The sequence below is a fragment of the Spirabiliibacterium falconis genome, from assembly GCF_014885015.1.
Lineage (GTDB): Bacteria > Pseudomonadota > Gammaproteobacteria > Enterobacterales > Pasteurellaceae > Spirabiliibacterium > Spirabiliibacterium falconis.
Map to the genome: position 1 here is coordinate 1 of NZ_JABMIJ010000005.1, position 47,361 is coordinate 47,361.

At 43.4% G+C, this 47,361-nt stretch carries 50 protein-coding genes and 2 tRNA genes; 34 read left to right on the plus strand and 18 right to left on the minus strand.

The features are described from left to right. Positions 1–141: 141 nt before the first annotated feature. The 6 genes from HPC40_RS02405 (at position 142) to HPC40_RS02430 (ending at position 5,436) form a co-directional block, all read left to right on the plus strand. Positions 142–393: a YhdT family protein gene (locus tag HPC40_RS02405; RefSeq protein WP_208117895.1), complete on the plus strand. Its 252-nt coding sequence runs from the start codon at positions 142–144 to the stop codon at positions 391–393. Further along, the gene (panF, locus tag HPC40_RS02410) at positions 386–1,831 is read left to right on the plus strand and encodes a sodium/pantothenate symporter (RefSeq protein WP_208117941.1); all 1,446 of its coding nucleotides are present in this window, start codon (positions 386–388) and stop codon (positions 1,829–1,831) included. Before HPC40_RS02405 ends, panF begins: the two co-directional genes overlap by 8 nt. Positions 1,832–1,833: 2 nt before the next feature. Continuing rightward, positions 1,834–2,718, plus strand: coding sequence for a 50S ribosomal protein L11 methyltransferase (prmA, locus tag HPC40_RS02415; protein ID WP_208117896.1), 885 nt, complete (start codon positions 1,834–1,836; stop codon positions 2,716–2,718). Positions 2,719–3,039: 321 nt separating this feature from the next. Beyond that, complete coding sequence (gene dusB / locus HPC40_RS02420) at positions 3,040–4,011, plus strand: tRNA dihydrouridine synthase DusB (RefSeq protein ID WP_208117942.1); 972 nt, start codon at positions 3,040–3,042, stop codon at positions 4,009–4,011. A 33-nt stretch (positions 4,012–4,044) separates the two neighbouring features. Beyond that, complete coding sequence (gene fis / locus HPC40_RS02425; RefSeq protein ID WP_208117897.1) at positions 4,045–4,341, plus strand: DNA-binding transcriptional regulator Fis; 297 nt, start codon at positions 4,045–4,047, stop codon at positions 4,339–4,341. A 135-nt stretch (positions 4,342–4,476) separates the two neighbouring features. Next, complete coding sequence (locus HPC40_RS02430) at positions 4,477–5,436, plus strand: ion transporter (RefSeq protein WP_208117898.1); 960 nt, start codon at positions 4,477–4,479, stop codon at positions 5,434–5,436. Positions 5,437–5,448: 12 nt separating this feature from the next. Here HPC40_RS02430 and glnB read toward each other — a convergent pair whose 3' ends face one another. The 14 genes from glnB to HPC40_RS02500 all read right to left on the minus strand — a co-directional run bounded on the left by glnB (position 5,449) and on the right by HPC40_RS02500 (position 15,023). After that, complete coding sequence (gene glnB / locus HPC40_RS02435) at positions 5,449–5,787, minus strand: nitrogen regulatory protein P-II (RefSeq protein WP_208117899.1); 339 nt, start codon at positions 5,785–5,787, stop codon at positions 5,449–5,451. Positions 5,788–5,796: 9 nt separating this feature from the next. Beyond that, complete coding sequence (mog, locus tag HPC40_RS02440; protein ID WP_208117900.1) at positions 5,797–6,378, minus strand: molybdopterin adenylyltransferase; 582 nt, start codon at positions 6,376–6,378, stop codon at positions 5,797–5,799. Next, positions 6,375–7,280, minus strand: coding sequence for a c-type cytochrome biogenesis protein CcmI (ccmI, locus tag HPC40_RS02445; protein WP_208117901.1), 906 nt, complete (start codon positions 7,278–7,280; stop codon positions 6,375–6,377). Before ccmI ends, mog begins: the two co-directional genes overlap by 4 nt. Continuing rightward, positions 7,280–7,726 carry a cytochrome c-type biogenesis protein gene (locus tag HPC40_RS02450; RefSeq protein WP_208117902.1) on the minus strand — a complete coding sequence of 149 codons (447 nt, stop codon included), beginning with the start codon at positions 7,724–7,726 and terminating at the stop codon, positions 7,280–7,282. The genes ccmI and HPC40_RS02450 overlap by 1 nt, the downstream gene beginning before the upstream one ends. Beyond that, a complete protein-coding gene (locus HPC40_RS02455; RefSeq protein ID WP_208117903.1) occupies positions 7,714–8,271 on the minus strand; it encodes a DsbE family thiol:disulfide interchange protein in 558 nt (185 codons plus the stop codon). The genes HPC40_RS02450 and HPC40_RS02455 overlap by 13 nt, the downstream gene beginning before the upstream one ends. Further along, entirely contained in the window at positions 8,268–10,232 is a 1,965-nt protein-coding gene (locus HPC40_RS02460) for a heme lyase CcmF/NrfE family subunit (protein WP_208117904.1), read from the minus strand. The genes HPC40_RS02455 and HPC40_RS02460 overlap by 4 nt, the downstream gene beginning before the upstream one ends. Then, positions 10,229–10,792, minus strand: coding sequence for a cytochrome c maturation protein CcmE (gene ccmE, locus HPC40_RS02465; protein ID WP_208117905.1), 564 nt, complete (start codon positions 10,790–10,792; stop codon positions 10,229–10,231). The genes HPC40_RS02460 and ccmE overlap by 4 nt, the downstream gene beginning before the upstream one ends. After that, positions 10,789–10,986 carry a heme exporter protein CcmD gene (ccmD, locus tag HPC40_RS02470; protein WP_235972286.1) on the minus strand — a complete coding sequence of 66 codons (198 nt, stop codon included), beginning with the start codon at positions 10,984–10,986 and terminating at the stop codon, positions 10,789–10,791. Before ccmD ends, ccmE begins: the two co-directional genes overlap by 4 nt. Further along, on the minus strand, positions 10,983–11,723 hold the full coding sequence (locus tag HPC40_RS02475) for a heme ABC transporter permease (RefSeq protein WP_208117906.1): 741 nt from the start codon (positions 11,721–11,723) through the stop codon (positions 10,983–10,985). Before HPC40_RS02475 ends, ccmD begins: the two co-directional genes overlap by 4 nt. Positions 11,724–11,733: 10 nt before the next feature. After that, positions 11,734–12,396 (minus strand): heme exporter protein CcmB, encoded by a 663-nt coding sequence (ccmB, locus tag HPC40_RS02480; protein WP_208117907.1) that lies wholly within the window; start codon positions 12,394–12,396, stop codon positions 11,734–11,736. Then, the gene (ccmA, locus tag HPC40_RS02485; protein ID WP_208117908.1) at positions 12,393–13,040 is read right to left on the minus strand and encodes a cytochrome c biogenesis heme-transporting ATPase CcmA; all 648 of its coding nucleotides are present in this window, start codon (positions 13,038–13,040) and stop codon (positions 12,393–12,395) included. Before ccmA ends, ccmB begins: the two co-directional genes overlap by 4 nt. A 223-nt stretch (positions 13,041–13,263) precedes the next feature. Further along, a complete protein-coding gene (gene folA, locus HPC40_RS02490) occupies positions 13,264–13,761 on the minus strand; it encodes a type 3 dihydrofolate reductase (RefSeq protein ID WP_208117909.1) in 498 nt (165 codons plus the stop codon). A gap of 9 nt (positions 13,762–13,770) precedes the next feature. After that, positions 13,771–14,238, minus strand: coding sequence for a threonine/serine exporter family protein (locus tag HPC40_RS02495; protein WP_208117910.1), 468 nt, complete (start codon positions 14,236–14,238; stop codon positions 13,771–13,773). Next, entirely contained in the window at positions 14,238–15,023 is a 786-nt protein-coding gene (locus HPC40_RS02500) for a threonine/serine exporter family protein (protein ID WP_208117911.1), read from the minus strand. Before HPC40_RS02500 ends, HPC40_RS02495 begins: the two co-directional genes overlap by 1 nt. Positions 15,024–15,118: 95 nt before the next feature. Between HPC40_RS02500 and proB the strand changes: the two genes are divergently transcribed. The 7 genes from proB to cyoE all read left to right on the plus strand — a co-directional run bounded on the left by proB (position 15,119) and on the right by cyoE (position 22,606). After that, positions 15,119–16,246, plus strand: coding sequence for a glutamate 5-kinase (proB, locus tag HPC40_RS02505; protein WP_408021817.1), 1,128 nt, complete (start codon positions 15,119–15,121; stop codon positions 16,244–16,246). Between the two features lie 10 nt (positions 16,247–16,256). After that, positions 16,257–17,513, plus strand: coding sequence for a glutamate-5-semialdehyde dehydrogenase (gene proA / locus HPC40_RS02510; protein WP_208117912.1), 1,257 nt, complete (start codon positions 16,257–16,259; stop codon positions 17,511–17,513). Between the two features lie 270 nt (positions 17,514–17,783). Next, positions 17,784–18,743, plus strand: a complete 960-nt coding sequence (cyoA, locus tag HPC40_RS02515) for a ubiquinol oxidase subunit II (RefSeq protein WP_208117913.1) — start codon at positions 17,784–17,786, stop codon at positions 18,741–18,743. An 11-nt stretch (positions 18,744–18,754) separates the two neighbouring features. Next, positions 18,755–20,746, plus strand: a complete 1,992-nt coding sequence (cyoB, locus tag HPC40_RS02520; RefSeq protein ID WP_208117914.1) for a cytochrome o ubiquinol oxidase subunit I — start codon at positions 18,755–18,757, stop codon at positions 20,744–20,746. Beyond that, positions 20,746–21,378, plus strand: coding sequence for a cytochrome o ubiquinol oxidase subunit III (gene cyoC / locus HPC40_RS02525; protein WP_208117915.1), 633 nt, complete (start codon positions 20,746–20,748; stop codon positions 21,376–21,378). Before cyoB ends, cyoC begins: the two co-directional genes overlap by 1 nt. After that, positions 21,378–21,707 carry a cytochrome o ubiquinol oxidase subunit IV gene (gene cyoD / locus HPC40_RS02530; RefSeq protein ID WP_208117916.1) on the plus strand — a complete coding sequence of 110 codons (330 nt, stop codon included), beginning with the start codon at positions 21,378–21,380 and terminating at the stop codon, positions 21,705–21,707. The genes cyoC and cyoD overlap by 1 nt, the downstream gene beginning before the upstream one ends. A 14-nt stretch (positions 21,708–21,721) precedes the next feature. Continuing rightward, complete coding sequence (cyoE, locus tag HPC40_RS02535) at positions 21,722–22,606, plus strand: heme o synthase (protein WP_208117917.1); 885 nt, start codon at positions 21,722–21,724, stop codon at positions 22,604–22,606. Positions 22,607–22,651: 45 nt separating this feature from the next. Here cyoE and HPC40_RS02540 read toward each other — a convergent pair whose 3' ends face one another. The 3 genes from HPC40_RS02540 to HPC40_RS02550 all read right to left on the minus strand — a co-directional run bounded on the left by HPC40_RS02540 (position 22,652) and on the right by HPC40_RS02550 (position 26,844). Next, positions 22,652–23,077, minus strand: coding sequence for a TOBE domain-containing protein (locus HPC40_RS02540; RefSeq protein WP_208117918.1), 426 nt, complete (start codon positions 23,075–23,077; stop codon positions 22,652–22,654). Between the two features lie 174 nt (positions 23,078–23,251). Beyond that, positions 23,252–25,729 (minus strand): trimethylamine-N-oxide reductase TorA, encoded by a 2,478-nt coding sequence (gene torA / locus HPC40_RS02545; protein ID WP_208117919.1) that lies wholly within the window; start codon positions 25,727–25,729, stop codon positions 23,252–23,254. A gap of 8 nt (positions 25,730–25,737) precedes the next feature. Beyond that, a complete protein-coding gene (locus HPC40_RS02550; RefSeq protein ID WP_235972287.1) occupies positions 25,738–26,844 on the minus strand; it encodes a NapC/NirT family cytochrome c in 1,107 nt (368 codons plus the stop codon). 323 nt (positions 26,845–27,167) lie between these two features. Between HPC40_RS02550 and mutY the strand changes: the two genes are divergently transcribed. From mutY to HPC40_RS02575, 5 genes are all read left to right on the plus strand, one after another. Beyond that, a complete protein-coding gene (gene mutY, locus HPC40_RS02555; RefSeq protein WP_208117921.1) occupies positions 27,168–28,268 on the plus strand; it encodes an A/G-specific adenine glycosylase in 1,101 nt (366 codons plus the stop codon). 30 nt (positions 28,269–28,298) lie between these two features. Continuing rightward, entirely contained in the window at positions 28,299–28,571 is a 273-nt protein-coding gene (locus HPC40_RS02560) for an oxidative damage protection protein (RefSeq protein WP_208117922.1), read from the plus strand. 10 nt (positions 28,572–28,581) lie between these two features. After that, the gene (mltC, locus tag HPC40_RS02565) at positions 28,582–29,670 is read left to right on the plus strand and encodes a membrane-bound lytic murein transglycosylase MltC (RefSeq protein WP_208117923.1); all 1,089 of its coding nucleotides are present in this window, start codon (positions 28,582–28,584) and stop codon (positions 29,668–29,670) included. Positions 29,671–29,848: 178 nt separating this feature from the next. After that, positions 29,849–29,924, plus strand: a tRNA-Phe gene (locus HPC40_RS02570). A 4-nt stretch (positions 29,925–29,928) separates the two neighbouring features. Next, positions 29,929–30,004 (plus strand) — tRNA-Asn (locus HPC40_RS02575). 102 nt (positions 30,005–30,106) lie between these two features. Here HPC40_RS02575 and HPC40_RS02580 read toward each other — a convergent pair. After that, positions 30,107–30,736: a YajG family lipoprotein gene (locus HPC40_RS02580; RefSeq protein ID WP_208117924.1), complete on the minus strand. Its 630-nt coding sequence runs from the start codon at positions 30,734–30,736 to the stop codon at positions 30,107–30,109. An 88-nt stretch (positions 30,737–30,824) separates the two neighbouring features. Here HPC40_RS02580 and HPC40_RS02585 point away from each other — a divergent pair, with 88 nt between their 5' ends. The 16 genes from HPC40_RS02585 (at position 30,825) to HPC40_RS02660 (ending at position 47,347) form a co-directional block, all read left to right on the plus strand. After that, positions 30,825–31,127, plus strand: coding sequence for a BolA family protein (locus HPC40_RS02585; RefSeq protein ID WP_208117925.1), 303 nt, complete (start codon positions 30,825–30,827; stop codon positions 31,125–31,127). A gap of 376 nt (positions 31,128–31,503) precedes the next feature. After that, a complete protein-coding gene (locus HPC40_RS02590; RefSeq protein WP_208117926.1) occupies positions 31,504–32,847 on the plus strand; it encodes a Na(+)-translocating NADH-quinone reductase subunit A in 1,344 nt (447 codons plus the stop codon). 2 nt (positions 32,848–32,849) lie between these two features. Further along, on the plus strand, positions 32,850–34,091 hold the full coding sequence (locus tag HPC40_RS02595) for an NADH:ubiquinone reductase (Na(+)-transporting) subunit B (protein WP_208117927.1): 1,242 nt from the start codon (positions 32,850–32,852) through the stop codon (positions 34,089–34,091). Beyond that, positions 34,084–34,860, plus strand: coding sequence for a Na(+)-translocating NADH-quinone reductase subunit C (locus tag HPC40_RS02600; RefSeq protein WP_208117928.1), 777 nt, complete (start codon positions 34,084–34,086; stop codon positions 34,858–34,860). Before HPC40_RS02595 ends, HPC40_RS02600 begins: the two co-directional genes overlap by 8 nt. Further along, entirely contained in the window at positions 34,853–35,479 is a 627-nt protein-coding gene (locus HPC40_RS02605; protein ID WP_208117929.1) for an NADH:ubiquinone reductase (Na(+)-transporting) subunit D, read from the plus strand. The genes HPC40_RS02600 and HPC40_RS02605 overlap by 8 nt, the downstream gene beginning before the upstream one ends. A 4-nt stretch (positions 35,480–35,483) precedes the next feature. Next, entirely contained in the window at positions 35,484–36,080 is a 597-nt protein-coding gene (nqrE, locus tag HPC40_RS02610; protein ID WP_208117930.1) for an NADH:ubiquinone reductase (Na(+)-transporting) subunit E, read from the plus strand. Positions 36,081–36,092: 12 nt separating this feature from the next. After that, positions 36,093–37,316: an NADH:ubiquinone reductase (Na(+)-transporting) subunit F gene (nqrF, locus tag HPC40_RS02615; RefSeq protein WP_208117931.1), complete on the plus strand. Its 1,224-nt coding sequence runs from the start codon at positions 36,093–36,095 to the stop codon at positions 37,314–37,316. 22 nt (positions 37,317–37,338) lie between these two features. Next, the gene (locus tag HPC40_RS02620; RefSeq protein WP_208117932.1) at positions 37,339–38,382 is read left to right on the plus strand and encodes an FAD:protein FMN transferase; all 1,044 of its coding nucleotides are present in this window, start codon (positions 37,339–37,341) and stop codon (positions 38,380–38,382) included. Positions 38,383–38,390: 8 nt separating this feature from the next. Further along, positions 38,391–38,618, plus strand: coding sequence for a (Na+)-NQR maturation NqrM (nqrM, locus tag HPC40_RS02625; RefSeq protein ID WP_208117933.1), 228 nt, complete (start codon positions 38,391–38,393; stop codon positions 38,616–38,618). A gap of 9 nt (positions 38,619–38,627) precedes the next feature. Further along, positions 38,628–39,779: a tRNA 2-thiouridine(34) synthase MnmA gene (gene mnmA / locus HPC40_RS02630; RefSeq protein ID WP_208117934.1), complete on the plus strand. Its 1,152-nt coding sequence runs from the start codon at positions 38,628–38,630 to the stop codon at positions 39,777–39,779. Next, positions 39,779–40,207, plus strand: coding sequence for a GNAT family N-acetyltransferase (locus tag HPC40_RS02635; RefSeq protein WP_208117935.1), 429 nt, complete (start codon positions 39,779–39,781; stop codon positions 40,205–40,207). Before mnmA ends, HPC40_RS02635 begins: the two co-directional genes overlap by 1 nt. Positions 40,208–40,278: 71 nt before the next feature. Then, positions 40,279–40,908, plus strand: a complete 630-nt coding sequence (gene hflD / locus HPC40_RS02640) for a high frequency lysogenization protein HflD (RefSeq protein WP_208117936.1) — start codon at positions 40,279–40,281, stop codon at positions 40,906–40,908. A 9-nt stretch (positions 40,909–40,917) separates the two neighbouring features. Further along, positions 40,918–42,294: an adenylosuccinate lyase gene (gene purB, locus HPC40_RS02645; protein WP_208117937.1), complete on the plus strand. Its 1,377-nt coding sequence runs from the start codon at positions 40,918–40,920 to the stop codon at positions 42,292–42,294. 75 nt (positions 42,295–42,369) lie between these two features. Further along, entirely contained in the window at positions 42,370–42,900 is a 531-nt protein-coding gene (gene ppa / locus HPC40_RS02650; RefSeq protein ID WP_208117938.1) for an inorganic diphosphatase, read from the plus strand. A 78-nt stretch (positions 42,901–42,978) separates the two neighbouring features. Continuing rightward, the gene (locus HPC40_RS02655) at positions 42,979–43,749 is read left to right on the plus strand and encodes a M48 family metallopeptidase (RefSeq protein ID WP_208117939.1); all 771 of its coding nucleotides are present in this window, start codon (positions 42,979–42,981) and stop codon (positions 43,747–43,749) included. Positions 43,750–43,960: 211 nt separating this feature from the next. Beyond that, positions 43,961–47,347 (plus strand): ESPR-type extended signal peptide-containing protein, encoded by a 3,387-nt coding sequence (locus tag HPC40_RS02660; protein ID WP_208117940.1) that lies wholly within the window; start codon positions 43,961–43,963, stop codon positions 47,345–47,347. Positions 47,348–47,361: the final 14 nt, after the last annotated feature.

Here is a 47,361-nt window from a genome sequence, read left to right on the forward strand (position 1 = left end):
CGGTTAGACCGCACTTTGATGTGGGATTTTATGGGGAGTTATTTTTGTTGATTTATTATTCACTTAACACTTTGGATCTTGAAAAACTTCTGTATAATCAATGTGATTTTTGGGATTGCCGTAATCATTAAGGAGTATTAAATGCCTGTTTCTCATAGATTAAGTCAAGCAACACGGGAGGCGCGTTGGGCGTTGATCGTGACGATACTGTACCTTATAGGGTGGATATGTTGCGCCTATTTGCCACCAGACACCAAAGGACCATTGAATTTTCCACTATGGTTTGAACTCTCTTGTTTGTATCTGCCAATTGTCTTTGTTGTTGTGGCGTATTGGTTGATTAAAATTGTTTACCAAGATGTTTCTCTGGAAAAGGACGTTCATGATGACTAATTTAGGTATGATTATCCCATTAGTGATTTATCTATTATTTGTATTTGGTGCGGCAATCTATGCTTATACTCGCCGTAGCCGTGGAGATTATCTTACCGAATATTATGTTGGTAATCGTTCGATGACAGGGTTTGTTCTGGCGATGACCACGGCTGCAACCTATGCGAGTGCCAGTAGCTTTGTCGGTGGGCCTGGCGCAGCGTACAAATTTGGACTCGGTTGGATTTTACTTGCGATGATCCAGTTACCCGCCGTATGGCTAGCCCTTGGGGTGTTGGGTAAGAAAATGGCGATCTTGTCGCGTAAAGTGGATGCGTTAACGATCAATGATTTGTTATTTTACCGTTATAAAAACCGCACTTTAGTTTGGATCTCATGTGTTGCATTGTTGTTGGCGTTTTTTGTCGCGATGATTGCACAGTTTGTGGGCGGTGCACGTTTGTTAGAAACCACACTTGGGATCAATTATCGCTTATCGTTGCTGATTTTCGCCGTAACAGTAGCACTTTATACGTTTATTGGCGGATTCCGTGCAGTGGTATTAACGGATACGCTACAAGGTGCGGTTATGATTTTGGGGACATTGATTTTGCTTTCAGGTGTGATTTATGCCACGGGAGGAATTGAAAATGCTATGGCGACATTGGAGAGCATCGATCCCAGCTTAGTTACGCCTTATGGTCCAAATGGTATGTTAGGTTTTGAGTTTATGGCATCGTTTTGGGTTTTAGTCTGTTTTGGGGTGGTTGGTTTACCGCATACAGTGATTCGAACAATGGCATATAAGGATAGTAAAGCACTACATAGTGGCATGCTGATTGGGACAATTGTGCTAGGTATTATTATGCTGGGTATGCACCTTTCTGGCGCATTGGGGCGGGCGTTAATCCCAGATTTAACTATTCCCGACCAAGTCATTCCAACGTTAATGGTACAAGTATTACCGCCAATTGTGGCTGGTATTTTTATCGCAACCCCAATGGCGTCAATTATGTCAACGATTGATTCGCAGCTTATTCAATCGTCATCGGTATTTGTGAAAGATATTTATCTTTCATTCAAACCAGAAGCGGCGAATAATCAACGTCGATTATCCATCATTTCGAGCGTTATTACGTTGCTCATCAGCGTATTATTGATTTTTGCAGCTCTCAATCCGCCTGATATGTTAATTTGGCTGAATATTTTTGCCTTTGGTGGCTTAGAAGCTGCGTTTTTATGGGTCATAGTGCTAGGACTTTATTGGGACAAAGCGAATGCTTACGGTGCAATTGCCTCTATGTTGGTGGGAATGACATCGTATATTGGTCTGACCGCAGCAGGTATAAAGTTATTTAATTTCCATGCGATTGTGCCATCACTTATTTTTGGATTGATTGCATTTTTGATTGCCAATAAAGTGGGAGAAAGCAAATTAACCCACCAACTACCGGAGTAACGATGCCTTGGATACAACTTCGTATTGAAAGTACGAAAAATGAAGCCGAACAACTCGAAGAGGCTCTACTTGCACAAGGTGCTGTTTCAGTCACCTTTATGGACAGTGAAGACTGTCCGATTTTTGAACCGCTGCCAGGGGAGACGCGACTGTGGGGGAATACAGTCGTCATAGGGCTTTTTGATGCACAAATCAATGTGCAATCAATTGTCCAAACACTCACTGAACATGGGGTATTAGCCACCAACGTTCAGTATAAAATTGAGCAGATTGAAGATAAAGATTGGGTGCGAGAATGGATGAAAGATTTTAAACCTATCCAGTTTGGCTCTCGTCTTTGGATTTGCCCAACGTGGTTACCTATTCCCGATGAAAGTGCGGTCAATGTGATGCTTGATCCAGGGCTTGCGTTTGGAACAGGGACTCATCCAACAACCGCTCTTTGCCTTGAGTGGCTAGATAGTCTTGATCTGACTGAAAAGACGGTGATTGATTTTGGTTGTGGCTCTGGCATTCTTGCAATTGCTGCACTTAAACTCGGAGCAAAAGCAGCAATTGGCATTGATATTGATCCACAAGCCCTACAAGCAAGTGAACAAAATGCACAAAATAACGGTGTGGGCGGAAAACTTACACTGTACCATGCCAACGATGTGCCAACAACGCTGAAAGGGGATATCGTGGTTGCAAATATTTTGGCAGAACCTTTACGCCTGCTTGCCCCACAAATTGCACAAACGTTACTAAAACCGCAGGGGCAGGTTTGCCTTTCGGGGATTTTAGATACGCAAGCTGATGAAATCGCACAGATTTATCGTCAATATGTGGGAATTGATCACATTCAAGAACGCAGCGAATGGTGTCGCATTGTTGGCACTCGCATATAGGTGATATTGCTTGCAATTTAACCGCACTTTGTTGATTTTATAAACTAAAGTGCGGTTTCTTTTGCGGTATAAGACTGTTTTGAACACAGAACTATGCCGATTTTTTAGACAAATACAACTTAAGCTGAACCGATTAATCTGAAAATAACCCTCAAAATAGGTCATATTCTGGCATTAAATGATTAAAAAAACGCCAAAAATTGGACATGGATCAAAAAAAAAGCATTTGCTTAAAAAATAGGCTTCCCTATTGCGGAAAAAGTGCGTATCATAGCGCCCTTGTTCGGTTTCACGCTACGAGCGTTGTTTAAGTGGGGCGAAATGCGCATTGGAAAATTTCAATTACTAAATCGCGTATTTCTTGCGCCAATGGCGGGGATCACTGATCTTCCTTTCAGGCGGCTATGTGCACGTTTTGGGGCAACATTAACCTACTCTGAAATGATGTCATCAAATCGACAAGTTTGGCATACAGATAAATCACGTCTGCGTGTGGCACACCATCCAGAGATTGGCATTAATGCCGTGCAAATTGCAGGCAGTGATCCGCTTGAGATGGCACAAGCAGCACGTGAGAATGTCGAACTGGGAGCTCAGATTATTGATATTAATATGGGATGTCCTGCAAAAAAGGTTAACCGTAAGCAAGCAGGATCGGCATTGATGCAATCCCCAGCACTCGTGGAGGCGATCTTGCAGGCCGTGGTAAGTGCGGTGGATGTGCCTGTCACCTTAAAGATGCGGACGGGTTGGGATAAACAACACCGTAACTGTGTAGAAATTGCACATATTGCCGAACAATCGGGCATAAGCGCGTTGGCTGTTCATGGGCGTACTCGCAGCTGTATGTACGAAGGGGAGGCAGAATATGAGCATATTCGAGCAGTGAAAAGTGCGGTCAGTATTCCTGTGATTGCAAACGGTGATATTACCACACCTGAGAAGGCGAAATTTGTGTTGGATTACACTGGCGCAGATGCAGTGATGATTGGTCGAGCCGCACTTGGGCAACCATGGTTGTTTGAACAAGTTGATAGCTTTTTGCAAACGGGCGTAGCTGTAGCTCCGCCAAGCCTAGCAGAAAAATGTCAAATTGCTCTTGAGCATATTCGCGCATTGCATCAATTTTATGGTGCGCAAAAAGGCTTTCGAGTGGCACGTAAACATTTAGGCTGGTATTTGGATAACATTAAGCCAGACATAACGTTTAAGCGCAAGTTTAATGCGATTAATGATCCTGATGAACAGTTAGTTGCATTAAATGCGTTTTTTGACTCAATTCAGGTGAATTGAGATGTTTTTTTAGTTAAATGGAATAAATTGAATATGTTAGAACAACGTAGTAATTCAGACGCATTGACCGTATCGACGTTAAATGCACAATCTCAACTTACAAATAAACCTCTAAGAGATTCTGTTAAACAAGCATTGAAAAACTATTTAGCACAGTTAAATGGTCAAGACGTGAATGATCTTTATGAATTGGTGCTGTCTGAAGTTGAGCATCCAATGTTAGATATGGTTATGCAATATACTCGTGGTAATCAAACACGTGCTGCCAACATGCTTGGTATTAACCGTGGCACATTGCGTAAAAAATTAAAAAAATACGGAATGGGTTGATAATCAAATTTAAAAAGACCCGCCTTGAGCGGGTTTTTCTTACCTAAAAACGTTAACTTATCACATTTTTTCTTTTCCTTGCTCGCGCTTTTACCACATTCTTTTATAATGTAAGGAAATAGGCAGAGGCAAGCTATGTTAAGTTCATTTCGACGTACCGTATATTATGTGTTAGAAAGTTCACATAAGGGGGGATTTCTACGCTATTTGATCAATTCTCTGATCGTTTTGTTGATAATATTAAATGTCTTGGCGGTTATTTTTGAATCAGATCGGGATATTTATCTGCGTTTTTATTCGTTTTTTTATCAATTTGAAGTGATTTCTGTTGCACTTTTTTCATTGGAATATCTCGCCCGTATTTGGGTCATACCAGAGAAATATAAAACGTTACCAGCATGGAAAGTGCGGTTGAAATGGCTGATTTCACCGAGTGCCATCATTGATCTGTTAGCCATTTTACCGTCAATCTTCTATCATTTTCTGCCATTTGATCTGCGGTTATTACGCATTTTCCGTTTAGTCCGAATTTTGAAATTATCTCGCTATTTCACAGCGATGCAGCTATTGTTGAAAGTCATTGCGCGTGAAAAACGCTCTTTCCAAGCTGTACTCATGATCTTACTGGTTTTAATCGTTATTTCTGCCAGTGCGATTTATGTGGTTGAGCATAGTGTACAACCGCAGGCGTTCGGTTCTATTCCTAAATCCATGTGGTGGGCGGTGGTAACATTGACGACAGTAGGTTATGGCGATGTTACGCCCATTACGCCATTAGGCAAGTTTTTGGGCGCGATGATTACTATACTTGGCATTGGCGTTGCTGCATTGCCTGCGGGGATTTTGGCGTCTGGTTTTGCCAGTGAATTAAATCAACGTCGTCAGCGCATGGAACAAAAATTTAGGCAGTCATTAATGGATGAAAGTAGCCTTGTGCTTGATGAGCAAAAAATTAAGCGATTGCGACGCACTCTTGGGCTTTCCCATGAAATTGCGCATGAAATCTTACAACAGGTTATCACGGAAAAGCGGCTGCAGAAAAGCGAGCATGAAACCAAAGGATATTGCCCACATTGCGGCAAAAAATTACCCTAAAGTGCGGTCAGCTTAAAGTGCCTCTTCATTTTCTTCGCTAGTTCGAATGCGAATCACGCGCTCGACATCGTAAATGAAAATTTTGCCATCTCCGATTTTGCCTGTTTGTGCGGTCGAGATAATGGCGTCTACCGCACGGTCAACATCCTCGTCTAGCACGACAATATCCAATTTCACTTTCGGCAAAAAGTCCACCATGTATTCTGCACCACGATACATCTCTGTGTGCCCTTTTTGTCGCCCAAAGCCTTTCACTTCAGAAACGGTCATTCCAGTGATGCCGACATCAGATAATGCTTCACGAACATCATCAAGTTTAAAGGGTTTAATAATTGCTTCAATTTTTTTCATTATTTCTCCTTAGCTACGACGGGCAGATTTAGGGCGAAAGGCACTAACAACCGCCTCATTTGTTTCTACATAAATCCCGCTAAGCAGTTGCAGACAATAGGGCACCGCACTGAAAATGCCTTGTACGATCGTGTGCCCATCAGCGTTTTTTACTCCCTCAAGGGTTTCTTTAATCGCTTTGGGTTGCCCTGGCAGATTTAAAATGAGGCTTTGCTTACGAATGACACCAACTTGGCGTGATAAAAGTGCGGTCGGCACAAAATGCAGGCTCACTTGACGCATCTGCTCTCCAAAACCAGGCATTTCACGATCAGCCACTGCAAGCGTAGCATCTGGCGTAACATCGCGCAGGGCAGGGCCTGTTCCACCTGTTGTTAAGACTAAATCACAGTGGTGAGTATCGACTAACTCGATCAATGTTTGCTCAATGAAGGCTTGTTCATCGGGAATTAAACGGCATTCAAGGCTAAATTCACCGACCAATGCTTGTTTAAGCCAATTTTCGAGTTCTGGCAAACCTTGATCGGCATAAACGCCTTGACTTGCCCGATCGGAAACTGAAACAAGTCCGATTTTGAGATGCTCGCTCATTGTGTTTTCTCCTGTGATTGGTTATTTTGTTGCGCCAGTGCACGTTGTGCTTGCTCAATACTTCGCTCAATGAGGGGAATGCGCGGATCATCGGCTGGCAGTAATTTTAACATCATTTTCCATGCGGTTAATGCCATGGTGTAATTTTCTTTTTCGTAGGCATTAAACGCCAGCAAACTTAATGCTTGCGTATTGGTGTGGTCTTGCTTAATCACTTGACGTAGTAGCATTTCGCCTTGCACCTGATCACGCTCATCTTGAGAAAATAACAAGATGCGTGCGTAGCTGACTTTATAATTCATCTCGTTGGGTTGCAACGTAAAAGCCCGTTTATAACTGTCCAATGTGAGTTGTGCATTGTTCGTATTCATACCGATTTGCCCTAAAAGCCACCAACTTTGGGCATCATTGGGATCTTGTTGTAAATGGGTGCGTAGCGCAATGGTGAAGTGTTGTAATTCATCTTGCGTTAAGGGTTTAGTTTGTTCTTCATTTAGCCGTTGATAAAGTGCGGGTAGCTGCGTTTGAGCATGTTCAAGCTGTTGTTGGGCATGCCAAGCACCAACGCTAAAATAGGTGGCAAGTGCGATGATCGTTACGCTTAGCGTGGCAGAGATAAACCAAATGCCGCCACGTTCAATGCGTGTTGTTGTAACCGCACTTTGTGTTGCTGGAATATCTGTCAGCAGGCGTTGTTGTAGCTCTTGCTGCGTTTGTGCGCTATCGTCTAGTACCCCTTCGGCTTGCTGGCGTTGTGTTTCGTGCAAACTGTGATAATAAAATGCACGATTGAGTTCTTGTTGGCGTATATAAGTGCGGTTGTCTTGGCGACGCAATAGCGGGTAAAACGCAAGCAACGCGATAATGAGTGTGAAGCCTAAAATAGATAACCACAATGCCATTATTTCTGCTCCTTATCTGAATGTAAGACTTGCGCTAGGCGTGAATGGTCAAGCGGTTCGGTCCGCCGTTTTGGCGGCGTGCGTTTAAAAAAGAGCCCAAGACCGATCAGCAAGAGTATAATCGGTAATAGCCATAAAATGACAGTAGATGGCGTAAGCGGCGGATCGTAGGTGACGAAATTGCCGTAGCGTAATACCATATAATCAATGATGTCTTGTTTGCTTTTGCCTTGTTGCAACAATTCAAAGACTTTTGCCCGCATATCGGTGGCAATAGTGGCGTTGGAATCTGCGATGTTATTATTTTGGCACTGCGGGCAACGCAACTGTTCGATTAATTGATGATATGTCTTTTCTTGCTCGCGCGACTGAAACTGCAAGACCTCAATGGCAGCATTTGCGTGAATCGCAAAGCACATCATTATGCAGAGGATTATTTTTTGCATTGTGCCTCCTGCGCGTATCGGGTATAAATTGGCTTGAGCGTATTTTCCCATACTGTGGCGTCCACTGCCCCTGCAAAGCGATAACGAATGATGCCTTGGCAGTCAATGACAAAGGTTTCTGGTGCGCCATAAACACCTAAGTCAAAGCCTAGCGCCCCTTTTTCATCGAAAATAACGTGTTGATACGGATTACCCAATTGTTCCAGCCATGCCAGTGCAGCAGAACGTTGGTCTTTATAATTCGCACCGACGATTTGAACCGCACTTTTCAACGTATTTAGGTAACTGTGTTCTGCATAGCAAGTCGGACACCATGTTGCCCACACATTCAGTAAAATGGGACGGGTTGTGATAATGCGTTGCTCACTTATACGCCCTTGGCGTTGATCAAGCGCAGGAAGATCAAAGTGCGGTAAAGGTTTACCAACCAAAGCAGATTCCAATGCTTTAGGATCATCTCCATGGGCATTGCGTAGCAGTTGCCAGCCAAAGAGAGCGACCAAAATAACAAATGCAATTAAGGGTAAAAATAATGTTTTTTTCATAGAACCTCTTTTTTACCTTGTTTGACCACACGCGCAAGGCGATAGCGTCGGTCGCTGATACATAAGAGTCCACCGAGTGCCATAAATAATCCGCCAAGCCAAATCCAGCGTACGAAAGGTTTAAAATAGAGCCGTAATGCCCACGCATTATTATCTAATCGCTCTCCTAAAGCTACATAGAGATCGCGGCTAAATCCCCAATCAATCGCTGCTTCGGTCATGCTCATGCGACTGACGGTATAAAAGCGTTTTTCTGCGTGTAGCGTTGCTTGAGGATGACCGTTTTTGTGCACCTCAATTTGGGCACTTGCGCCTTGATAGTTTGCGCCATCTTGTGGCTTTACACCTTGAAAGGTGAATTGGTAACCTGCGATGTCAACGCTATCGCCAGCTTGTATCCGCACATCTCGCTCAATGCTAAAATTTTGGCTAAAGGCAATGCCAAAGACCGTCATTGCCACACCTAAGTGGGCACTAACCATGCCAAAATGCGAGCGTGAGAGTTTGCGAATGCCGACCCAAAATGAGTAGCGGTGTGTGGCACGCTGATGTAGTTCATATAGACTGAGTAATACAATAATGACCGCCATCATCGTACCTAATACGACAGTGGTTGTGAGGCGGTCAAAAAGTGTGTATGGCAAAATAATGCCCAATAAAAGCATCATGATTATGCTGATGATCACAGGCTTGCGAATAGCACTGATGTGATCACGTCGCCATTTGACTAATGGACCAATGCCGAGAATAAACGAGAATGGCACCATCAAGATGATAAACATTTGATTAAAAAAAGGCGCACCCACGGAAATCGAGCCTAGTCCGAGTTGTTTATGTAAGAGCGGTAGTAGCGTGCCGATCAAGACCACCGAAAGTGCGGTCATCAAAATCACATTATTGAGTAGGAGCAGATTTTCGCGTGAGTAGCGTTCATAATGGTTAATGGAACGAATTTGGCTGCCTTTAAACGCATAAAGGGTCAGCGATCCGCCAATCACAAGCACGAGATAGGCTAAAATAAACATGCCGCGTGTTGGGTCAGAGGCGAACGCGTGTACCGAAACCAAAATGCCTGAGCGTACTAAAAACGTGCCAAGTAGACAGAGTGAAAACGCAAGAATGGCAAGGAGCACCGTCCACGCTTTGAAACTGCCTCGTTTTTCAGTGACTGACAGTGAATGGATGAGTGCAGTGCCAGCTAGCCATGGCATTAAGGAGGCGTTTTCCACGGGATCCCAAAACCACCATCCACCCCAACCGAGTTCATAATATGCCCACCATGATCCGAGCACAATACCAAGTGTTAAAAATACCCAGGCTGCCAGCGTCCAAGGGCGAGACCAGCGGGCCCACGCTGTGTCAAGTTGCCCACCGATAAGGGCGGCAATCGCAAATGCAAACGCGATGGAAAAACCGACATAGCCCATATACAGTAGCGGTGGATGGAAAATGAGCCCGATGTCTTGTAATAACGGATTGAGCTCGCGCCCGTCCACTGGGAAATCGGGAAAAGTGCGGTCAAATGGGTTTGAGGTAAAAAGAATAAAAATCAAAAAGCCGATGCTAATGAGCCCCAGCACGGCAATAACGCGCGAAATGGCTTCCAGTGGTAGGCTTTTGCTGAGCAAAGCAACAGCTGCCCCCCATAGGGAGAGCAACCAAATCCAGAGTAATAATGATCCTTCGTGCGAGCCCCACACCGCAGATAGGCGATAGTAGAGGGGTAATTGGGTATTCGAATTATTGACAACATATTGCACGCTGAAATCGTTGACGGCAAAAAGATAACTCAAGCTAATAAATGCGACCGTTAAGCTGATAAATAAACTCACACTTAACGGACGGGCGAGCAACATTAAAGTGCGGTTGTGCTGTATACTGCCAAGGCTTGGCAAAGCGGCTTGTAGGATGGCAAGCGCAAGCGAAAGGGCAAGAGCGTAATTTCCAAATTCTGCGATCATTTATCCGCTCCATTGGCATCAATCGTTTGTTTTAAGTGTTGATTGAATTTTTCGATGGCATGCGTATCACGCTCTGATTGCCCTTTTAAGTCGTGTTCGCTTACCCCCATTGGCTGATGCACTTTTTGCATTTGGCTTTCCAATTCAGGTGGCACATAGTTTTCATCGTGTTTAGCAAGCACTTCAGTGGCTTTCAGGGTTTTTTCATCAAGCAAAACGCCTTGTGCCACGATGCCTTGCCCTTCACGGAATAAATCGGGCAAGATTCCGTCGTATTCAACGGTGATAGCAGGGCCAATATCATTGAGATCAAACCGCACTTTTAGGCTGTTGGGATCACGTTTAACTGATCCTTCTACCACCATACCCCCCACACGCAAACGTTGTCCAATATGTGGCTTGCTATTGGCGTGATTATCCTTGCCATAAATTACTTCGGAAGGGGTGTAGAATAAATCAATATTTTGCCGCAGGGCGAACAGCATTAAGCCGACGGCAATGCTTAAGCCAATCAGCACGAATATCACCACTTTTAGGCGAGATTTTCGTCTTGGATTCATACGCGCTCCTTTTCTAATTGTGCTTGGCGTTGATGATATTTGGCAATGTGGCGCAAAAGTCGTTTGTGTTCGCTTACGCTGGCAATAATTAAAATAGCAAGGCAAAGTGCGGTTAACCCATAACAGAGCCAAACATAAAAGCCATAGCCTCCCATATGAATAAAATCAGCAAACGTCGTAAAAAATGGTGTCATGTTGTCACTCCCAGTAATGCTTTCACCCATGGGCGTTTATAATCTTCCTTGATTAACGCATTGCGATAGCGGATTAAACTTAGCCACACGGTTAAAAATAAAAAGCCCACAATAGCGAGAAGCAATGGATAGAGCATCTCAACAGCCATCGAGGGCTTGGCAAATTTGGTGATGGTTGCCCCTTGGTGCAGGGTGTTCCACCACTGTACAGAAAAATGAATAATCGGTAAATTGACAACGCCGACTAATGCGAGCACTCCAGCGACTTTTGCCCCTTGGCGTGAATCATCAAAGGCATTGTAAAGGGCGATAATTCCAAGATATAAGAAAAAGAGAATTAACTCAGACGTTAGGCGTGCATCCCATACCCACCATGTTCCCCACATGGGCTTGCCCCAAATTGCCCCTGTGAGAAGGGCAAGAAAGGTAATCGTTGCCCCAATAGGTGCGATAGCAATCATTGCTAAATAGGCTTGGCGAATTTGCCAAATTAATCCCACTGCAGCAGCGACAGCCATGCTGGCATAAATGCCCATTGACCAAATCGCACTTGGCACGTGGACGTAAATCATACGAAAGCCATTGCCTTGCTGATAATCCGCAGGTGCAAATGCCAGCCCCCAGACAAGTGCGATGGTGAGTGTAAAAAGTGCGGTCAGCCCAAAAAATGGAATAAATTTGCCACACAATACATATTGTGTTTCAGGTTTTGCATAAGGGTGAAGCCATTTCCACATCGTATTGTCCTTAATCTAAATTAATTTTGATTGCACCCGCTATGGCGAATGGCGCAAGCGTTATTGTCAGCATCATAATTGCCCCTAAAATTGCCAGTTGTGCAGTATAGTTTAATTGAAGCTGTGCCGCATCCAAGGCGGCGGCAGAAAAAATCAGTACTGGGATAATTAAGGGGATCACCAGTAAACTTAATAAGACCCCACCACGACGCAAGCCTACGGTTAATGCCACACCAATAGCACCAATGGCACTTAGGGTTGGTGTGCCTAAAAGTAAGGTTAATACTAACGCCCACCAGACTTGACTATCAAGGTTTAGGAATAGGGCTGCAATTGGTGAGAGCAAAATCAGTGGCAGTGCGGTGATTAACCAGTGTGCGAGTATTTTCGCCAACATAATGACTGATAATGGCGCACAAAGCAGGGTTAATTGTTCCAATGCCCCGTCGCGAAAATCATCAGCAAAAAGGCGTTCAAATGCTAATAGTGCAGAAAAGAGTGTTGCCACCCACACCACACCTGGTGCAATGCGAGCAAGTAATGCAGGTTCAGGCCCGATCACCAACGGAAATAAACTGATGACCATTAAAAAAAACCATAATGGATTGAGCAACGCTGATTTATTGAGCCAAGCGAGGTGTAATTCACGTAGTAAAATGGCAGTAAACATCATGTGTTCTCCTGACATTTAAATGTGCTGAGATCAAGGCGTTGCAGCATACTGCTGGCGACAGTCTGGTGGCTGGTTAAAATCACGATTCCCCCTTTATGGCAGTGTTGCTCAAAAAGTGCGGTCAGTGCATGCTGCCCTTGTGTATCAATTGCGGTAAACGGTTCATCTAGGAGCCAAATGGGGGCAAGGCTGAGGTAAAGCCGCGCCAGTGCCACACGTCTTTGCTGCCCTGCTGAGAGTTGAAAAAGTGCGGTGTCTTCTAAGCCCGCTAAACCTACGCGATAAAGTGCCTCCACAACCGCACTTTCACTTTGCAGGCTTGGGGTAACACGTTGATAAAAAAGCAGATTATCCAATGGGCTGAGTTGTGGTTTCATCCCGCTTTGGTGCCCAAGATAAAGCAGCTTAGCGAGATAGGCCTCACGTTGGCGTGCGAGAGGTTTACCGTCTAACCGCACTTCACCGTGTAGTGGTGTTGACAGCCCTGCAATGATACGCAGTAGGCTTGTTTTGCCAATACCATTGTGCCCAACGAGTTGCCACATTTCGCCAGATTTCATGGTGCACGAAAGTGCAGCGAACAGTGTGTTGTCACCACGCTGACAGGCTAGTTGGCAAAGTTCAAGTTGGTGTTGGGTAAACATAGGCAACCTTTTATTGTCGTGAGTGAGGATTTTAGCATAGCCTTTTCATGCAGTGCTAATCTCACACCTGTATTGCATTACCACTTAAGATGTAGAAAAATGCATGTTTTGTCTCGTATTTTACATTTTTAACACTTAATTAATTGAATTATAAAGAAAACTTTATAAAAAAATAGTTGCAACAATCTTGATCTATCGCAAATTGACCAAAGGGCGGTTAGTATTAATTATGCGTATCGGGAATGCGTTGATAAATGCTAAAGCGACAGGCATAGGCATTTTTATCATCGGCTGGCTCCATTTTCTCAAACACGCATTGCCAGTGTGAAAGTGTTATGTCTGGGAAAAAAGTGTCACCATCAAGTGCGGTTTGAATTTCGGTAAGATACAGTGTGGTTGCCAGGGGCAAGGCTTGACTGAAAAGCTGCCCGCCGCCAATAATCATCACTTCGGGAGCTTGAGTACAAAGTGCAAGTGCCGTATCTAAATTGTCCGCCCATGTGATGTTATCTGCCTCAAATGGGGTGCGAGAGAGGACAATATTATGGCGATTTGGCAGGGCTTTACCAATGGATTCAAAGGTTTTTCTCCCCATAATGACCGGTTTATTGAGTGTATTTTGTTTAAACCACGCTAAATCGCGTGGCAAATGCCATGGCATGGTATTGTTTTTACCGATAACACGGTTTTGCGTCATGGCAACGATTAAACTAATTTGCATGTGCTCTCCTTACACCACAGGGCGTTGGCGGAAAAACAATAGCCCCGGCAGTGCCAGACCAAATGCTAATGCGCCAAGAATAAAACCTGATTTCACGAAGTTATCCACCGCTTGTTGGAAAAGGGTGTCAGCATAGCCGAAATGATGAATCTGCACAACTGCAATCATTGCTTTATAGGCATAAACGCCAGGGATCATGGGAATGATGGCAGCAACGGTAAAAACTTTCGGATGTGCGAGAAAACGTTGGGAGAGATAAACGCCAATAAAGCCAATGAGACTTGCAGCAAAAAAGGTGGCAAACACCATTGGCATATCAAGAGTAAGCAGTAAGAGCTTACGAAACGCATGCCCTAACGCTCCGAGCATGGCACAATATTTTAACACATTGGGTGGAACGTTAAATAATAAGGCAAAGCCTACCGCAGGAATGGCAGCAAAAAACATATCATCGAGCAAGGTTAGTAGTAATGTCATTAGCCACCCCACTGATGAATATTGAGTAAACTTAATGCAAACACAATGCCCATACAGGCCCCGAACGTAAGCACGGTGGCAAATGCCCAGCGCCCGATGCCCATATTCGTAAAGCCTTTTAAAATATCAGACAATGCATTAATGTAAGGAAAGCCAGGCACGAGCAGCAATACGCTAGAAGCGATGGCGATTTGTGGATCATTTCCAAGACCAAAGCGTAATGATAGGCTTGAAATACAGGTGGCAACGAAAGCGGTTGTAGCAAATACGATGGTGGGATTATAGTGTTGCATTGCCAATAGTTGGCGCACAAACATCGCAACGCTGGCGGCAAAAAACGTGATGGCGCAAATGGTCGCATCGCCACCTGATAACCGTGCAAAACTGGCGCAGGATAAGCCAACCAATAATACGACTAAATAACGATTGTATTTATACGGGCGAATAGCATAGAGTTTTTTATGCACGGTGTCAGTGTCGTAAATGTGATGTTCTGCGGCAATGACAATGTGCTGCACATCGGTTACCACGTGCATATTAATGCCACGGTCTTGGTTGCGTCGGGTGGTTGTGATGCAGTTACCTTCATGGCGTGTAGTTAATACGACCGCATTTGCGGTAAGTGCAATTTCAACACTTTCCACCCCAAGTGCTTTGCCTAATCGCTCGGCCACTTGGCTTACCAGCGTGCTTTCTGCACCGTGTTGCAAAAGTAAAAGTGCGGTATGCACACATAAGCGTGTAATTTCCTGCTGCTCATGATGTGAGATTTTTTTAAGCTGCATGGATAAACGTCCTAGCCACTAATTTATGAATGATTTTTGCTGGGAATAATGGTAACGTAACAAAAAAATTTTTTCATTATATAAGATTAAAAATTATGCAAAAAATGCTCACGCCTGAACAACATCAAGTCAAAACGGTGGTGCTGAAATTTGGTACAAGTGTGCTGACACAGGGATCGCCAAAACTTAACCGTCCACATATGCTTAATATCGTGCGCCAGTGTGCCACCCTGAAGCAAATGGGCTTGCGGGTCGTGATTGTCACTTCGGGGGCGGTTGCGGCTGGGCGCGATTATTTGCGTCAACCACAATTACCACCGACTATTGCATCAAAACAAATGCTTGCGGCGGTTGGGCAGAGTCAATTGATTCAGACCTGGGAGCAATTATTTGATATTTATGATATTTTTATCGGGCAAATGTTGCTAACACGTGCTGATTTGGACGATCGTGAACGTTTTTTAAATGCTCGTGACACACTCAATGCGTTGCTTGATAACGACATTATTCCAATCATTAATGAAAATGATGCGGTAGCAACGGCAGAAATTAAGGTGGGTGATAATGATAATTTATCGGCATTGGTAGCGATTTTGGCAAATGCTGACCAGCTTTATTTACTCACTGATCAACAGGGATTATTCGACAGCGATCCTCGTAGCAACCCAAATGCGTGCTTAATTCCCGTGGTGGAAAAAATTACAGATGAGATCCGCGCAATTGCGGGGGGGAGTGTATCGGGGCTGGGTACTGGTGGAATGAGTACCAAAATTACCGCAGCAGATATAGCGACCCGTTTTGGTATCGAAACTATTATCGCGCCTGGTGGGCAAGATGGGGTGATTGTTGCCTTAGCCCAAGGGCAGGCGATTGGCACTAAATTTATTGCAAGCCATACGTTGCAACGGCGAAAACAATGGCTTTTTGCTGCGCCCAAAGTCGGGCAAGTTATGGTGGATGCGGGGGCAGCACAGGCAATTTTGCATGATCATAGCTCGCTGCTTCCTGCCGGCATTGTGCAGGTGAAAGGGCGTTTTTCACGGGGCGAGGCGGTGATCATTTGTAACCAAGAAGGTAAGCATATTGCGCTTGGTATGGCGTGTTATAACAGTGATGCGTTGGCGATCATCAAAGGGCATAAGTCTAATGAAATAACCGCACTTTTAGGTTATGAATATGGACATGTGGCGATTCATCGTGATGATATGGTAGTTTTAGATTAAGGAAGAGGCTATGCAACTAGAAGAAATGGGAAAACGCGCCAAAGCTGCAGCATTTGAATTGGCACAATTGAGCACACAGGCAAAAAATCACGCATTAGCGGTTATAGCAAGTGAATTGGAAGCGAATAGTGATGCGATTTTGGCAGCAAATGCGCAAGATATTGCAAATGCACGCGAGCAGGGTTTAAGTGACGCTATTGTCGATCGGCTGTTACTCACGTCTGAACGTCTAAGTGGCATCGCTCATGATGTTCGCCATGTGATCACCCTTGCCGATCCTGTTGGGAAAGTGATTGATGGTGGACGATTAGACAGTGGATTATCCCTTTCTCGAGTACGAGTGCCTTTAGGCGTTGTTGCAACAATTTATGAAGCACGTCCAAATGTCACTATTGATGTTGCATCGCTTTGTCTTAAAACAGGCAATGCGGTGATTTTGCGTGGCGGCAAAGAAACACGCCACACAAATGCGGTCTTGTTGCAAGTGGTGCAAACCGCACTTTCGCAAGCGGGTTTACCGCAAGATGCTGTACAGGCTATTTTAGATCCTGACCGCACTTTGGTGTTGGAATTGCTAAAACTTGACCGCTATGTAGACATGATTATTCCACGAGGTGGTGCAGGTTTGCATCAACTTTGCAAAGAGCAAGGCACGATCCCCGTGATTGTGGGCGGCATCGGTATTTGTCATACGTTTGTCGAGCAAAGTGCGGATCAAGCACGTGCACTGGCGTTGATCAATAATGCGAAAACGCAGCGACCTAGTGCGTGTAATGCGTTAGAAACACTATTAGTACAACGCAGCATTGCCGACGAATTTCTTCCGCAGGTGGTGGTTGAGCTGGCGGGTAAAGGTGTTCATTTTTACGCGGATAGCACGGCTTTCCCGATTTTACAAAAGTGCGGTGCTGATGTTAGTCCTGTCAGTGATGAGCAGTTGCGACGCGAGGCATTATGTAATGATATGAATGTGGTGCTAGTAGATGACATTGTGCAAGCCATTGCTCATATTCGTGAATATGGTAGTGCACATTCAGATGCGATTTTAACCCAGTCGCCACAGCTGGCACAGCAATTTATCAATCAAGTGGATTCCGCCACCGTGTATGTGAATGCCAGCACCCGTTTTACTGACGGCGGTCAGTTTGGTCTAGGTGCTGAGGTTGCTGTGAGTACACAAAAATTGCATGCTCGCGGACCGATGGGGCTGGAGGCTCTCACAACGTATAAATGGGTCTGCGTTGGCGATTATCTTAGCCGAGCATAGCCTTTTAACTCAGACCGCACGCAGTGATTTATCGTGCGGTTTTTTGTGATCATATTAAAATAAATTAGAAAATATTGTGTTAAAAATGTTAATTTCTTGCAAGTAAGTATTAACAAACCTTATAATAGGCGATGAAATAAGCGTTGCCTGCGGGTTAAAACCGCACTTTTTATGTGCAAGGCTTATTGAACTTGAGTCTGCACTTAACGATTTACTCCTTCTAAACACTATTTTGCAGCACAAATGTTAAATTCACAGAGGTTAAATGTGATGAGAAAATCAAAATCCGTCGCTTGGATATTGGGTTCTTTCTTGTTGCTATTACTCGCAGGTTGTTCAGGTGGGATTTTAGACCCGAAAGGACAAGTGGGTATGGCAGAGCGGAATCTCATTTTAACAGCAACTGGCTTGATGCTAATTGTGGTTATTCCTGTTATTTTTATGACGTTCTATTTCGCTTGGAAATATCGTCATAATCGCCCTGATGCTGATAAAGATTATGAACCAAATTGGGCGCACAGTAACAAAATTGAATTCGTGATGTGGACTATTCCAATCATCATCATCGCTATTCTTGCTACAATTACATGGAAAACAACCCATGAACTCGATCCTTATCGTCCGTTAGCACCAGAGGAAGATACGATGACCATTGAAGTGGTGTCAATGGATTGGAAATGGCTATTTATTTATCCTGAGCAGAATATTGCGGTGGTGAATGAAATGGCATTGCCTGTGGGGAAAGCTGTTAAATTCAAAATTACGTCTAATTCGGTAATGAATTCCTTCTTTATTCCACAATTAGGGAGTCAAATTTATACCATGGCGGCAATGCAAACACAGCTGCATTTGATTGCAGATCATCCTGGTGTTTATCAAGGTTTGTCAGCAAATTATAGTGGCTCTGGTTTCTCTGATATGACTTTTAAAGTTCATGCCGATGACCAAGCAACATTTGATGCGTGGGTAGAAAAAGTGCGGTCAAGTAATACTTCACTGACGTTGGCTGAGTATAAAGCATTGTCAAAACCGAGTAAGAAAAATCCAGTAACGTATTACTCAAGCGTTGAAAATGGCTTGTTTAGCTATATTCTCAATGAATTTGGTGGGCATTTTAGCCATGGCGGACATGCCGTAGAAGCGAGTGGTGAGCGGCACCATCATAACCATGATGATCACCAAGAACATTCACATGGGGCTGAACATTCGCATTCAGCGACACAACAGTAAAGGAATTTGAGATGGAAATGTTATTAGGTAAACTTTCTTTGGATTCCCTAGCCTTTTTACACGATCCGATTATTTTAGGCGCATTTATCTTTATGATTTTAGGCGGCATAGCGGTTCTTGGCGGGATTACCTATTTTAGAGCTTGGGGGCCTTTGTGGCGTGATTGGTTGACCAGTGTTGACCATAAAAAAATTGGGATTATGTACATTGTTGTATCTATCGTAATGCTGGTTCGTGGCTTTGCCGATGCTATTATGATGCGTACTCACCAAATGTTAGCTAATGCGCCTGATATGGGGTATTTACCACCACACCATTATGATCAAGTGTTCACCGCACATGGTGTGATTATGATCTTCTTTGTGGCGATGCCGTTGGTAGTGGGATTGATGAATGTTGTATTACCACTCCAAATTGGTGCGCGCGATGTGGCCTTTCCATTCTTGAACTCATTGAGCTTTTGGCTTTATGTTGTTGGTGTGGTATTGGTCAACTTGTCACTCATCATTGGGGATTTTGCAGCCACTGGGTGGTTGGCGTATCCACCGCTCTCAGGGCTAGAATATAGCCCAACAGTGGGAATGGATTACTATATTTGGGCATTACAGATCTCGGGGCTTGGAACATTACTTAGTGGTGTAAACTTTATTGTGACCATCATTAAAATGCGTGCACCGGGTATGACCTATATGCGCATGCCGATTTTCACTTGGACATCGCTGTGTGCAAGTTTATTGATTGTTGCATCGTTCCCTATTCTAACAGGCACACTATTTATGTTGTCGCTGGATCGCTATCTTGATATGCACTTCTTCACTAACGATGCGGGCGGCAATATGATGATGTATATCAACTTGATCTGGATGTGGGGACATCCAGAAGTGTACATCCTTGTTTTGCCAGCATTTGGTATTTTCTCTGAAGTGATTTCAACTTTTGCGAAAAAGCGTCTGTTTGGTTATTCCAGTATGGTTTATGCCACGATGGTCATTGCGATTTTGAGCTTTATCGTATGGCTACACCACTTTTTCACGATGGGATCGGGGGCCAACGTCAATGCGTTCTTTGGTATTACCACCATGATCATCTCTATCCCAACAGGTGTGAAAGTATTTAACTGGCTCTTTACTATGTATAAAGGTAAAGTGCGGTTCACCGTACCTGTACTTTGGACACTTGGCTTTTTGGTAACCTTTGCAATCGGTGGGATGACAGGCGTTATGTTATCTGTACCTGGTGCGAACTTTGTGCTACACAATAGCTTGTTCTTAATTGCACACTTCCACAATACGATTATCGGTGGTGCCGTATTCGGTTATTTTGCAGGTATGAGTTTCTGGTGGCCGAAAATGTTTGGCTTCAAGCTTGATGAAACTTGGGGTAAACGTGCGTTTTGGTTCTGGATTACAGGTTTCTATGTGGCGTTTATGCCGCTTTATGTGCTTGGTTTCCTAGGCATGACACGTCGAACTAACCACTACGATAATCCAATTTGGCAAATGTGGTTGATTGTTGCCGCGATCGGTGCATTCTTGATCCTAATCGGTATTGCTTGCCAGTTTATGATGTTCTATGTGAGCTTCAAAAACCGTAAACAATTGGCTGACGTAACAGGTGACCCATGGGATGGTCGCACTTTAGAATGGGCAACTGCGTCTCCACCGCCAAGTTATAACTTTGCACAGATTCCAGTGATTCGTGATGTGGATGCGTTGGCGGACTTGAAAGATAATGGTTGGACACCAAGCACTAAACCTGCTCATTACAGCCCAATTCATATGCCAAATAACACCTCCGTAGGTGTCTTGCTGGCACTGTTAAGTCTCGGATTTGGTTTTGGTTTTGTATGGCATATTTGGTGGATGGTAATTGCAACAACGATTGCTATGTTTGCCCTTACCATTGGTTATGCGTTCTGGCGTGATAATGATCATATTATTCCAGTGGAAGAGGTCGAACGCATTGAAGAAGCACATTATGATCGAATTGCAGGAGTGAAATAATGGCACATGTTCAATTGCCACCGATAGAAGGTGGCTTGCATCAACTCGGTGATAAAACACACGCTGAGCATCATGATATGAATGAAACAAAAGTGTTCGGTTTCTGGCTCTATTTAATGACTGACTGTATTTTGTTTGCGTCATTATTTGCAACCTATGCCATTTTGCAGGTAGGGGTTGCAGAAGGCCCAACACCAAAAGAGATCTTTGAATTGCCATTTGTGTTGGTCGAAACATTTTTGTTATTAATTAGTAGTATTACATTTGGTTTTGCGATGATTGCTGCATTTAGTCAGGATCTCAAGCGCGTGTATCAATGGCTGGTTGTAACCGCACTTTTTGGTCTGGGCTTTTTAGCAATGGAGCTTTATGAGTTCCATCATCTTATTGCTCAAGGCATTGACCCAACTGTGAGTGCATTCTTATCATCGTTCTTCACCCTAGTTGGAACGCACGGTTTGCATGTGACCTTCGGGGTGATTTGGTTAGTGAGTATGCTTTTTTTACTCCGTCGTGACGGCTTAAGTGGTCAAAATATTATGCGCTTAAAATGCTTAAGCCTATTTTGGCACTTCCTCGATATTATCTGGATTTGCGTGTTCTCTTTGGTTTATCTTGCGGGGGTAATTTGATGAGTAATCATGATCATTCTCAGCCATTTAATGCCTGTGCTGCTCGGAAGCAATACATCATCGGCTTTATTATCTCTGTCTTTTTAACAGTAGTTCCTTTTGCAGCTGTTATGGGCGGAACACTCGCACAAGAAAGTGCCTTAATGCTCATTGCAGGTATGGCTGTATTGCAAGTTATTGTGCAAGTGTATTATTTCTTACATATTGACACTAGCCAAAAACAGCGTTGGAATGCCTTTTCATTGGGATTCACACTTGTCATCGTTGCCATCGTGATTGTTGGCTCGTTGTGGGTTATGTATAACCTCAATGCGAATATGATGCACTAATAATGAGTAATACAATGAGTGGACTGATCAGTTTAAAATCGCGTTTAATGACAACCTCTTGGGTTCAGGTTACTAAGCCTGGGATTGTGAGTGGTAATGCAATTGCCGTGTTAGGTGGGTATTTTCTTGCCGCGCGTGATCAGTTCCATTTATTGACGTTACTGGCGGCATTACTCGGCACAATGCTGGTGATTGCATCGGGCTGTGTGGCAAATAATATTATTGATCGTGATATTGATGGCACAATGAGCCGTACGCGTAATCGCGTATTAGTCACAGGTCATATGACAGTCAAAACCGCACTTATCTATTCTATTGTATTGCTTAGTGCAGGTGTTTTGGTGTTGGCTTACTGTGGCGTGTTAGCGGTGAAGTCGGCTTTGTTTGGTTATGGGGTTTATGTTGGGCTTTATAGTCTTTATTTTAAACGCCATTCAATTTGGGGGACATTAATTGGGAGTTTCTCAGGTGCAATTCCACCAGTCATTGGTTATGCTGCGGTTACGAATCAAGCCGATGCAGCCTATTGGGTTTTATTTGCGATGTTTTCCATTTGGCAGTTACCACACGCCTACGCCATTGCCATTTTCAGAGATAAAGATTATTTAAAAGCGAAAATTCCAGTATTGCCATTAATGGTGAGTTTTTCTACGACTCGCATTCATATGATTGCTACCATTGTGGCATTTGCTGTGATTGCTTCATTATTAACAGTGCTGGGCTACACGGGGTGGGTTTATTTGACCGCACTTTTAGTGTTAAGTGGGATGTGGTTACATGTTGCATTGCAGCATGTGCCAAACCGAGCAGCAGAACGTGGAAAATGGGCACGCAAAATTTTCGCTTATTCGGTGATCATTATTACCGTACTCAGTTTCTGTATGGCTATTCATATTTAAATAAAAAAGCCACTCATTTGAGTGGCTTTTTATGACTCTTCGTGATTATTTCTTTACGGCTAATAAAATGTGAGATGCTTTCACTAATACTTGAAGTTTACTGCCTTGTACAAGATTCATGTTTTTCGCACTGGTTTCAGTAATGATAGCCACAAGTTGAGTACCACCGTCAGTTTTTACTAACACTTCGCAATTTACTGTGCCGTGATTTATGCTTTCTACTACGCCGCTTAATTGATTACGTGCTGAGAATAGCAAGGTGTTGTCCGTTGATAAAATAACAGAAGGCGCTTTAAATACAGCAACGACATCAGAACCGACGTTCAGATTTAAATTTTTAGTGCTTTCACTGGTGATCACTGCAACAAGCGTTTCGTTATCATTTAAGCTAAGCTCAATTTGATCGTTAACAGCACCTGCCTTAATATTTTTTACCTTTGCTGAAAGTTGGTTTCTTGCACTGATCGTCATAGTTATTGTCCTTTGGTTATAGAATTAAATAAGCGTTATGGTTAATGCATAAATAGTCTAACAAGTCAGTATAAAGTGGCAAGTCATGTTCGTGTTAATCTATTTTAGCACTATAAAGTGCACCAAAAGCCCAATAATGATACCGCACTTTATTGGGCTATATAGCGTGCGTCGTTACGCTGTTTTATATTGAGGTTCATCAAATACGGTGACAGGCGGTAGAGGTCCATCAAATTTTTCTACCTGCACAATAGCCGTATTAGGCGCAGTGGCTTGTGCAAGTTTAGATGATCCAATATCCATTGTTAGCATATTCGGGTTACCAAATTTGCAAAGCGGCTCTCCATTCAATTCGCCTAAATCAAACCACGCACCTTCACGCAAGCATACGGTGCCTTTGATGATGCCATCATTTACCACCGCACCTGCCAACACTTGCCCTCGTTTGTTGAAAAGACGGACGACATCACCATCCTTAATACCGCGTGAGGCTGCATCGTCAGGATGAATGATCATCGGTTCGCGTTCGTTTACGGTATAATATTTTCGTAATGTTTCTGAAAAACACAACTGGCTATGTAGGCGATAATACGGGTGCGGCGTAATGAGTGCTAGCGGTGCTTCTTCGGTTACATTGCCTGCGTATTCATCTGGCTCAAACCACATAGGATGCCCTTTACAGTCATCGTAATTCATTTTTGCGACCACATCAGAGAAAATTTCAATTTTTCCAGATGGTGTACCAAGAGGGTTGAGCAGCGGATCTTTTCTAAAGTCGCCATAACGTACCCATTGTTTCGCTTTGTCATTTGCACTAAAGGTCAATGGCTTATTCTCTTGCCAAAAATCATCAAAACGTGGCATAACGACGCGATTTTTTCGTGCGCTATCAAAGGCAGTTTGATAGAACTCGCGTAGCCAATCCATTTCTGATTTACCCTCAGTAAATTGTTCCTCTACTCCTGCCATTTTGGCAAGTTGAGCGAAAACATCATAATCATTGCGAGCCTCAAATTGTGGTTCGATGACCTGTTTCATTGGGAAAATATTCAAATTAGAATAATCTCCGCTCATGGTTAAATCATTGCGTTCAAATGAGGTTGTTACTGGCAACACAATGTCTGCCATACGAGCAGTCGGTGTCCAGTAAATTTCATTTACCACAATCGTTTCAGGTTGTTGCCACGCTTTAATTAATTTATTGGTATCTTGATGATGGACAAATGGGTTACCCCCAACCCAATAAATGAACTTAATATCTGGGTAGGTCACCGTTGTACCATTAAAGTCGATTTTTTGACCGGGATTGAGCAACACATCTGCAATACGTGCAAGGGGAAAACTCAAGCCAGATACTTTGGCTTTCCATGACATATCGCTGGTATTACGTGCACTGCCAGTATTCGCAGAGATAGCACTAATTTTACCGCCGGTTGTGGTAGGAACACCGCCATTGGAGTAATGGTAACTTAAACCAAAGCCACCGCCAGGTAGCCCAATTTGACCTAGCATTGACGCAAGTGTCACCAACATCCAGTGGGATTGTTCACCATGTTGTTGGCGTTGCATTCCCCAACCAGCCATTAGCATAGTGCGGTTTTTGGCAAAATCTAACGCTAATTGGCGAATGGTTTTGGCATCTACGCCACAAATTTTACTTGCCCATTCAGCATCTTTTACCACGCCATCTTCTTTACCAAGCACATAAGGCTCGAATTTATCATAGCCTTTAGTGTAGTGTTTTAAGAAGTCTTTATCGTGTTTATTTTCTGTAATCAACGTATGCGCCATACCGAGCATTAATGGCACATCTGTTGCTGTATTGAGAGGAATCCATTCTGCTCCTAAATAGTCGCAGGTTTCGCTACGCACGGGATCGATACAAATAATCCGTTTGCCACTTTCTTTTAGTTTTTTATAGTAGGCAATTCCTTGTTGGTCAGTTGATGTCCATGCAATACGCAATGTTGTCATAGGATTGGCAGACCATAGCACCACAATATCACTGTCGGAAAGAATCGTATCCCAGCTAGTTTGCTGTTCATAGACCTCGATCGTCCCAAGCACATGCGGCATAATAATTTGAGCAGCACCTGTGGAATAATCGCCTTTGTGCCCGACAAATCCACCTGTGACATTCATAAAACGGTGTAACAAGGTACGGCAACTGTGTAACGCACCTGAGCTTTTCCACCCATAAGATCCTGCAAAAATTCCACTAGCACCTTCACGTTGACGTACATCTTGTAATTGCGTGTGAATGAGTTCAAGAGCTTTATCCCATGATACACGCACCCATTCATCACGCCCACGCAAGCTCGTATCACTCTTACCAGGGTTTTCTAGGTAACTTTTGCGTACCATTGGATACTTCACCCGCGTTTTGGTATGTACTTGCTCTGGCACAACATCTTGTAACTCATTAGCAACAGCAGGTTCGATCGCAGGGCCTGATTTAACTACCTTATTATTTTCGACCACAATACCTAATGGTCCCCAGTGTGCTGCGGAGACCACAGTGCGAGAATCAACCGCACTTTTACTGGCTTGAGCCCATGCTTGGCTTGCAATGCTTCCCGCAGAGGCAATGCCAACACCTGCAAGGGAGCTATTTTTTAAAAAGGTTCTGCGTGATTTATTCATTTTCTTCATATATCCCCCTATTTTTCACTCGCTTGTTGACTGTCTTTAGCGTGATGCTGCAAATAAATAGTCAAGGCACGCACTTGATCATCATTCATTGATGTGCGGTCTTTCATGGAATTAATGACACCAATCCATTGGTTGGCAGTATAATGATCTGCACCAATCACAGCATGACATGTACCACAATGGGTTTGATTTAAATTTTCACCATAATCATTGAGATTCTTAATATTGGCTGTGAGCATCGCTTTCGGTGCTTGCATGTGCAAGCTGACTTCACGCCAATCGGAATTGGTTACATCATCATGCACTGTTTTTTCAATGTTAACCGCACTTTTAGCGTCATCATCAAGCACAGCGACTAAAATGCGTTTACCCAACTCTTGATAAATTAAGTTTTCAGCCCCCGCTTGCTGCCAGCCGTGCACCACACCTTGCACATTGTCACCCTCAGCTTTCCAGTCGATTACTTGGGCATACGGCATTAACCGCACTTGCCCCTCACCGACAGTTGCTGTGCCAATTTGGGTTGAGTAGAGCGTAGTATTCTGTGTTGAGAAATCGCCTCCACTGATCGCCGCTTGAGCGTCGGCACTGCTTTCCATTTCAGGCATAAAATGGACAATGCCTTTGTGACAGTCAATACATGTTTGCCCACTAGATTGCATTTCTTTATGCATTTTTTGCGCTGTTTTTGATTGTTCGTGCAACAGCCACGCCTCAGTATTATGGCAAGAGCGACAGGTTGCGGAATCTTGTTCTTTCATCGTTTTCCATACGGATTGTGCCATGGTCAAACGGTGTTTTTCGTAAGCCTCTTGATCGGGGATCTTGCCCGTTATCTCGCCCCACACATCTTTTAAGGCTAAAAATTTAGTTTTTAAATAATCAAAGCCTTGATGTGGCACATGGCAATCATGGCATTCTGCACGAATACCACGCTTATTCATAAAGTGATTGCTGCCTTGCCATTCTTGTTCTGGAATGTGCATTGAGTGACAACTTACGCAAAATTCAGTTGTATTTGTATGATGAAACACTTTCTGTGTTCCCCATAATGCTAATGCTCCGAGGGCAAAAATAGCTGCCCCACCAACGAGCCATTTTTTTCGTCCTGCCATAATCATCTCCTTTTACTAAACCTTATGTTATTCACATAGGGATAATCACACACATTATGTATGTATTCATCTTGCTAGATATACTTCTACTTAGAATTGATTAATATCAAAGATCGCATTATTAACGTATTTATTAGTATAATTTTTTATAAAAAATGAGAGTTTTAAGACATTTTTGATATAAAAAATAACGTGAATAGCTATCATTATATTTTTATTTACATAACGATTTGGTCGATAAAATAAGAAAATTCATACATATATTCTCGATTTTCAGTCAGGTATCAGGTAAAGTGCGGTTTTATTTCAACAACTGAGGCTCAATGCACGCACAATCTTCTGCTAGTGCACCATTTGCCAGTGCTGTACTCGCATGGTACGACCGTTATGGGCGTAAGCATTTACCATGGCAACAAAATAAAACCGCTTATAAAGTTTGGTTGTCTGAAGTGATGTTGCAACAAACGCAAGTAGCAACGGTCATTCCTTATTTTGAACGGTTTATTGCAACATTCCCCACGATAACCGCACTTGCTGATGCACCGCTTGATGAAGTGCTGTATTTATGGACAGGGCTTGGGTACTATGCACGTGCACGCAATTTGCATAAAGCCGCACAACGGATACGTGATGAGCATGGAGGGGAATTTCCAACTACGTTTGAGCAGGTTTTAGCGTTGCCAGGAATCGGGCGAAGCACTGCTGGAGCGATTTTATCGTCATGTTGGCAAGCACCCTATCCTATTTTAGATGGCAATGTGAAACGTGTATTGGCACGTGTGTTTGCCATTTCAGGTTGGGCAGGCGAAAAGGCGGTTGGCGATAAGCTTTGGGCGTTGAGTGCACAGGTTACTCCAAATACTCATGTGGCAGACTTTAATCAAGCGATGATGGATATTGGCGCAATGGTCTGCACTCGTTCAAAACCAAAGTGCGGTTTGTGCCCGGTCAATAGACTCTGTAAGGCGTATGATGAGGATAACTGGCAGGCATATCCTGGCAAAAAGCCGAAAAAAGTCTTGCCCGAAAAGCAGTGTTATTTCGTTTTGTTGTTAAAGCAAGATACGGTTTTGCTACAACAACGTCCAGCACAGGGGTTATGGGGTGGGTTATATTGTTTTCCGCAATTTGACGAGCGGGTAACCGCACTTTCATTTTTGCAGCACTATGCTGCTTCCCAAATTCAAGAATTGCCCTGCTTTCGCCACACGTTTAGCCATTTTCATCTTGATATACAGCCTTTAATCGGGCGTATGAGGGATGGTGCGCAAGAAAAATGCGCTGATGATGTTCTTAGCGTATCGAGTGAGCAGAATTATTGGTATAATTTACAATTACCTGCCAAAATTGGATTAGCTGCGCCAATGAAAAATCTATTAGAGATGATAACGCGCATGCAACAAAATGGTGAATTGGCTGTCTGATAATAAAATAAGATGTAAAAGGATAACACTATGGCACGAACAGTTTTTTGTGAATATTTGCAAGCAGAAGCAGAAGGGCTTGATTTTCAACTTTATCCAGGCGAGCTTGGCAAGCGGATTTTTAATTCTATCAGTAAACAGGCTTGGGGTGAATGGATGAAAAAACAAACAATGCTAGTAAATGAAAAAAAATTGAATATGATGAATCCTGAACATCGCGCATTGTTGGAAAAAGAGATGGAAGGCTTTTTATTTGAAGGAAAAGATGTGCACATTGAAGGCTATGTAGCCCCAGAAAAATAGGCGGACTGCAATGAAAAAATATTTGCCGTTATTGATAATTCCATTTTTGGTCGCGTGTGGTTCGTCAAGCTCGAAAAAAAATCGTCCGTTTGATTATGACGATGCCTTTGCTAAAGATATGCGGGGATTAGATATTCTGACGGGGCAATTTTCTCACAATATTGATAGCAAGTGGGGCGTGAATGAATTGCTGGTCGCCAGTCGCAAAGACTACGTTAAATATACTGACCAATATAATACCCGCAGCCACATTAGTTTTGATGAGGGCAAAATCACCATTGAAACACTTGGAATGGATGCTTATCGGCTGAAAAAAACCATTGTGCATACATTGTTAATGGGGTCGGATGCCAATGGCATTGATCTATTTGCTGATGGTGATGCACCGATCAGTTCGCGTCCATTTTTATCAGGTCAGGTGGTGGATCATACGGGACGCAGCATTAATACGGTGGCGAGTGCGAACGATTTTGCGAATTATTTACTCGCCAATAAACTGCAAACGCGTCGCTTAAGTAACGGGCAACTGGTTGAGTTTGTCACCATTCCAATGATTGCTAATCATATCAATGTTCGTGCGCAAAAATATGTGCCGTTTGTCCGCAAAGCGGCTCGTCATTACAACATCGATGAAAGCCTGATTTTAGGCATTATGCAAACTGAATCAAGTTTCAACCCCTATGCGATCAGCTACGCGAATGCGATGGGGCTGATGCAAGTAGTGCCTCACACGGCGGGGGTTGATGTTTTTAGAATGAAAGGAATGCGTGGGCAGCCTTCAAGACAATATTTATTTGATCCCCATAAAAATATTGACGCTGGAACGTCCTATTTATGGTTGTTACAAAATAAATATCTTGCAGATATTGCTGACCCAACTTCACGTCGATTTGCCGTTATCTCTGCGTATAACAGTGGTGCAGGTGCTGTTTTGCGAGTGTTCTCGCAAGATAAAGACGAGGCCTTTCGGATAATTAATAGTCTACTGCCAGAGCAGGTGTATCGGATTTTAACCACCCGCCACCCATCAGCGCAGGCGAGAAATTATCTGTATAAAGTCGATAAAGCACAAAAAAGTTATCGTGTACGTGCGAACTAGGGTATAAAGTGCGGTTGTAATCTAACCGCACTTTTGTTTAGGAGCGGCATTAAATCGTGAATGGATTTCCGCCAATTTGCACAATTTGCACGCACTTAGGCATAAAAGCACAATTTTTTTTAGAATAGGTGTTGACTTGAAGGCGAAAAAAACGTTTAATACGCACCACTAAGACGTTGCCCGGATAGCTCAGTCGGTAGAGCAGGGGATTGAAAATCCCCGTGTCGGTGGTTCGATTCCGCCTCCGGGCACCACTTTTCCTCCTTAGTTCAGTCGGTAGAACGGCGGACTGTTAATCCGTATGTCGCTGGTTCAAGTCCAGCAGGAGGAGCCAAATTCTAACCCAGTGGTAAAAAGCCGCTGGGTTTTTTTGTGTTTATAAGCAAGTTAAATAAAAAAACCGCACTTTAAAAGTGCGGTTTCAATGTGTGTTGCATTATTGTGCTGGCGTATATTGTACCGCTGGTTGGCGGCTTAAGCGCACTAGGGATTGGGCGATTTCGTTGTCGTTGTAGATTTTGGTCACGACATCTTGAAATGCGCTATTAAGTACGGTTTGAATTTTTTCGTTGTTCACGCCAAACGCACCTTCTTTCGTATTGGTGGCGGTGAAACTTTTACTGAAATTGCCTGCTGCACCTTGCACATTAACCGCAACGGAGACTTTGCTGTCAATTTTATGTGAAAGATTGCCTTCAGAAACTTTGGCAGAGAAGTCGTTGATCACGACGACAACATTGGCATTTGTCGTCATGCCAGTCGCAACACGGAAACCTTTGCTATTCAGGTCTTGTTGCACAACTTGTTGAAATAATTGTGCAACTTCGGGACTAGCTTGTAAATGACGCATTTTGCCATTGTCTGCAAAGCTGGCAACTTCGCTGCTTGTGCGTTGATCCTGTGCCAGAACACTAACACTAACTTGCTGATGTTGTGTGTTAAAATGCGCACTTGGTGCGGGCGGTACAAAATTAAGGGTGTTACTGACAGGGGCTTGGCATGCCGTGAGGGCAACGCAAGCACCTAAAAGTGCGGTATAGGTAAGATTTTTTGTCCAGTTTTGCATATAAACTCCTTTGGGTAATATATTCTATGCCATTATTGTGGCAAACTCTTTAGCTAATGTATAGTTTTTCTCCTAGTACGGATGGGATATGAATCAGCAACAAATTGAATCTCTTTTAACACAGGCGTTTGAACCGCACTTTTTAGTGGTGGAAAACGAAAGCCATATGCACAGTTCTGGTAAAGGGGCTGACTCACATTTTAAGGTTGTGATTGTAAGTGATGCGTTTGCAGGGAAGCGTGCCGTAGCGCGTCATCAATTGGTTTATCAAGCTCTAAAGCAAGGGGAAAATGGTATTCACGCACTGGCGTTGCACACGTTTACGCCAGAAGAATGGCAACAGCGTGAGGGCGTTATCGCTTCACCGCGTTGTGCAGGGCATGGCAAATAGTACAAGCATACCCCATTAGGAGTAGGCTTTGAGATGTTATTTATTGCTAAAAAATTAAACCTTTGTTTTGTTCTTGAAAAATACAAAAAATAGTGCGATTAGATCAAAAAAAGTGCGGTTAAAGTGGAATTTTAGCCCGTTAATTGGTTACAATAGTGCACTTTTATTAGCAAAAATTTAACGAATGAGCGGACGTTATGTTTAAAGACAGTATGCCGCTTATTTTCTTGAAAAGAATTTGAGTTTTTAACGTTGCTTTGCATTGCAATACTTAACTTACTGGTATTGCAATTGCGTCTATAGCTCAAAAATGAGGCTACACCGCACTTTGTGGTGTGGGGTGATGTAAACCTAACTTAATAAGTAGTGCTAACATATGATTACGATTAAAAAAGGCTTGGACCTTCCTCTCAGTGGGAAACCAGCGCAGGTAATCCAGAATGGCCCAGCCATTACTGAAGTTGCGGTGCTTGGCGAAGATTTTGTGGGAATGCGTCCGTCAATGAGTGTACGAGAAGGCGATGTGGTGAAAAAAGGGCAAGTCTTATTTTCGGATAAGAAAAATCCTGGTGTGATTTTCACTGCGCCTGCCAGTGGTACTGTGACGGCGATTAACCGCGGTGCTAAGCGCGTGTTGCAATCTGTGGTGATTAAAGTTGAAGGTTCAGAGCAGATTACATTTGAAAAATATGATCGCCAGCAATTGTCATCATTAACCGATGAGCAGGTGAGAAAAAATTTAATGGATTCTGGGCTATGGCGTGTATTGCGTACGCGTCCGTTTAGCAAAGTGCCAGCAGTAGATAGTACACCTGCGGCGATTTTTGTGAATGCGATGGACACCAATCCATTGGCTGCCGATCCGTCGGTTGTGATTAATGCCGATCTTGATGCGTTTCACGATGGATTGGTTATTTTAAGCCGCTTAAATAGTGAAAAACTTTATTTATGTAAGGCTGACAGCGCACCAATTACCGCTCCTAATATTGCTAAATTACAGGTTGAAACATTTTCAGGTCCGCACCCAGCTGGGTTGGTCGGTACTCATATCCATTTCTTAGACCCTGTAAGTAGTACCAAAACGGTTTGGAGTCTTAACTATCAAGATGTGATGGCGATTGGAAAATTATTTACCACAGGTGAATTAAATACAGATCGCGTAGTGTCGTTAGCTGGCCCTCAAGTGAAAGAACCGCGTTTATTGCGTACTTGTATGGGAGCGTCTCTGAACGAATTGACCGCAGGGCAGCTCAAAGACGGGGAAAACCGTATTATTTCAGGCTCTGTGCTGAACGGTACAATTGCCGATGAACCTCACGCGTATCTTGGAGCGTATCACTTGCAAGTGTCGGTACTGTTAGAAGGTCGTGAGAAAGAATTATTTGGTTGGATTGCACCTGCATCGGATAAGTTCTCTATTACGCGCACGACACTAGGGCATTTTTTGCGTAGTAAATTATTCCCAATGACCACAGCGGTAAATGGGAGCGAGCGAGCAATGGTGCCAATTGGTAGCTATGAGCGTGTTATGCCGCTTGATATTTTGCCAACGATGTTGTTACGTGACCTGATCGCAGGTGATACGGATGAAGCGCAAGCACTGGGTTGCTTGGAGCTGGATGAAGAAGATTTGGCACTGTGCACTTATGTGTGCCCAGGCAAATATGAATACGGTCCTATCTTACGTAATATCTTAACTAAGATTGAGAAGGATGGTTAACAATGGGTTTGAAACATCTCTTAGAAAAAATGGAGCCTGCGTTCTTACCTGGTGGAAAGTATGAAAAATTCTTCGCACTATATGAAGCTGCGGCGACTATTTTTTATACACCAGGAACAGTAACACGCACGAGTGCACATGTGCGTGATGCCGTTGATCTAAAACGTATGATGATTTTAGTATGGCTGGCGATTTTTCCTGCGCTATTTTATGGCATTTATAATGTCGGTGGACAGGCTATTGTTGCACTGAATCATCTATATCAAGGTGAGGCATTACATGCAGTTATTCATAATGACTGGCATTATTGGTTAACAGAAAGCCTTGGTGGAACATTGACATCCAATGCGGGCTGGGGCAGCAAAATGTTACTCGGCGCAACATATTTTCTTCCAATTTATATCACGGTCTTTATTGTGGGTGGTTTTTGGGAAGTTTTATTTGCCATGGTGCGTGGACATGAAGTAAATGAAGGCTTCTTTGTTACGTCTATTCTTTTTGCTTTAATTGTGCCGCCAACATTGCCGCTATGGCAGGCTGTATTAGGAATCACATTTGGGGTTGTGGTCGCCAAAGAGGTATTTGGTGGTACAGGGAAAAACTTCCTTAATCCAGCACTGGCGGGGCGTGCATTCTTGTTCTTTGCTTATCCTGGTAATATTTCAGGCGATGCTGTGTGGACTGCTGCTGATGGCTTTACTGGCGCAACCGCACTTTCACAATGGAGCAGTGGTGGCGAAGCAGGTTTAATGCATACCGTAACTCAGCAGCCAATTACATGGCAAGATGCTTTTATTGGAAATATTCCTGGCTCAATTGGTGAAGTATCAACATTAATGCTAATCATTGGTGGGGCGATTATTCTTTTCGGTCGTGTTGCATCATGGCGCATTGTAGCTGGAGTGATGATCGGTATGATTTTAACATCAACACTGTTTAATGTTATTGGTTCAGATACTAACCCTATGTTCTCTATGCCATGGTATTGGCATTTGGTATTGGGTGGTTTTGCTTTTGGTATGTTCTTTATGGCAACCGATCCTGTTTCTGCCTCTTTTACCAATAAAGGCAAGTGGTGGTATGGTGCGTTAATCGGCGTGATGTGCGTATTAATTCGTGTGGTAAACCCTGCTTACCCTGAGGGAATGATGTTGGCAATTTTATTTGCTAACTTGTTCGCACCATTGTTTGACTACCTTGTTGTTCAAGCAAACATCAAACGTAGGAGAGCACGTAATGTTTAAGAAAGATAGTGTTGTTGGCACGCTGATTGTTGTTATTCTTGTCAGTCTTGCCTGTTCTGTTATCGTAGCGGGTTCTGCTGTGAGTTTGAAACCATTGCAAGAAGAGCAAAAGCTACTGGATAAACAAAAAAATATTTTGAGTGTTGCGGGTCTTTTAGAAAAAGGTAGCAATGTTAAAGAAATTTATACCCAACGTATTGAACCACGCTTGGTTGATCTTAATACTGGCGACTTCTTACCGAAATCGGCTTTAGCAGGTTTTGATGAAAGTAAAGCTGTAAAAGATCCTGCAACCAGCATTGCGTTATCACAAGATGAAGACATTGCTAAAATTCGTCGTCGTGCCAATGAAGTTGAAGTGTACTTGGTGAAAAATGCACAAGGTAAAATTGAGCAAGTTGTTTTACCTATTTATGGTACTGGGCTTTGGTCGGTGATGTATGGTTTTGTATCCGTAAAACCTGACGGTAATACTCTTGATGGTATTACATACTACAAGCAAGGTGAAACAGCAGGTCTTGGCGGCGAAATTGCTAATCCATTATGGCAAGCAAACTTTGTGGGTAAAAAACTGTATGATGCAAATGATCATGTTGCAATCCATATTTCTAAGGGCGGTTCTGCTGATAAAGAGCATGGTATTGATGCATTATCAGGTGCTACATTAACAAGTATTGGTGTTCAAAACAGTTTTAAATTCTGGTTTGGACCGAAAGGATTTGGTCCTTTCTTGCAGAAATTGAGAGAAGGAGCATTAGATAATGAGTAAGAGTAATACAAAGCACCTGCTGTTCTCACCAATTTTAGATAATAACCCAATTGCTTTACAGATTCTTGGTATTTGTTCAGCATTAGCGGTAACAACAAAATTGGAAACTGCGGTCGTTATGGGGATCTCAGTATGTTTCGTTACAGCATTTTCTAGCTTTTTCATCTCGTGTATTCGTAACTATATTCCAAATAGTATTCGTATTATTGTACAAATGGCGATCATCGCATCATTGGTTATTTTAGTGGATCAAATCTTGCGTGCATTTGCGTATGATATTTCAAAACAACTCTCGGTATTCGTTGGTTTGATTATCACAAACTGTATCGTAATGGGGCGAGCAGAAGCATTTGCTATGAAAGAAAAACCATTAGACAGCTTTTTAGATGGGATCGGAAATGGTTTAGGCTATGGCGCAATTTTAATTACAGTTGCGTTTCTACGCGAGTTGCTCGGTTCAGGTAAATTATTTGGCATTACCGTGTTACAAACCGTCAAAGATGGTGGGTGGTATGAGCCGAATGGTTTATTCTTGCTTGCACCAAGTGCATTTTTCATCATCGGGTTTATTATTTGGGGTGTACGAACCCTAAAACCTGAGCAAATTGAGAAGGATTAATACAATGGAACACTACATAAGTTTATTTGTAAAATCCGTATTTATTGAAAATATGGCACTTTCTTTCTTTTTGGGAATGTGTACTTTTCTTGCGGTATCGAAAAAAGTGTCCACTGCGTTTGGGCTTGGAATCGCTGTTATCGTCGTATTAGGCATAGCAGTGCCCGTAAATAATGTTGTCTATAACCTTATTTTACGTGATGGTGCACTCGCTGAAGGGGTTGATTTAAGTTTCTTAAACTTTATCACATTCATTGGCGTTATCGCAGCATTGGTACAAATCTTAGAAATGGTGCTGGATAAATTCTTCCCCGCACTTTATAACGCATTAGGGATCTTCCTGCCATTAATTACCGTAAACTGTGCCATTTTTGGTGGCGTACAATTTATGGTTCAACGGGATTATAATTTTAGTGAATCTATCGTATATGGAATTGGTGCTGGTACTGGCTGGATGTTAGCGATTGTTGCGTTAGCAGGGATTACAGAAAAAATGAAATATTCTGATGTACCAAAAGGGCTAAAAGGCTTAGGCATTACATTTATTAGCGTGGGTTTAATGGCACTTGGCTTTATGTCGTTTTCTGGTATCCAGCTATAAAAGGGGAGTGAAATGGAGATTATCTTAGGTATCGCAATGTTCACCCTAATTGTACTGGTTTTAGCGGTGTTAATTTTATTCGCTAAATCAAAATTGGTGAACTCAGGCGATGTAACAATTGAAATTAATGAAGATCCTGAAAAAGCAATTCATATTCCAGCAGGCGGAAAGCTACTTGGTGCACTAGCCAGTAAAGGGATTTTCGTTTCATCTGCATGTGGGGGCGGTGGCTCTTGCGGACAGTGTAAAGTTAAAGTTCTCAAAGGTGGCGGTGATATTTTACCAACAGAAATGTCACACATTAGCAAGAAAGAGGCCAAAGAAGGTTGGCGTTTATCTTGTCAGGTTAATGTGAAAAATGATATGGAAGTGGAAGTAGAGCCTGAAATCTTCGGTGTAAAAAAATGGGAGTGTACAGTTATTTCTAATGATAACGTCGCGACATTTATTAAAGAATTGAAATTAGCAATTCCTGAAGGTGAAGAAGTGCCTTTCCGAGCTGGGGGGTATATTCAAATTGAGGCAGAACCGCATACGGTAAAATATGCAGACTTTGATGTACCTGAAGAGTATCGTGAAGACTGGAATAAATATGACTTATTCCGTTATGTTTCTAAAGTTGATGAACATATTGTTCGGGCATACTCAATGGCATCATATCCAGAAGAGAAAGGGATTATCATGCTTAATGTGCGGATTGCAACGCCACCAGCCAATAATCCAGATGCGCCACCGGGACAAATGTCGTCGTATATTTGGTCACTCAAACCAGGTGATAAAGTTATCATTTCTGGACCATTTGGTGAGTTCTTTGCCAAAGAGACTGATGCTGAAATGGTCTTTGTGGGTGGTGGTGCAGGTATGGCACCAATGCGCTCACATATTTTCGATCAACTTAAGCGTTTGCATTCAAAACGTAAAATGTCATTCTGGTATGGTGCACGTTCCAAACGTGAAATGTTCTATGTAGAAGATTTTGACACCCTACAAGCTGAAAATGATAATTTTGTATGGCATGTTGCGCTTTCCGATCCATTACCAGAGGATAATTGGGATGGTTACACAGGCTTTATCCATAATGTGCTTTATGAAAATTACCTGAAAAACCATGAAGCACCAGAGGATTGTGAATACTATATGTGTGGACCACCCGTGATGAACGCTGCGGTGATTGGCATGCTGAAAAACCTCGGCGTTGAAGACGAAAATATCCTACTGGATGATTTCGGTGGTTAATATAGTCTATTTAGGAATACAAATGCTTAAAAAACATATTATTAACTGGCTGGCCTTAGTAGGGCTAGCCTTTTTTGTTAGTGCCTGCTCTGAACAATCAAAAGAAATTGTACTGGCGGGTAAAACCATGGGAACGACATACCATATTAAATACCTTATCAAACAAGATGATAAAATTGCCGATGAAAAGCATATTCATCAGGGCATTGATGAGGTATTAGCTGAAGTCAATCGTCAAATGTCAACCTATATGAAAGACTCGGAAATTTCTCAGTTCAATCAATTGCGTGATACCCAAACCGCACTTTCGATTTCCCCCGAGTTTGGGCATGTAGTGAAAGAGGCAATCCGTTTGAATAAAATAACTGACGGTGCATTAGATGTCACAGTAGGACCATTAGTTAACTTATGGGGATTTGGACCAGAACATCGTCCTGATAAAGCACCTACTCAGGCAGAAATTGATGCTCGTCGCACATGGACTGGCATTGAAAAATTGCATCTAGCGGAGAAAAATGGTGTATTTAATTTAAGCAAAACTGTACCTGAGCTTTATCTCGATCTGTCTTCGATTGCAAAAGGATTTGGCGTTGATCAGGTTGCTGATTATCTCGATTCACAAGGAGTAAAAAACTACCTTGTAGAAGTCGGGGGCGAAATTCGAGCAAAAGGTCAAAACAGCTCTGGGCAGCCTTGGCAAATTGCGATTGAAAAGCCCGAATTTGATGGCTCACGCGCTGTACAACAAATTGTTGGATTGAAAGACATGAGCATGGCAACGTCTGGGGATTATCGTAATTATTTTGAAGAAAACGGTGTTCGTTTTTCCCATGAAATTGATCCCACATCAGGGCAACCTATTCAACATCAATTAGCGTCAGTTACGGTCATTACGCCACACTGTATGACAGCCGATGGACTTTCCACGGGGCTTTTTGTGTTAGGGGAAGAAAAAGCGATGGCACTGGCGCAAAAAGAGCGGTTAGCGATTTATATGATTGTTAAGACAACGCAAGGATTTGAGATTAGAATGTCTGATGCGTTCAAACAATTAATTAAAGAATAAGGATCATCATGAATATTTTTCTGATTACATTTGGCGTGTTTTTGTTCGTGATTCTAGCCATGTCGATTGGTTATATCATCAAGCAACGCAGTATTTCAGGCAGTTGTGGCGGCATTTCCAGCCTTGGGCTTGAAAAAGTGTGCGATTGCCCAGAGCCTTGTGATAAACGCAAAGCAAAAATGGCGAAAGAGCAAGCACGGTTAGAGAAAATCGCACAACAAAAGCGTATTTTATAAGGAACGATCATGATACGGTCAGCAACATTTGAAAAAATAAACACCTTAACATCAGATGAACGCATGGCAAATGGGCGAAAAAAAGTCGTTGTCGGTATGTCTGGGGGCGTGGACTCATCAGTTTCTGCTTACATTTTGCAAGCCCAAGGCTATCAGGTTGAAGGGTTGTTTATGAAAAACTGGGAAGAGGATGATGACAGTGAATATTGTTCAGCTGCAACCGATCTCGCCGATGCACAGGCTGTGTGTGATAGGCTTGGTATAACATTACATAAAATTAATTTTGCCGCCGAGTACTGGGATAATGTGTTCGAGCATTTTTTAGCAGAATACCAAGCTGGTCGCACACCTAACCCTGATATTTTGTGTAATAAAGAAATCAAATTTAAAGCCTTTTTGGATTATGCGGCTGAAGATTTGGGAGCGGATTTTATCGCCACGGGGCATTATGTGCGCAGAGGTGAATATCATGGTCAAACCGCACTTTTGCGTGGGATAGATACCAATAAAGATCAAAGCTATTTTCTTTACACGCTAAGCCATCAGCAAATTGCGCAAAGCCTTTTCCCCGTTGGTGAGTTAGAAAAGCCTGTAGTGCGTCAAATTGCCGATGAATTAGGGCTTGCTACTGCCAAGAAAAAAGATTCTACGGGTATTTGCTTTATTGGCGAACGCAAATTTAAAGATTTTCTTGCTCGTTTCTTACCAGCACAGCCAGGCAAAATCCGCACGGTGGATGGCGAGATTATTGGGCAACATGATGGCTTGATGTACCACACACTTGGGCAGCGTAAAGGATTAGGCATTGGCGGATTGAAAAATGCCAGTGAGGAAGCGTGGTATGTGGTGGACAAAGATATGGCGAATAACGAACTGATTGTGGCACAAGGGCATGATCACCCGCGTTTGTTTTCACAAGGCTTGATCGCTCAACAACTGCACTGGGTTTCACGTCAGGCGTTGCAAAACGAAATTGAATGCACGGTGAAAACGCGCTATCGTCAGCACGATATTCCTTGTCGTATCATTCCGCAGGGCGAAGATTGCATTGAAGTTCGCTTTGATGAAAAGCAAAGTGCGGTCACGCCGGGGCAATCGGCTGTTTTTTATCAAGGTGAGATTTGCTTAGGTGGCGGCATTATTGAACAACGGATAGCATAATGACATGTCAATTACGCGTCATGACAATCCATGATTATGAGGGCGTAACCGCACTTTGGGCAGCCACAGAGGGGATGGGAATGAGTGAGCCAGATGATAGCATTGAGGGTATTGCGCGTTTTTTATCGCATAATCCTGATCTGAATTTTGTGGCACTCGACCAAGACAAGATTATTGGCGTAGTCATGTGCGGTTTTGACGGCAGACGTGCGACGCTATACCATATGGCCGTTGCAGCGGATTACCAGCGTCAAGGAATTGGTCAGGCGTTGCTCTCTCGCCTAGAGCAAACATTACGCACGAAAAAAGTGACGATGGCACGACTGTTAGTCTTTGCTAACAATCAGATTGGCAACCAGTTTTGGCAAAAGTGCGGTTGGTATCATTGGCGTGAGCTGAATTATTATGTGAAAAACCTACTCGATTAAGCAGGCGACTTTATCAAATCCAGATTTGATGTTATATTGCACAAAACGAACATAAGGATCACTTTTTCGCTATGGCGAATCCATATTACGACTTAACAATTGCACTGGCTGGCGTGTGTCAAAGCGCGAAATTAGTGCATCAATTTTCCCATCAAGGTGTTGCAAATGATAGCGCAATGTATGCGAGCCTTAACAGTTTGCTCACTATTGCACCTGAAAATACACTGGATGTTTACGCAGGCGATCTGCGCAATCTCCGTTTAGGGTTGCATACGTTGCTTGAACAGTTTGGCGGTAATCAAGGACAGTTTGATGCCGAAATTGGACGCTACTGGATGAGCTTGCTCGTGCTAGAAAATAAATTGAATAAAAATGCACAGGCAAAAGCGGAACTTGGCGAACGCATCGCACATTTAGTGCGTCAAAGTCAGCATGTCGATTTGCTTGATGATCAATTTTTGGCGAGCGTGGCGAGCGTCTATGTTGACATTATCAGCCCATTAGGGGCGAAAATTCACGTAAAGGGTTCTCCGCTCTATCTGCAACAAATTACCATGCATCATCGCATTCGTAGTGCTTTATTATGCGGTATTCGTTCAGCGGTATTGTGGCGACAATGTGGCGGATCGCGGCTGAAACTCTTTTTTGCACGCAAATCATATTATCAAATGGCACAACAACTTATCTCTTCTCTTGAATAAGGATTTATTATGCAACTCACTTCTTTGACCGCACTTTCGCCTATTGATGGACGTTATGGCGACAAAACCCAGCAACTGAGACAAATTTTTAGCGAATTTGGCTTATTGAAAAGTCGTGTGACGGTAGAAGTTCGCTGGTTACAGGCACTTGCGCAGAGCCCTGATATTGCCGAAGTGCCAAGCCTTAGCGAGCAAGCCAATGCTTATTTAGACAGTATTGTGGCAAATTTCTCGTTGGAAAATGCACAGCGTATAAAAGAGATCGAAAAAACCACTAACCACGATGTAAAAGCGGTGGAATATTTCTTGAAAGAACAAAGTGCGGTTATGCCAGAGCTGAATGCGGTGAGTGAGTTTATCCATTTTGCCTGCACGTCAGAGGATATTAATAATCTTTCCCACGCCTTAATGCTGAAAGCAGCGAAAGAAGAGGTGTTACTGCCCGAATGGCAAGCGATATTGAACGATATTCAAGATTTGGCGGCAAAATTCAAAACCATTCCCTTGCTTTCGCGTACGCATGGGCAGCCTGCTAGCCCAACGACGGTGGGCAAAGAAATGGCAAATGTTGCCTACCGCTTACAACGCCAGCTAAAACAACTTCAACAGATTGATATATTAGGCAAAATCAACGGTGCGGTGGGAAATTATAATGCGCATCTAAGTGCGTATCCGCAACTGGATTGGCACGCCTTTAGCCAACACTTTGTAGAAAGTCTTGGCATTACATGGAATCCATACACCACCCAAATCGAACCGCATGATTACATTGCAGAACTGTTTGATTGTGTGGCACGTTTTAATACAATTATGATCGATTTTGACCGTGATATGTGGGGTTACATTGCACTCAATCACTTTAAACAACGCACCATCGCAGGCGAAATTGGCTCTAGTACTATGCCGCATAAAGTCAATCCGATTGATTTTGAAAATTCAGAAGGTAATCTTGGACTGGCGAATGCGGTGATGGCACACCTTGGGGCAAAATTACCCGTATCACGCTGGCAGCGTGATTTAACAGATTCAACGGTGTTGCGTAATCTAGGCGTTGGGATAGGCTATTGTTTGATTGCTTATGCGGCAACGCGTAAAGGCATCAGCAAATTAGAAGTGAATGAAGCTCACCTACGCGCAGAACTTGATCAGAATTGGGAAGTGTTGGCTGAGCCGATTCAAACCGTTATGCGTCGTTACGGCATTGAAAAACCGTATGAAAAATTAAAAGAACTCACCCGCGGTAAACGTGTGGATAAAGTGGCTATGCAGAACTTTATTGATGGCTTAACCATTCCAGAACACGAAAAAGCACGCTTAAAAGAACTCACGCCAGAGCGTTATATCGGTGCGGCGGTTGCCTTAGTCGAAACATTGCCAAAAGCATAAAGTGCGGTCTGGCTCGACAAATTTAACCAATTGGGGCATAATCGCCCCATAAAACAAACAGAAAAGGAAAACATTATGGGCTTAGAAAATGTTCCAGCAGGTAAAGAATTGCCTGATGATATTTATGTGGTAATTGAAATTCCAGCTAACGCAGATCCAATCAAATACGAAGTGGACAAAGCAACGGGGGCAATTTTTGTTGACCGTTTTATGGGAACCGCCATGTTCTATCCAGCCAACTACGGCTACATCAACAACACCCTGTCGCTTGACGGCGATCCTGTGGATGTGTTAGTGCCAACCCCGTATCCGCTGCTACCTGGCTCTGTTATTCGTTGTCGCCCAGTGGGTGTGTTAAAAATGACCGATGAAAGCGGTGAAGATGCGAAACTCATCGCCGTACCACACACCAAATTAAGCAAAGAATATGATCACATCAAAGACATCAATGATGTGCCAGAGCTACTGAAAGGACAAATCCAACACTTTTTCGAAAATTACAAAGCGTTGGAAAAAGGCAAATGGGTCAAAGTGGAAGGCTGGGAAGGCGTGGACGCTGCCCGCGAAGAAATCCGCACCTCATTTGAACGTGCTGCAAAAAAATAGCATTCCAAGTTAAAGTTAAGTAAAATAGACCGCACTTTGCACATAAAGTGCGGTTTTTTTATGCGTTTAGGGGGAGAAATGAGAAAACAGTTTTGGCTAACAGCCTTATTGGCGATGGGAATCGTGAGCGGTTGTGCCGATACACGCAGTGTAAATCAAGAGGCAGCCAATAGCTACACCCAAGCAGTGCAACAAATGCGTACCCAAGGGATGGTTGATACCAGCTCAACCACAGCGAAGCGCATTCATCGTGTATTTGCTCGCCTTAAGCCGATTGCCCAACAAGAAAACCAAACAGGCGTGCCGTTTGATTGGGAAATTACCGTAATGAAAAACAAAGAACTCAATGCGTGGGCGATGCCAGGCGGCAAAATGATGTTCTATACAGGGCTGGTGGATCGCCTGCAACTCAATGACAACGAAATTGCAACCGTGATGGGGCACGAAATGGCACACGCCTTGAAAGAACACGGCAAACAGAGTGTCAATTTCACAATGGCAACGGGCATTCTCGCTGAAATCAGCTCTGTTGCGGTGGCAGCGGTAACGGGCGTGGATTTTCGCCCAGTGATTGGATTAACCCAAGAATATGGGCTTAACAAACCGTTTTCCCGCAGTAATGAAACCGAAGCCGATGAAGTGGGATTAATGCTAATGGCAAAAGCGGGCTACAACCCAGAAGCCGCACCGCACTTATGGGAAAAAATGAGCCAAGCCACAGGTAGCTCAGGCAACACCATTGAAAGCATTCTTTCAACCCACCCCACCAACGCCGATCGTCAAGCGAATTTAAAACGCTTACTGCCACAAGCCATGGCGCTTTACCAGCAAGCCAATAAAGCAAATTAATTTTTATAACCGCACTTTATCGACACAAAGTGCGGTTTTTTTATCTTCTGTAACCGTGCCTTAACATTCCTTGAAAAATGAATAAAAATCCAACAAGAGATCAAAAATAAAATGTGATCTTGTTCAAAAAAAAAACAAAATCAAGTTAAACTTTGTTCATCAGTCAGCCATACTATTATTGATGATTGTAAATAAACCTAAGGAATTGACAATGAACAAGATTTTTAAAGTGATTTTTAACCGTCATTTAAACCAAATGGTGGTCACCTCTGAACTTGCTCGTGGCGTAACCCGTGCAAAAAGCGAAAAAGTGCAAAGTGCGGTCAAAGCAACGCTTACTCTCGTCGCTGCCCTTGTCCTCGGGGTAGTTTCGGTGAGTGCTGAGGCTGTGGTACAAGATACATCGACGGGGAAAAATATTGCCTTATCAGGACCTGATGGAACAGCTGCGAAAATTGGAGAAGCGTTCGGGGCGGCGGTAGCAATCGGTGATAATGCGAATGCGCAAACGGATGGGTCTATTGCGTTAGGCAATAATGCTAAAGCGGGCTTAGCGAGTTTTGCGCCAGCTAATTTTGCAGAAATTGAAAATCCCAAAACGAAAGCGAAATTTACCAGTGAAGATGAATTTTTGCAATATATCGAAAAAGCCCCAGCTCATGATCCTTTAAAACGCCAATATCAAGCACATAAGAATAATATTGCAATGGGCGTTGGTGCAGAGGCCGCGGGTAGCCGAATCATTTCCATTGGTGAGGATGCAGGCAAGGGCGTTAGCGATAATTGGAATTTACAAAATGTGAATGTTGGCACGAGCGCAGGCGCAGGCAATAAACAGGATTACAGTGTTAGCATTGGATTTCAAGCGGGATTTCTTGAAAAAGAGGAAACGAAAAAACTCCAAAGCGAAAATACACATATTTTACCCAATGTGAATATTGGGAAAGGGGCTGGTAAAGAAACAGTTGCCTATGGAAACGTGAGCTTGGGCAATAGTGCAGGTTCTTATATTAAAGATCCACTCAATGGTGAAAATGTCTTCTTAGGGGAAAGTGCGGGAGCGAGAAGTAAAACACGTGCAGTGAAACAAGAAGGGAAAAATTGGCTAGATGAAAATGGTGGGTTTGCAAACCCTGGTGGTCCTCAGATTGCAGGAAATAATGTTGGAATCGGTACGCATGCCTTTATGGAGGGTAAAGGAGATGGTAACACGGCCATTGGACGTTATGCGATGCAAATGGCTAATGGTGGCAGTAATACAGCGGTGGGTGAAAACGCACTTCTTATTGTGCAAGGCAGTGGTAATACAGCCGTAGGGGCTTTAGCTGGTGATTGGACGAAGTCATCAAAAGCGACCAGTATTGGCTTTGCTGCACATGCTTATGGCGATAGCTCAATTGCTATGGGGAATAATGCGTTTGCAGGTAGTAATGAAGAAAATGAGCCGCATACGATTTTAAATGATATTTCTATTGGTTCTCACGCACGGGCGAATGGCGGAGCCAGTACGGCTATTGGTAAACGTGCTCAAGCCAGTTCAGAATCAGCAATGGCAATGGGGGCAAATGCCCAAGCAACGGCAGTGGGTTCGATTGCGATCGGCGGTGCAACAGGTATGAATACATCATTAGTGCCAAATGACGCAACAGGTAATGGATTAGGAGATACACAAGATGGTGATATTCCTGAAGTAACTAAACAGCCAATAGCCGAAGGTGCATATAGCATTGCTATGGGCACCGCCGCACATGCGATAGGGCCAAATGATGTAGTGATTGGTAAAGAAGCTAAAACAGTCGTTGCTACCACAAATGGCAAAGGCACTAAGGGCAATGCTACGGCGGTTGGGTATCAGGCGACAGCCTCTGGATACCATTCTGTATCTGTTGGTGTGAGTGCTGGCGTTGGAACGACAGGCTATTTTAACTTTGCCTTCGGCAGTGAGGCAGGGCAAAACTTAGCGGGTGAAGAAAATATTTCTATTGGTCGTTGGGCTGGTAAAGGCGCAGAAGGGAATGCCAATATTAACATTGGCTTATCCACAGGCGAAGGATTAAAGGTTGGACCTAAGGCGGGCTCTACTCCTGGTCATAACATTAATATTGGTGATAACGCAGGTAAGGCGTTAACGGGTAGCCGAAATGTTTATGTGGGTGAAAACACTGGACGTGGAACAACAGGTACACATAATGTTGGTTTAAGTGTCGATGCTGTGCGTGGTGTGAAAGGCGATTATAATGTAGGCATTGGTGAGCGAGCTGGATTCTACGGTGATGGCAGCAACAACGTGGCATTAGGCTGGTATGCTAATAATGCTTGGAATCTGACAGAAGATGGTGTGCAAATTAAGCTTCGTAATGCAGCAAATAATGTCGTTGCAGTAGGGAATAAGAGTTTGGCAAATAAAGATTCCGCAGTAGCGATTGGCGATGAAAGTCGAGCTTATGGCTTGCAGTCTATTGCTATTGGTAAAAATGCTCACGCCTATGGCGAAAATTCTGTATCAGTCGGTGTCGGAAATTATGTTCATGGCGACAACGCAGGTGCATTTGGTGATCCGAATAAGGTTTATGCTAAAAATTCTTATGCGTTAGGTAACGACAATACTATCGGCAAAGAAGCTGAGAAAAATGCTGACGCAGTGGGTATGCACGCCTTAGGTAATAATATTGCTGCGAATGTTGATAACTCGGTCTATCTGGGCAATAAATCTCGTGCCACAGCGGGAAGTGCGGTCGGCACTAAAGTGAAAGACAGCGATGGTGCAGATGGTACAACAACCACCGCAGGTGATACAGGAACTGTGGCCAGTGCGACAATCGGTAAAGGGCAAAGTGCGGTTACGTATGACGGTTTTGCTGGTAGTACGGCAAAAGGTGTGGTTACCGTTGGAGCAGCAGGTGCGGAACGTCGTATTCAAAATGTAGCGGCAGGTGAAATATCGACTACGTCAACGGATGCTATCAATGGTAGTCAACTTTATGCAGTGGCAAAATTTGCCGCAGATAATGTGATGCACTATTTTTCAGTGAATAGCACAGGCGGCGGAAATTATGATAATAAAGGTGCAACAGGTAAGAATGCTGTAGCAATCGGTCAAAATGTTCAAGCTACGGCTAGCCGAGCACTAGGCGTGGGCAATGGCGTTACTGCTGACGGTGAAGATGCAACAGTTCTTGGTAATGCGGGAGCTAATGCTAAAGGTAAAAAATCAATAGCAATTGGTTCAGCAGCCAGAGCATTAGAAGAAAATGCAGTTGCTTTGGGTAGCGGTGCGAGAGCGACTAAAAAGCATACGGTTGTTATTGGCAATGGTGTGTCTTATGCAGAAAACGGCATCGCCATCGGTAAAGGCGCATACATTGAAGATATGGGTAATAGCAAAGAAGGAATTGCTATTGGTACGAATGCGAAAGCATTGGATGGGACACCTCGTCGAAGTATTCCAGGGGGAGTGTCAGGTATCGCTATCGGTAAGGATACATATGCTCATCAAAGTACCGTCGATATTGGGATGAAATCAGTTAGAAATGAAGAAAAAGGCGCAAACCGCAGAGGTGTAACCTCCATAGGTGCGGATTCTTACGCAGCATGTTAATGATCATGCAAAAA

Coding starts and splice junctions, on each gene's coding strand:
- fis (WP_208117897.1), top strand. CDS start 4,045: ATGTTAGAACAACGTAGTAATTCAGACGCATTGACCGTATCGACGTTA.
- cyoA (WP_208117913.1), top strand. CDS start 17,784: ATGAGAAAATCAAAATCCGTCGCTTGGATATTGGGTTCTTTCTTGTTG.
- nqrF (WP_208117931.1), top strand. CDS start 36,093: ATGGAGATTATCTTAGGTATCGCAATGTTCACCCTAATTGTACTGGTT.
- cyoE (WP_208117917.1), top strand. CDS start 21,722: ATGAGTGGACTGATCAGTTTAAAATCGCGTTTAATGACAACCTCTTGG.
- ccmA (WP_208117908.1), bottom strand. CDS start 13,040: ATGTTTACCCAACACCAACTTGAACTTTGCCAACTAGCCTGTCAGCGT.
- dusB (WP_208117942.1), top strand. CDS start 3,040: ATGCGCATTGGAAAATTTCAATTACTAAATCGCGTATTTCTTGCGCCA.
- hflD (WP_208117936.1), top strand. CDS start 40,279: ATGGCGAATCCATATTACGACTTAACAATTGCACTGGCTGGCGTGTGT.
- HPC40_RS02460 (WP_208117904.1), bottom strand. CDS start 10,232: ATGATCGCAGAATTTGGAAATTACGCTCTTGCCCTTTCGCTTGCGCTT.
- HPC40_RS02540 (WP_208117918.1), bottom strand. CDS start 23,077: ATGACGATCAGTGCAAGAAACCAACTTTCAGCAAAGGTAAAAAATATT.
- ccmD (WP_235972286.1), bottom strand. CDS start 10,986: ATGACACCATTTTTTACGACGTTTGCTGATTTTATTCATATGGGAGGC.
- HPC40_RS02560 (WP_208117922.1), top strand. CDS start 28,299: ATGGCACGAACAGTTTTTTGTGAATATTTGCAAGCAGAAGCAGAAGGG.
- mutY (WP_208117921.1), top strand. CDS start 27,168: ATGCACGCACAATCTTCTGCTAGTGCACCATTTGCCAGTGCTGTACTC.
- HPC40_RS02580 (WP_208117924.1), bottom strand. CDS start 30,736: ATGCAAAACTGGACAAAAAATCTTACCTATACCGCACTTTTAGGTGCT.
- HPC40_RS02635 (WP_208117935.1), top strand. CDS start 39,779: ATGACATGTCAATTACGCGTCATGACAATCCATGATTATGAGGGCGTA.
- cyoD (WP_208117916.1), top strand. CDS start 21,378: ATGAGTAATCATGATCATTCTCAGCCATTTAATGCCTGTGCTGCTCGG.
- HPC40_RS02595 (WP_208117927.1), top strand. CDS start 32,850: ATGGGTTTGAAACATCTCTTAGAAAAAATGGAGCCTGCGTTCTTACCT.
- cyoB (WP_208117914.1), top strand. CDS start 18,755: ATGGAAATGTTATTAGGTAAACTTTCTTTGGATTCCCTAGCCTTTTTA.
- ccmE (WP_208117905.1), bottom strand. CDS start 10,792: ATGAATCCAAGACGAAAATCTCGCCTAAAAGTGGTGATATTCGTGCTG.
- cyoC (WP_208117915.1), top strand. CDS start 20,746: ATGGCACATGTTCAATTGCCACCGATAGAAGGTGGCTTGCATCAACTC.
- purB (WP_208117937.1), top strand. CDS start 40,918: ATGCAACTCACTTCTTTGACCGCACTTTCGCCTATTGATGGACGTTAT.
- HPC40_RS02495 (WP_208117910.1), bottom strand. CDS start 14,238: ATGACATTACTACTAACCTTGCTCGATGATATGTTTTTTGCTGCCATT.
- ppa (WP_208117938.1), top strand. CDS start 42,370: ATGGGCTTAGAAAATGTTCCAGCAGGTAAAGAATTGCCTGATGATATT.
- proA (WP_208117912.1), top strand. CDS start 16,257: ATGCAACTAGAAGAAATGGGAAAACGCGCCAAAGCTGCAGCATTTGAA.
- HPC40_RS02600 (WP_208117928.1), top strand. CDS start 34,084: ATGTTTAAGAAAGATAGTGTTGTTGGCACGCTGATTGTTGTTATTCTT.
- HPC40_RS02450 (WP_208117902.1), bottom strand. CDS start 7,726: ATGCAAAAAATAATCCTCTGCATAATGATGTGCTTTGCGATTCACGCA.
- HPC40_RS02660 (WP_208117940.1), top strand. CDS start 43,961: ATGAACAAGATTTTTAAAGTGATTTTTAACCGTCATTTAAACCAAATG.
- HPC40_RS02655 (WP_208117939.1), top strand. CDS start 42,979: ATGAGAAAACAGTTTTGGCTAACAGCCTTATTGGCGATGGGAATCGTG.
- prmA (WP_208117896.1), top strand. CDS start 1,834: ATGCCTTGGATACAACTTCGTATTGAAAGTACGAAAAATGAAGCCGAA.
- mltC (WP_208117923.1), top strand. CDS start 28,582: ATGAAAAAATATTTGCCGTTATTGATAATTCCATTTTTGGTCGCGTGT.
- HPC40_RS02500 (WP_208117911.1), bottom strand. CDS start 15,023: ATGCAGCTTAAAAAAATCTCACATCATGAGCAGCAGGAAATTACACGC.
- mog (WP_208117900.1), bottom strand. CDS start 6,378: ATGAGCGAGCATCTCAAAATCGGACTTGTTTCAGTTTCCGATCGGGCA.
- HPC40_RS02590 (WP_208117926.1), top strand. CDS start 31,504: ATGATTACGATTAAAAAAGGCTTGGACCTTCCTCTCAGTGGGAAACCA.
- glnB (WP_208117899.1), bottom strand. CDS start 5,787: ATGAAAAAAATTGAAGCAATTATTAAACCCTTTAAACTTGATGATGTT.
- nqrM (WP_208117933.1), top strand. CDS start 38,391: ATGAATATTTTTCTGATTACATTTGGCGTGTTTTTGTTCGTGATTCTA.
- HPC40_RS02475 (WP_208117906.1), bottom strand. CDS start 11,723: ATGTGGAAATGGCTTCACCCTTATGCAAAACCTGAAACACAATATGTA.
- ccmI (WP_208117901.1), bottom strand. CDS start 7,280: ATGGCATTGTGGTTATCTATTTTAGGCTTCACACTCATTATCGCGTTG.
- panF (WP_208117941.1), top strand. CDS start 386: ATGACTAATTTAGGTATGATTATCCCATTAGTGATTTATCTATTATTT.
- torA (WP_208117919.1), bottom strand. CDS start 25,729: ATGAAGAAAATGAATAAATCACGCAGAACCTTTTTAAAAAATAGCTCC.
- HPC40_RS02620 (WP_208117932.1), top strand. CDS start 37,339: ATGCTTAAAAAACATATTATTAACTGGCTGGCCTTAGTAGGGCTAGCC.
- HPC40_RS02405 (WP_208117895.1), top strand. CDS start 142: ATGCCTGTTTCTCATAGATTAAGTCAAGCAACACGGGAGGCGCGTTGG.
- mnmA (WP_208117934.1), top strand. CDS start 38,628: ATGATACGGTCAGCAACATTTGAAAAAATAAACACCTTAACATCAGAT.
- HPC40_RS02605 (WP_208117929.1), top strand. CDS start 34,853: ATGAGTAAGAGTAATACAAAGCACCTGCTGTTCTCACCAATTTTAGAT.
- HPC40_RS02550 (WP_235972287.1), bottom strand. CDS start 26,844: ATGGCAGGACGAAAAAAATGGCTCGTTGGTGGGGCAGCTATTTTTGCC.
- HPC40_RS02455 (WP_208117903.1), bottom strand. CDS start 8,271: ATGAAAAAAACATTATTTTTACCCTTAATTGCATTTGTTATTTTGGTC.
- proB (WP_408021817.1), top strand. CDS start 15,119: ATGCAAAAAATGCTCACGCCTGAACAACATCAAGTCAAAACGGTGGTG.
- HPC40_RS02585 (WP_208117925.1), top strand. CDS start 30,825: ATGAATCAGCAACAAATTGAATCTCTTTTAACACAGGCGTTTGAACCG.
- nqrE (WP_208117930.1), top strand. CDS start 35,484: ATGGAACACTACATAAGTTTATTTGTAAAATCCGTATTTATTGAAAAT.
- ccmB (WP_208117907.1), bottom strand. CDS start 12,396: ATGATGTTTACTGCCATTTTACTACGTGAATTACACCTCGCTTGGCTC.
- folA (WP_208117909.1), bottom strand. CDS start 13,761: ATGCAAATTAGTTTAATCGTTGCCATGACGCAAAACCGTGTTATCGGT.
- HPC40_RS02430 (WP_208117898.1), top strand. CDS start 4,477: ATGTTAAGTTCATTTCGACGTACCGTATATTATGTGTTAGAAAGTTCA.